Annotated in this window: 48 protein-coding genes, 1 tRNA gene, 1 other RNA gene and 4 pseudogenes (2 of these 54 only partly in view); 35 read left to right on the top strand and 19 right to left on the bottom strand. The window is 72.2% G+C overall.

Going from position 1 to position 56,550, the window contains the following annotated elements; all coding sequences use genetic code 11:
* From CYQ11_RS11515 to CYQ11_RS11500, 4 genes are all read right to left on the bottom strand, one after another.
* Positions 1–191, bottom strand: partial view of a carbohydrate ABC transporter permease gene (locus CYQ11_RS11515; RefSeq protein WP_099200292.1) — the 5' portion only. The gene continues 691 nt to the left of window position 1, outside the view; only the first 191 of its 882 coding nucleotides appear in the window; its start codon is at positions 189–191; its stop codon lies beyond the left edge, outside the window.
* Entirely contained in the window at positions 188–1,546 is a 1,359-nt protein-coding gene (locus CYQ11_RS11510; protein WP_099200293.1) for a carbohydrate ABC transporter permease, read from the bottom strand. Before CYQ11_RS11510 ends, CYQ11_RS11515 begins: the two co-directional genes overlap by 4 nt.
* Before the next feature lie 12 nt (positions 1,547–1,558).
* Entirely contained in the window at positions 1,559–2,983 is a 1,425-nt protein-coding gene (locus CYQ11_RS11505; protein ID WP_099200294.1) for an ABC transporter substrate-binding protein, read from the bottom strand.
* Positions 2,984–3,189: 206 nt separating this feature from the next.
* Entirely contained in the window at positions 3,190–6,555 is a 3,366-nt protein-coding gene (locus CYQ11_RS11500) for an FtsK/SpoIIIE domain-containing protein (protein ID WP_099200295.1), read from the bottom strand.
* 504 nt (positions 6,556–7,059) lie between these two features.
* Here CYQ11_RS11500 and CYQ11_RS11495 point away from each other — a divergent pair.
* The 4 genes from CYQ11_RS11495 (at position 7,060) to CYQ11_RS29495 (ending at position 12,840) form a co-directional block, all read left to right on the top strand.
* Positions 7,060–8,766 carry a serine/threonine-protein kinase gene (locus CYQ11_RS11495; protein ID WP_099200296.1) on the top strand — a complete coding sequence of 569 codons (1,707 nt, stop codon included), beginning with the start codon at positions 7,060–7,062 and terminating at the stop codon, positions 8,764–8,766.
* Positions 8,767–8,923: 157 nt separating this feature from the next.
* The gene (locus tag CYQ11_RS11490) at positions 8,924–10,270 is read left to right on the top strand and encodes a serine/threonine-protein kinase (RefSeq protein WP_099200297.1); all 1,347 of its coding nucleotides are present in this window, start codon (positions 8,924–8,926) and stop codon (positions 10,268–10,270) included.
* A 232-nt stretch (positions 10,271–10,502) separates the two neighbouring features.
* A complete protein-coding gene (gene prfB, locus CYQ11_RS11485) occupies positions 10,503–11,618 on the top strand; it encodes a peptide chain release factor 2 (protein ID WP_099200298.1) in 1,116 nt (371 codons plus the stop codon).
* Positions 11,619–11,868: 250 nt separating this feature from the next.
* On the top strand, positions 11,869–12,840 hold the full coding sequence (locus CYQ11_RS29495) for a hypothetical protein (protein ID WP_099200299.1): 972 nt from the start codon (positions 11,869–11,871) through the stop codon (positions 12,838–12,840).
* A 119-nt stretch (positions 12,841–12,959) separates the two neighbouring features.
* Here the strand turns inward: CYQ11_RS29495 and CYQ11_RS11475 are convergent, their stop codons facing one another.
* Complete coding sequence (locus CYQ11_RS11475) at positions 12,960–13,154, bottom strand: hypothetical protein (RefSeq protein ID WP_099200300.1); 195 nt, start codon at positions 13,152–13,154, stop codon at positions 12,960–12,962.
* Between the two features lie 274 nt (positions 13,155–13,428).
* On the opposite strand from CYQ11_RS11475, the gene ftsE reads away from it, so the two are divergent.
* The 5 genes from ftsE (at position 13,429) to ssrA (ending at position 17,417) form a co-directional block, all read left to right on the top strand.
* The gene (ftsE, locus tag CYQ11_RS11470) at positions 13,429–14,118 is read left to right on the top strand and encodes a cell division ATP-binding protein FtsE (protein ID WP_099200301.1); all 690 of its coding nucleotides are present in this window, start codon (positions 13,429–13,431) and stop codon (positions 14,116–14,118) included.
* Between the two features lie 30 nt (positions 14,119–14,148).
* Positions 14,149–15,069 (top strand): permease-like cell division protein FtsX, encoded by a 921-nt coding sequence (ftsX, locus tag CYQ11_RS11465; protein WP_099200302.1) that lies wholly within the window; start codon positions 14,149–14,151, stop codon positions 15,067–15,069.
* Positions 15,070–15,192: 123 nt separating this feature from the next.
* Positions 15,193–16,425, top strand: a complete 1,233-nt coding sequence (locus CYQ11_RS11460) for a S41 family peptidase (protein ID WP_099200303.1) — start codon at positions 15,193–15,195, stop codon at positions 16,423–16,425.
* 18 nt (positions 16,426–16,443) lie between these two features.
* Positions 16,444–16,947, top strand: a complete 504-nt coding sequence (gene smpB, locus CYQ11_RS11455; protein ID WP_099200304.1) for an SsrA-binding protein SmpB — start codon at positions 16,444–16,446, stop codon at positions 16,945–16,947.
* A 100-nt stretch (positions 16,948–17,047) separates the two neighbouring features.
* Positions 17,048–17,417: a transfer-messenger RNA gene (gene ssrA / locus CYQ11_RS11450) on the top strand.
* A gap of 87 nt (positions 17,418–17,504) precedes the next feature.
* On the opposite strand, the gene CYQ11_RS11445 is transcribed toward ssrA, so the two are convergent.
* Complete coding sequence (locus CYQ11_RS11445; protein ID WP_240003490.1) at positions 17,505–17,963, bottom strand: GNAT family N-acetyltransferase; 459 nt, start codon at positions 17,961–17,963, stop codon at positions 17,505–17,507.
* Positions 17,964–18,091: 128 nt separating this feature from the next.
* Between CYQ11_RS11445 and CYQ11_RS11440 the strand changes: the two genes are divergently transcribed.
* Both CYQ11_RS11440 and CYQ11_RS11435 read left to right on the top strand, forming a co-directional pair.
* A complete protein-coding gene (locus tag CYQ11_RS11440) occupies positions 18,092–19,267 on the top strand; it encodes a hypothetical protein (protein ID WP_146104675.1) in 1,176 nt (391 codons plus the stop codon).
* 99 nt (positions 19,268–19,366) lie between these two features.
* Positions 19,367–20,344, top strand: a complete 978-nt coding sequence (locus tag CYQ11_RS11435; RefSeq protein WP_099200306.1) for a LysR family transcriptional regulator — start codon at positions 19,367–19,369, stop codon at positions 20,342–20,344.
* 96 nt (positions 20,345–20,440) lie between these two features.
* Here the strand turns inward: CYQ11_RS11435 and eno are convergent.
* A pseudogene (gene eno / locus CYQ11_RS11430) lies at positions 20,441–21,729 on the bottom strand (phosphopyruvate hydratase).
* 170 nt (positions 21,730–21,899) lie between these two features.
* Here eno and CYQ11_RS11425 point away from each other — a divergent pair.
* A complete protein-coding gene (locus CYQ11_RS11425; RefSeq protein WP_099200307.1) occupies positions 21,900–22,343 on the top strand; it encodes a MarR family winged helix-turn-helix transcriptional regulator in 444 nt (147 codons plus the stop codon).
* 183 nt (positions 22,344–22,526) lie between these two features.
* Here CYQ11_RS11425 and CYQ11_RS11420 read toward each other — a convergent pair whose 3' ends face one another.
* Positions 22,527–23,027 carry a hypothetical protein gene (locus CYQ11_RS11420; protein WP_146104674.1) on the bottom strand — a complete coding sequence of 167 codons (501 nt, stop codon included), beginning with the start codon at positions 23,025–23,027 and terminating at the stop codon, positions 22,527–22,529.
* Positions 23,028–23,190: 163 nt separating this feature from the next.
* Positions 23,191–23,697, bottom strand: a complete 507-nt coding sequence (locus CYQ11_RS11415; RefSeq protein WP_243469269.1) for a DUF3995 domain-containing protein — start codon at positions 23,695–23,697, stop codon at positions 23,191–23,193.
* A 479-nt stretch (positions 23,698–24,176) separates the two neighbouring features.
* On the opposite strand from CYQ11_RS11415, the pseudogene CYQ11_RS11410 reads away from it, so the two are divergent.
* Together CYQ11_RS11410 and CYQ11_RS11405 are read left to right on the top strand one after the other, a co-directional pair.
* Positions 24,177–24,707: pseudogene (locus CYQ11_RS11410) on the top strand (IS5 family transposase); the annotation flags it as partial.
* Positions 24,708–24,893: 186 nt separating this feature from the next.
* Positions 24,894–25,538 (top strand): CAP domain-containing protein, encoded by a 645-nt coding sequence (locus tag CYQ11_RS11405; RefSeq protein WP_240003349.1) that lies wholly within the window; start codon positions 24,894–24,896, stop codon positions 25,536–25,538.
* A 26-nt stretch (positions 25,539–25,564) separates the two neighbouring features.
* Here CYQ11_RS11405 and CYQ11_RS11400 read toward each other — a convergent pair.
* The 3 genes and pseudogenes from CYQ11_RS11400 to CYQ11_RS11390 form a co-directional block, all read right to left on the bottom strand.
* A pseudogene (locus CYQ11_RS11400) lies at positions 25,565–26,374 on the bottom strand (IS5 family transposase).
* Positions 26,375–26,414: 40 nt separating this feature from the next.
* Complete coding sequence (locus CYQ11_RS11395; RefSeq protein ID WP_099200310.1) at positions 26,415–26,651, bottom strand: DUF397 domain-containing protein; 237 nt, start codon at positions 26,649–26,651, stop codon at positions 26,415–26,417.
* Entirely contained in the window at positions 26,648–27,433 is a 786-nt protein-coding gene (locus CYQ11_RS11390; RefSeq protein WP_099200311.1) for a helix-turn-helix domain-containing protein, read from the bottom strand. Before CYQ11_RS11390 ends, CYQ11_RS11395 begins: the two co-directional genes overlap by 4 nt.
* A gap of 252 nt (positions 27,434–27,685) precedes the next feature.
* Here CYQ11_RS11390 and CYQ11_RS11385 point away from each other — a divergent pair.
* Positions 27,686–28,048 (top strand): annotated as a pseudogene (locus CYQ11_RS11385) (ATP-binding protein); the annotation flags it as partial.
* Here the strand turns inward: CYQ11_RS11385 and CYQ11_RS11380 are convergent.
* Entirely contained in the window at positions 27,985–28,173 is a 189-nt protein-coding gene (locus CYQ11_RS11380; protein WP_099200312.1) for a DUF397 domain-containing protein, read from the bottom strand. The pseudogene CYQ11_RS11385 and the gene CYQ11_RS11380 sit on opposite strands and share 64 nt — an antisense overlap.
* Positions 28,174–28,311: 138 nt before the next feature.
* On the opposite strand from CYQ11_RS11380, the gene CYQ11_RS11375 reads away from it, so the two are divergent.
* Positions 28,312–28,554 carry a hypothetical protein gene (locus tag CYQ11_RS11375; protein WP_099200313.1) on the top strand — a complete coding sequence of 81 codons (243 nt, stop codon included), beginning with the start codon at positions 28,312–28,314 and terminating at the stop codon, positions 28,552–28,554.
* 348 nt (positions 28,555–28,902) lie between these two features.
* On the opposite strand, the gene CYQ11_RS11370 is transcribed toward CYQ11_RS11375, so the two are convergent.
* Complete coding sequence (locus CYQ11_RS11370) at positions 28,903–29,796, bottom strand: helix-turn-helix domain-containing protein (RefSeq protein WP_181143636.1); 894 nt, start codon at positions 29,794–29,796, stop codon at positions 28,903–28,905.
* Positions 29,797–30,444: 648 nt separating this feature from the next.
* Here CYQ11_RS11370 and CYQ11_RS11365 point away from each other — a divergent pair.
* The 6 genes from CYQ11_RS11365 (at position 30,445) to CYQ11_RS11335 (ending at position 37,571) form a co-directional block, all read left to right on the top strand.
* Positions 30,445–31,065 (top strand): CGNR zinc finger domain-containing protein, encoded by a 621-nt coding sequence (locus CYQ11_RS11365; protein WP_099200315.1) that lies wholly within the window; start codon positions 30,445–30,447, stop codon positions 31,063–31,065.
* A 326-nt stretch (positions 31,066–31,391) separates the two neighbouring features.
* Positions 31,392–31,880: a sigma-70 family RNA polymerase sigma factor gene (locus tag CYQ11_RS11360; protein WP_240003532.1), complete on the top strand. Its 489-nt coding sequence runs from the start codon at positions 31,392–31,394 to the stop codon at positions 31,878–31,880.
* Complete coding sequence (locus CYQ11_RS11355; protein WP_099200317.1) at positions 31,877–32,632, top strand: zf-HC2 domain-containing protein; 756 nt, start codon at positions 31,877–31,879, stop codon at positions 32,630–32,632. The genes CYQ11_RS11360 and CYQ11_RS11355 overlap by 4 nt, the downstream gene beginning before the upstream one ends.
* Before the next feature lie 163 nt (positions 32,633–32,795).
* Positions 32,796–35,135, top strand: coding sequence for a HelD family protein (locus CYQ11_RS11350; protein ID WP_398781194.1), 2,340 nt, complete (start codon positions 32,796–32,798; stop codon positions 35,133–35,135).
* Positions 35,136–35,568: 433 nt separating this feature from the next.
* The gene (locus CYQ11_RS11345) at positions 35,569–37,002 is read left to right on the top strand and encodes an NAD-dependent malic enzyme (protein ID WP_099200319.1); all 1,434 of its coding nucleotides are present in this window, start codon (positions 35,569–35,571) and stop codon (positions 37,000–37,002) included.
* A 287-nt stretch (positions 37,003–37,289) separates the two neighbouring features.
* Complete coding sequence (locus CYQ11_RS11335; protein WP_004951951.1) at positions 37,290–37,571, top strand: HU family DNA-binding protein; 282 nt, start codon at positions 37,290–37,292, stop codon at positions 37,569–37,571.
* A gap of 361 nt (positions 37,572–37,932) precedes the next feature.
* Here CYQ11_RS11335 and murA read toward each other — a convergent pair whose 3' ends face one another.
* Positions 37,933–39,273, bottom strand: a complete 1,341-nt coding sequence (murA, locus tag CYQ11_RS11330) for a UDP-N-acetylglucosamine 1-carboxyvinyltransferase (RefSeq protein WP_099200320.1) — start codon at positions 39,271–39,273, stop codon at positions 37,933–37,935.
* 264 nt (positions 39,274–39,537) lie between these two features.
* On the opposite strand from murA, the gene CYQ11_RS11325 reads away from it, so the two are divergent.
* The 6 genes from CYQ11_RS11325 to CYQ11_RS11300 all read left to right on the top strand — a co-directional run bounded on the left by CYQ11_RS11325 (position 39,538) and on the right by CYQ11_RS11300 (position 48,004).
* Positions 39,538–40,170 carry a YqgE/AlgH family protein gene (locus tag CYQ11_RS11325; RefSeq protein ID WP_099200838.1) on the top strand — a complete coding sequence of 211 codons (633 nt, stop codon included), beginning with the start codon at positions 39,538–39,540 and terminating at the stop codon, positions 40,168–40,170.
* 30 nt (positions 40,171–40,200) lie between these two features.
* Positions 40,201–40,497, top strand: coding sequence for a DUF3039 domain-containing protein (locus tag CYQ11_RS11320; RefSeq protein ID WP_099200321.1), 297 nt, complete (start codon positions 40,201–40,203; stop codon positions 40,495–40,497).
* Between the two features lie 120 nt (positions 40,498–40,617).
* Entirely contained in the window at positions 40,618–42,351 is a 1,734-nt protein-coding gene (locus CYQ11_RS11315) for a beta-N-acetylhexosaminidase (protein WP_240003491.1), read from the top strand.
* Between the two features lie 333 nt (positions 42,352–42,684).
* Positions 42,685–43,581, top strand: coding sequence for an FAD binding domain-containing protein (locus CYQ11_RS11310; RefSeq protein WP_099200322.1), 897 nt, complete (start codon positions 42,685–42,687; stop codon positions 43,579–43,581).
* Positions 43,578–45,638, top strand: a complete 2,061-nt coding sequence (locus tag CYQ11_RS11305) for a (2Fe-2S)-binding protein (protein ID WP_099200323.1) — start codon at positions 43,578–43,580, stop codon at positions 45,636–45,638. The genes CYQ11_RS11310 and CYQ11_RS11305 overlap by 4 nt, the downstream gene beginning before the upstream one ends.
* 41 nt (positions 45,639–45,679) lie before the next feature.
* Positions 45,680–48,004: a xanthine dehydrogenase family protein molybdopterin-binding subunit gene (locus tag CYQ11_RS11300; RefSeq protein WP_099200840.1), complete on the top strand. Its 2,325-nt coding sequence runs from the start codon at positions 45,680–45,682 to the stop codon at positions 48,002–48,004.
* Positions 48,005–48,036: 32 nt separating this feature from the next.
* On the opposite strand, the gene CYQ11_RS11295 is transcribed toward CYQ11_RS11300, so the two are convergent.
* Positions 48,037–48,375, bottom strand: coding sequence for a hypothetical protein (locus CYQ11_RS11295; RefSeq protein WP_099200324.1), 339 nt, complete (start codon positions 48,373–48,375; stop codon positions 48,037–48,039).
* Positions 48,376–48,559: 184 nt separating this feature from the next.
* Here CYQ11_RS11295 and CYQ11_RS11290 point away from each other — a divergent pair, with 184 nt between their 5' ends.
* The 3 genes from CYQ11_RS11290 to mycP all read left to right on the top strand — a co-directional run bounded on the left by CYQ11_RS11290 (position 48,560) and on the right by mycP (position 51,902).
* Positions 48,560–49,024, top strand: a complete 465-nt coding sequence (locus CYQ11_RS11290; protein WP_099200325.1) for a DUF2563 family protein — start codon at positions 48,560–48,562, stop codon at positions 49,022–49,024.
* On the top strand, positions 49,024–50,661 hold the full coding sequence (locus tag CYQ11_RS11285) for a hypothetical protein (protein WP_099200326.1): 1,638 nt from the start codon (positions 49,024–49,026) through the stop codon (positions 50,659–50,661). The genes CYQ11_RS11290 and CYQ11_RS11285 overlap by 1 nt, the downstream gene beginning before the upstream one ends.
* 101 nt (positions 50,662–50,762) lie before the next feature.
* Complete coding sequence (mycP, locus tag CYQ11_RS11280) at positions 50,763–51,902, top strand: type VII secretion-associated serine protease mycosin (protein ID WP_181143635.1); 1,140 nt, start codon at positions 50,763–50,765, stop codon at positions 51,900–51,902.
* Between the two features lie 17 nt (positions 51,903–51,919).
* On the opposite strand, the gene CYQ11_RS11275 is transcribed toward mycP, so the two are convergent.
* The gene (locus tag CYQ11_RS11275) at positions 51,920–52,918 is read right to left on the bottom strand and encodes a hypothetical protein (RefSeq protein ID WP_146104672.1); all 999 of its coding nucleotides are present in this window, start codon (positions 52,916–52,918) and stop codon (positions 51,920–51,922) included.
* A 142-nt stretch (positions 52,919–53,060) separates the two neighbouring features.
* On the opposite strand from CYQ11_RS11275, the gene CYQ11_RS11270 reads away from it, so the two are divergent.
* On the top strand, positions 53,061–53,774 hold the full coding sequence (locus CYQ11_RS11270; protein WP_240003492.1) for a rhomboid family intramembrane serine protease: 714 nt from the start codon (positions 53,061–53,063) through the stop codon (positions 53,772–53,774).
* A 4-nt stretch (positions 53,775–53,778) separates the two neighbouring features.
* On the opposite strand, the gene CYQ11_RS11265 is transcribed toward CYQ11_RS11270, so the two are convergent.
* Together CYQ11_RS11265 and CYQ11_RS11260 are read right to left on the bottom strand one after the other, a co-directional pair.
* Positions 53,779–53,853 (bottom strand) — tRNA-Cys (locus tag CYQ11_RS11265).
* Positions 53,854–53,944: 91 nt separating this feature from the next.
* Entirely contained in the window at positions 53,945–54,814 is an 870-nt protein-coding gene (locus tag CYQ11_RS11260) for an alpha/beta fold hydrolase (protein WP_099200330.1), read from the bottom strand.
* Between the two features lie 90 nt (positions 54,815–54,904).
* On the opposite strand from CYQ11_RS11260, the gene CYQ11_RS11255 reads away from it, so the two are divergent.
* The 3 genes from CYQ11_RS11255 to CYQ11_RS11245 form a co-directional block, all read left to right on the top strand.
* Complete coding sequence (locus CYQ11_RS11255) at positions 54,905–55,810, top strand: LysR family transcriptional regulator (RefSeq protein WP_099200331.1); 906 nt, start codon at positions 54,905–54,907, stop codon at positions 55,808–55,810.
* A 103-nt stretch (positions 55,811–55,913) separates the two neighbouring features.
* Positions 55,914–56,468: a cysteine dioxygenase family protein gene (locus CYQ11_RS11250; protein ID WP_099200332.1), complete on the top strand. Its 555-nt coding sequence runs from the start codon at positions 55,914–55,916 to the stop codon at positions 56,466–56,468.
* Between the two features lie 15 nt (positions 56,469–56,483).
* Positions 56,484–56,550, top strand: partial view of a YeiH family protein gene (locus tag CYQ11_RS11245; protein ID WP_099200333.1) — the beginning only. Its footprint extends 1,109 nt past the window's final position; the window shows 67 of its 1,176 coding nt (coding positions 1–67); the start codon lies at positions 56,484–56,486; its stop codon lies beyond the right edge, outside the window.

The raw sequence follows: 56,550 nt of genomic DNA, 5'->3' as shown, positions 1-56,550 counted from the left end.
ACCTTCCACCACCCCGACGCCGCGATGTCGGACTTGTCGCGCAGCGACGACAGCAGCAGCCCGACGGTCGGCATCAGCCAGAACAGGCCCACGACGACGAGGAAGAACCTCGTCACGCCCCCGCCGAGGCGGGCCGCCAGCCGCGCGGGCAGCGACTGCCGGGCCCGTACGACCGTACTGGTGGTGCTCATCGCCGCCCCTCCCGTTCTTTCCTGATCCGTCGGATGTTGACCACGACCACCGGCGTGACGAGCAGCAGCAGGAAGACGGCGATGGCGCTGCCCACGCCCTGGTTGACGTCGGTGCCGAAGGAGGACTGGTAGAGCTGGAGGGCCAGGACGTTGGCGTCGTGGAGGCTGGAGCCGGGCGCGATGATGTAGACGAGGTCGAAGATCTTCAGCACGTTGATCATGAGTGTGACCACCACGACCGCGAGCACCGGAGCCAGCAGCGGCACCGTCACGCGGCGGAAGACCTGCCACTCGTTCGCCCCGTCGACCCGGGCCGCCTCCAGCAGCTCGCGCGGCACGCTCGCCAGGCCCGCGGCGATGAGCACCATCGCGAAGCCCGCCCACATCCAGATGTAGGCGCCGATGATCGACGGCGTCACCAGGGTGGGGCCCAGCCAGTCCACGCCGTTGTAGGCCGAGGCGAAGTTCGAGGCGGGCAGCCGCAGCCGGGCGCCGTCGGCTGCGGGGGGCAGCGTGAAGGTGCCGTCGGAGGCCGAGGTGGCCGAGGCCACGGTGCGGCCGTCCTTCACCGCCTCCACCCTCACCCCCGCCAGGGCCTTCTCCTCGGCGTCGATCTTCCCGGCGGTCCCGCCGCCGCCCCGGGTGAAGTCCATCCACACGGTGCCGGTGACCTTCCCGCCCACGTCCCGGGCCGGTATCGCCTCCTTCGCCCCGCCGGCGTCCTCCGGCTTCACGGCCACCAGCGGCAGCGCCACCGCCGCCCCGGCCCGCACCGGCGACGTCGTCGTGAACGCACCGCCGCCGCTCGCCGCCAGCCCGCCGTTCGGCCGCGGATGCGCGCCGGGGTAGGGGGCCGGTGCGGCGAAGGTGTCGTGGACGCCCACCCACACGGCGTTGGCGACGCCGCGGTCCGGGTCCTGCTCGTAGACCAGCCGGAAGATGATGCCCGCGGCCAGCATCGAGATCGCCATCGGCATGAAGACGACCAGCTTGAACGCCGTGCCCCAGCGCACCCGCTCGGTCAGGACCGCGAAGATCAGCCCCAGGGCGGTGGCGACGGCCGGGGCGACGATCACCCAGACGACGTTGTTCTTCAGGGCCGTGCGGATCCGGTCGTCGGTGAAGACCTCCTGGTAGTTGCCGAAGCCGACGAAGCCGTCGCCGGACGCGTCGAAGAGGCTGCGGTAGACGGAGTAGCCGATGGGGTAGACGACGAGCGCGCCCAGCAGGGCCAGCGCGGGCAGCAGGAAGCACGCGGCCACCCAGGGCCGGGTGCCCAGCGCGCCCCCGCGCCCGGTGGCCTTCGGTACGGCGGGGCCCGCGGGCGCTGCGGCGCCCGGAGTCGCGGTGCTCACGGCGCCGGCCCGTCAGCTCTTGAACGCCTTGGCCGCGTCGGACTCCAGCCGCTGCTGGGTGCCCGCCACGTCCGCCGGGTTCTTCAGGAAGTCCTGGAGCGTCTTCCACTCGCCCTGGCCGGGCTTGGCCCCGAAGGAGGCCGGAGCCTGGTCCGACATGTCGAAGCGGAAGTCGTCCCCGGCCGCGACCACGGCCTTGGCGATGGAGCGCTGTACGTCGTCGGGGTAGGCGGCGGGATCGAGGTTCTTGTTCGCGGACACGAAGCCGCCCTGGGCGGCCCAGACCTGGGCGGCGTCGGAGGACGCCAGGAAGGTCAGCAGCGCCTGTGCCGCCTGCCCGTCCTTGAGCGCCACCCCCACGTCGCCGCCGGTCACCACGGGGGAGCGGCCGCCCACCGCCGGGAACGGGAAGACCTTGGCGTCCGTGCCGATCTTCGCCTTCGCCCCGGTGATGTTCGCGGCGGCGAAGTCGCCCTCGAAGACCATGGCGGCCTTCGCCTTCTCCCCGCCGCTGAACGTCTGGGTGACGGACGTGGGGAACTGGGTCTGGAGCGCACCGTCGTTGCCGCCCGCCAGCAGCTCCTTCTTGCCGAAGAGCTGACCGAGGGTCGTCAGCGCGTCCTTGACCGACGGATCCGTCCACTTGATCTTGTGCTGGGTCAGCTGGTCGTACTTCTCCCGGCCGGCCTGCGAGAGGTAGACGTTCTCGAACCAGTCGGTGAGGGTCCAGCCGTCCGCACCGCCGACCGAGACCGGGGAGACGCCGTAGTCGGCGACCGCCTGCGCGGTCTGGAGGAACTCCTGCCAGGTCTTGGGCTCCTTGGCGCCCGCCGCCTCGAAGACCTTGGTGTTGTACCAGACGAGGGACTTGTTCGTGGCCTTGTAGTACACGCCGTACTGCTTGCCCTCGTACGAGCCCAGGTCCTGCCAGCCCTTGGCGAAGTTCTTGTTCAACTGCGCGGTCACATCGCCGCCGAGCGGCTTCAGCCAGCCCTTCTGGGCGAATTCGCGCAGCACGCCGGGCTGTTGGAGCATGGCGACGTCGGGCGGGTCGCCGCCGGCGACCTTCGAGCCTATGAAGGCCGCCATGTCGTCGCCGCTGGGCACGAACGACACCTCGGCGCCGGTGCGTTTGGCGAACTCGTCCAGCACCTTGGTGAAGTGCTGCTGCTCCGTGCCGGTCCAGACGGCGGTCACCTTGAGCTTCTGACCGTCCAGCTTGGGGAGTTCGACGGTGTGGGAGATGACGTCGGACTTGCCCGGCGCGGGTTTGGCGCTGCTGTCCCCGCCGTCCTTCTTGTCGTCCCCGCTGTCGCCGCAGCCGGCGGCGGTGAGCGCCAGCGCCCCCGCGGTGGCCAGTGCGAGCGCGGTGCGGGCCGCGCGCGTCCTGTGGAACGGTGTGTGCGGTGGGCGTGCTGCGCGTCGTGCCGTGTGCATGGCCGTACCTCCCGTGCCCGGTCCCCGTCGGCGGCCGTCACGCCGCACGTGTCCCGGCATACGGCCGTACTCCCGTGCGACAGTCCTACGCCCGGCGAGGGATCGCCGCAATACCGTCTCCGCTGTCAACTGGCCCATCGTGACCGGGCTGTGACGCTACGACGCCGGTGACCGGCGGCGATGACCGCCGGGGCCGGACCGGCGCTCTACAGCAGCGGCGGCGCGGGCCGCGCGCCCGCGGACTGCGCGGCGCGCTGGAGCGCGCTGGCCAGCAGCGCCAGGTCGGTGGGGCCGTTGCCCAGTTCGCGCACCGGGCGGCGGGTGGGCGGATCGCCCATGCGCTGCCAGTCCAGGGCCACCACGGTCGGGCGGAGCGTCGCGGTGCGGGGGATGCGCCCCGTCACCCGGCCGGCCTGGAACGGGGTGACCGCGCCGTCGTCCGGGCGCTGCAACCGCCCCCGTCCGGGGGCGGGTTCGCCGGCGCCGCCGTCCGCCCCGGAGGGCGCCGTGTCGGGCGCGGGGGGCGCGATCTCCAGCGTCGCGCGCAGTCCGGCCCGCTCGACCGCCGCCGTGTCGGCCGTGCGGTCCGGCCGTCCGGACGCGGCGATCAGGTGGACGCCGAGCCGTTCGCCGTCGCGGGCCACCGACTCCAGGGCCCGTACGACCGAACCGGCGGCCGGGCGGCCCGTGCTGCCCAGCGCGGGGGCGACGAGCGCGTCGAAGTCGTCGACGAGGACGACGAGCCGGGGCAGCGCCGTCTCGGCCGTGCGCGTCGGGCCGCCGCGCTGCGTCCGCAGCTTGAGCGTGCCGCTCGGGGCGGGCTCGAGGTCGCCGGAGGGCGGCTCGGCGGGCCGCCGCTGGCTCACGACGCCCGGCGCGGGCGCGGGACCCGGCGGCGGGGCGGCGGCGCTCTGCCGGTCGTGCCAGGCGGCGAAGTCGAGGGTGCCCAGCAGCTCGGCGCGCCGCTTGAGCTCGGAGCTGAGCGCCTGGGCGAACTCCCGCATCCGCACCGGGTCGGCGGCGGCGAGGTACGTCGACACGTGCGGCAGGTCCGTGCAGACCCGCAGGCCCTCGCCGCGCTCGGCGGCGGCACCGTCGACCAGGACGAGCGAGAGCCGGTCGGGCCGGTCGGCGGCGGCCAGGGACGCGGCGAGGGAACGCAGCAGTTCGGTCTTGCCGGTGCCGGCGCCGCCCTCCACGAGGAGGTGCGGCCCGTCCGCGGCGAGGTCCACCGAGAGCGGCCCGTGCGGGCCGGCGCCCAGCACCGCGACGGCTCGTCCGCCGGGCCGCGCGCCCCGGTCCATGGCCGCGGCCCAGCGGGCGGTCAGCGAGGCGGGCGTGGCGCGGGCCAGCCCCAGCTCGTCGAGCAGCCGTGCTGTGCGGGGCAGGGCCGCCGCGATCCGCGAGCCCTGGCCCGCCTCACCCGTGAGGTCCGCCCGGAGGGGCGCCAGGGCCCGGGCGAACCGCTCGGCCCAGGCGCCGGACACGGCGTCGAGGGCGGCGATGACGGTGTCGCCGGCGACGAGGGGGCGCGGCGGCCGGTTCTCGGCGGGGGAGGGCGTCGTGGGAGCGGGCGCCGGGGTGCGGTGGATCACCTGGACGACCGTGGCCACGTCGCCGCTGAGCAGCGCGACCGTGCCGCAGTGCGGGAAGCCGGGGGAGGCCGCCTCGGCCGTCGCCAGCGTGGCCGGCACGGGCGAGGAGGCGGTCGTGGCCGGCGCGTCGGCCAGGCACAGCAGGTGGATGCCGGCCGCCGGGCCGCCCACGGCCAGCCGTGCGACGGTCTCGCGCAGCGCCGCCGATCCGGGGTCGCCGTCGACGATCAGGACGGTGTACGGGCCGCGGTGGTGCCCGGCGGCCGCGGCGATCGCCTCCGGCGAGGCCGTGGCCCAGGCCGGGCCCAGCGGGCCGTCGTCCAGGCGGCGCGCGAGTTCGGCGGTGCGGGCCTCGGCCTGCTCGCGGTCGTAGGCGACCAGCAGCCGGCAGTCCTGCCCGTGGACCGGCCGCAGCTGGGGCAGCCAGCCCAGCCAGGACCACTCCGCCAGCCGCTCCTCCACGGTCCGCGCGCGGTCCGCGCTGATCAGCACCAGTTCGAGCGTGGTGGGCGGGTGCAGCGCGGCGAGCTGGGCGAGCACGGACCGGGCGAGCCCGGACAGCCGCTCGCGGGGCCCGGCGAGGCCCAGCGCCCCGGCCCGGCGCAGTCCGGCCGTCACGGGCACGGCGGGCAGCGGCTCGCCGCCGTCGGGCCCGTAGCGGTCGGCGGTGCCCAGCCGCACGGTCAGCAGGTCCGGGTGGTCCGGCCCCCGCTCCCACAGCCGGGGGCCCGGCCCCAGGGCGGTGAGCAGGACGGCCGCGGGGTCCGGCCAGCGCTCGCGCAGGGCGGCGGCGGTGTCCGTCTCGCGCGCGGTGGCGTCGCCCCCGGCCGCGCCGAGGACCTCGCCGCCCTCCGTCCGGCCGCCCGCCGCGCGCTGCGAGCCGCCGAGCCCGCCGGTCAGCCGCCGGGCCCAGGCCCCTATGCCGCGGCCGCGGCGCCGGGCGTCGGCCGGCGCCGGTCCGGGGGCGGGTGCCGCGGTGCCGTTCCCGGGCTCGCGGGGCTGGACGATGCCCACGTCGGCGGCGCCGGCCTCCGCGTCGTCGGCGGCGCCGAACCCCGCGGAGCCGGTGACGTGGTGGGTGGGCCCGGCGGCCGCGGCGACGGTGCCGGGGCGGCCCGCGTCCACGGCCCAGCTGGGGACCCGGGGGCCCGGGGCGTCACCGCGCCGGCCGGGCGCGTCCGTCGCCCCGGTCCGCTGTCCCGGTACGGCCGGGACGCCCGGCTGCGGCACCGTCGCGGTGCCCGAGCCGTGCACCGTCGGCGCGCCCGGCGCCGCCGGCCCGCGCTCGCGCTGCCTCGGCGGCGTTCCCACGCGCAGGTGCCCCTCCCCGTCCGGCACTGCGGGCAGGACGGCCGGGGCGGGGGCGTCCGCGCCGTGCAGGCTCAGGGTCGACTCGCCGGCCCGGACCAGCGCGCCCGAGGGCAGCGGCGCGGGCGCCCGGCCGACCGGCTCGCCGTCGAGGAGGGTGCCGTTCGTGGAGCCGAGGTCGTGGAGGGTGACGCGGCCGTCGTCCGTGAGGGTGACCGCGCAGTGCAGGCGCGAGACGTCCGGGTCGTCCAGCGGCACGTCCGCCGCGCTGGAGCGGCCCACGCGCACCTCGCCGCCGTGCAGCAGGTGCACCCCGCCCGCGTCGGGCCCGGAGACGACGTGCAGCCGCGCGGCGGCCTCCGGCACGCCGGACAGCGGAACGCCCGCGTGCCGCTCGGGACCGGCGGGGGTGCCCAGCGACAGCACGGCGCCGTCGATCAGGGGCGGCTCGCCCAGGGCGCAGCGCTGGGGGTCGAGCCGCTCGGTGCCGGCGTGGACGACGACGGCGCCGCCGCCGAGGTCGGAGCCGGCCGCCGCGACGGCCGCGGCCAGACCGCTCGCGACGGCCGCCAGAGCGGTCCCCGCGGGGGCGGTCACGAGCACGTCGCAGGCGCACGCGGTGGCGTCGTGGCCGCTGAGCGGCCCGAGGACGGTCAGCCGGATCTGCATCGCGTCAACGGTCCCTTTTCTGCCCCCGGTGCGCGGTGCGCGGGCCAGGCGGCCCGCCCCACCCCGCACGGGCGCGTCGGCACGTACAGGTCACCACGTAGCACGGGGCCTCCCGCTCCCGCCCCGCCGCATCCGTGCTGCGAGCATCCTCGCACCTGCCACCGACGACTCGCCCGGCGAGAGCCGATTCGTGATCTTGAACGATCGTCCCAGGATGCGAAAGCTCCGGTTCGGCGTCCTCCGCTGGCTGGATTCTTTCGCGCGCTGCCCACGACGGACCTGCTTCTTGCCGTTATTTACGGGATGTCGCCCCGTCGGCAACCATCCGTCCACGGCGCGCGTCTTCCCCTTGAGCCCCACCGGATACGCCGCTCTTCGCCAGGCCGACGACCCTCATCGCGGCACTACAGTGGGGCGGAAGCCGAAGAGAAGTCCACGCCGAGGAGAAGCCGGGGAGCCGGGGGACCGGGGCGGACCACGGATCACGACCAGGGAGCGCATGACGTGCGGCCGGTAGGCAGCAAGTACTTGCTCGAGGAGCCGCTCGGACGCGGCGCCACGGGCACCGTCTGGCGTGCCCGCCAGCGGGAGGCGGCGGGCGCCGAGGCCGCCGTGGCCGGACAGCCGGGCGAGACCGTCGCGATCAAGGTCCTCAAGGAGGAGCTGGCCAACGACGCGGACGTCGTGATGCGCTTCCTCCGCGAGCGCTCCGTGCTCCTGCGGCTCACGCACCCCAACATCGTCCGCACCCGCGACCTCGTCGTCGAGGGCGACCTGCTCGCGCTCGTGATGGACCTGATCGAGGGCCCCGACCTGCACCGCTACCTGCGCGAGAACGGTCCGTTCACGCCGGTGGCCGCCGCGCTGCTCACGGCGCAGATCGCCGACGCCCTCGCCGTCAGCCACGCCGACGGGATCGTCCACCGCGACCTCAAGCCCGCCAACGTCCTGCTCCGGCAGGACGGCGACACGATGCACCCGATGCTGACCGACTTCGGCATCGCCCGCCTCGCGGACTCGCCCGGCCTCACCCGCACCCACGAGTTCGTCGGCACGCCGGCCTACGTCGCCCCCGAGTCCGCCGAGGGCCAGCCGCAGACTTCCGCCGTGGACATCTACGGTGCCGGCATCCTGCTGTACGAGCTGGTCACCGGCCGTCCGCCGTTCGCGGGCGCGACCGCCCTGGAGGTGCTCCACCAGCACCTCAGCGCCGAGCCGCGCCGCCCCACCACCGTCCCCGAGCCGCTGTGGACGGTCATAGAGCGCTGCCTGCGCAAGCGCCCGGAGGAGCGGCCCGGTGCCGAGAGCCTGGCCCGCGCCCTGCGCGTCGTGGCCGCGGGCGTCGGCGTGCACGCCTCCCCGGCCCAGGCCGAGGCCGCGCTCGGCGTGGCCGCCCTGCTCGCGCCCGACCCGGAGCCCACGTACGTGCCCGGCACGGGCCTGGGCCTCAACGGCGCGGGCGACGCCGACCCCACGCAGGTGCTGCCCTCGGGCGCCGGGGCCCCGGGCGGATACGACCCGGGCGCCGCGACCACGGTCATGCCGAACACGCCGCCCGCCGGCGGCGACCCCACGCGCGTCATGCCGCCGGTGCCGCCGGGCGCGCCGCAGGGCGACACCCCGCACCCCTGGCAGACCCAGCTGCGGGCGGCCCGCGACCGCAACGAACAGACCCAGTACCTCGACCCGGGCGAGGACCCGCTGCGGCGCCGGCCCACGCGCCGGCCGGCCCAGCAGCCCCCGCAGGCCCAGCAGCCCTACGGCCAGCAGCAGCCCTACGGCCACCAGCAGCAGCACGGCCAGCAGCAGTACGCCGGGCCGCCGGCCCCGCAGCACCAGCAGCCGTACGGCCAGCAGCCCTACGCCCCGCAGCGGCAGCCCCAGCGGGCACCGCGCTACCAGGCGCCCCAGCCCCCGCAGCCGCCCCAGCCGCAGCCGTACACCCCGCCGCCCGCGCCCACGCCCGAGCCGCCGCGCCGGGAGCCGCGCGAGCCGCGCCGGCGCAGCGCCAACCCGATGCGGATCCCCGGTCTGGGCTGCCTCAAGGGCTGCCTGTTCATGATCGTCCTCTTGGCGATCGGTTCCTGGCTGGTCTGGGAGTTCACTCCGCTGAAGGACTGGGTCGCCGACGGGAAGAGTCTGTGGGACACCGGCTGGGACTGGTTCCACCAGGCCAAGGACTGGATCTCGGAGCTCGGTTCAAACAACTGAGTGCCGGGACCGGGGTAGTCGATTTGTCGACACCCGAAGGGTGTTTTCTGCCGCAGAAGTGACAGTTGGCCCGGGTTCGGTGTCCCCAACCTCCCCTCGGCCGCGTAGCTTGGTCGCCAGCGAGCCTGTCGGATGACGGAGGAGTCGGGGAACAGTCTTGGCACGGAAGATCGGCAGCCGGTACACCGCCCACCAGGTTCTGGGGCGCGGCAGCGCCGGCACGGTGTGGCTCGGCGAGGGCCCCGAAGGCCCGGTCGCCATCAAGCTCCTGCGGGAGGACCTCGCCTCCGACCAGGAGCTGGTCGGCAGGTTCGTGCAGGAGCGCGCGGCCCTCCTCGGTCTCGACCACCCCCATGTGGTCGGCGTCCGCGACCTCGTCGTCGACGGCGCCGACCTGGCGCTGGTCATGGACCTCATCCGCGGCACCGACCTGCGGACCCGGCTCGACCGCGAGCGGCGCCTGGCGCCGGAGGCGGCGGTGGCCATCGTCGCCGACGTCGCCGACGGGCTCGCGGCCGCCCACGCGGCCGGGGTCATCCACCGCGACGTCAAGCCCGAGAACGTCCTGCTCGACATGCAGGGCCCGCTCGGCCCCGGCGGCGCGCACCCCGCGCTGCTCACCGACTTCGGCATCGCCCGCCTCGTCGACGCCCCGCGCCCCGCCGCGCCCGCCCGCGACCGGGAGCGCGCCCCGGGCCAGCGCAGGGTCATCGGCACCCCCGACTATCTGGCCCCCGAGATCATCGAGGGCCTCCCGCCCCGGGCCTCCGTCGACGTCTACGCCCTGGCGACCGTCCTCTACGAGCTGCTCGCGGGCTTCACGCCGTTCGGCGGCGGCCACCCCGGCGCGGTGCTGCGCCGGCACGTCACCGAGACGGTGGCGCCGCTGCCCGGCATCCCCGACGAGCTGTGGCAGCTGGTCGTGCAGTGCCTCGCCAAGGCCCCGGCCTCCCGGCTGCGCGCCCCCGAACTGGCGGCGCGCCTGCGCGAGCTGCTGCCGGGCCTGGCCGGGATCCCCCCGCTCGACATCGACGAGCCGGAGGACGAGCCCGCCGCGGCGACCGCGGGCGCGGGGGAGCGCGAGGGGGCGTACGAGCCCGTGGGCGCCTCCGAGCCGCGTCGGCGGGGCGTGGTGCCGCTGGTCCCGGGAGGGGTCTCCGACTCCAGCCGCGACACCCACACCAGCATGCGCGTGCCGGGCCCGGAGGAGCTGGCCGGCGGCGCCCACGGCACCGCCCGCGCCCCGCGGGCCCCAGGTCAGCGCCGCACCGGCTCGGCCCGCCACCGCTCGTCCGCGGAGGCGACGCGCCGGCGCCGGATCCGGATCGGCACGGGGCTGGCGGTGGGCCTGATCGCGGCCGCGGGCGCCGTGGGCTGGTTCGCCACGTCCAAGCAGCACGACCCGGGCGACGCCAAGCCGGGCGTCCACCGCACGACGCCCCCCGCCGGCCGCACCCACGCCCCGAACCTGTCCCCGGACTCCTCGGTGGCCCCCCTCCCATAGGGAGTGCGACCCGCTCCGGGCTGGCATGGACCCGATGTGCCGGGCATCACATCCGCCCCGCCCGGCCCGCGTCCGGCGCCTCGCGGCCGCGCCCGCCCCGGCGCCAGGCGAGCCCGGACCGGCCGGGACGGACGGCCGGGCACAGGCCCGGGGGCGCTCCGCGGGCCCGGGCTCCGGGTCCGTACCGCCTCCTTCGGACCGTGCAACCCGGCGCAGCCGTTAGGCTGGGTGCGTGGCAGTCGTTGATGTATCCGAAGAGCTGAAGTCCCTCTCCTCGACCATGGCGTCGATCGAGGCCGTTCTGGACCTCGACAAGATGAGGGCTGACATCGCCGTGCTCGAGGAGCAGGCGGCCGCCCCGTCCCTCTGGGACGACCCCGAGGCGGCGCAGAAGATCACCAGCCAGCTGTCGCACCTCCAGGCGGAGCTCCGCAAGACGGAGGCGCTGCGCGGCCGCATCGACGACCTCGGCGTGCTCTACGAGCTGGCCGAGGCCGAGGACGACGCCGACACCCTCGCCGAGGCCGAGGCCGAGCTGGCCTCCGTCCGCAAGGCGCTGGACGAGATGGAGGTCCGCACCCTCCTCTCCGGCGAGTACGACGCCCGTGAGGCGCTCGTCAACATCCGCGCCGAGGCCGGCGGCGTCGACGCCTCCGACTTCGCCGAGCGCCTCCAGCGCATGTACCTGCGCTGGGCCGAGCGCCACGGCTACAAGACCGAGATCTACGAGACCTCGTACGCCGAAGAGGCCGGCATCAAGTCGACCACCTTCGTCGTCAACGCCCCGTACGCCTACGGCACGCTCTCCGTCGAGCAGGGCACGCACCGCCTGGTGCGCATCTCGCCCTTCGACAACCAGGGCCGCCGTCAGACGTCCTTCGCGGGCGTCGAGGTCCTGCCCGTCGTCGAGCAGTCCGACCACGTCGAGATCGACGAGTCCGAGCTGCGCGTCGACGTGTACCGCGCCTCCGGCCCCGGCGGCCAGGGCGTCAACACGACCGACTCCGCGGTCCGCATCACCCACATTCCCACCGGCATCGTCGTCTCCTGCCAGAACGAGCGCTCGCAGATCCAGAACAAGGCGAGCGCCATGAACGTCCTCCAGGCCAAGCTCCTCGAGCGCCGCCGCCAGGAGGAGCAGGCGAAGATGGACGCGCTCAAGGGCGACGGCGGCAACTCCTGGGGCAACCAGATGCGTTCGTACGTTCTGCACCCCTACCAGATGGTCAAGGACCTCCGCACCGAGCACGAGGTGGGCAACCCGCAGTCCGTGCTCGACGGCGAGATCGACGGCTTCCTGGAGGCGGGCATCCGCTGGCGCAAGCAGCAGGAGCAGCAGGACAAGTAAAGTCCGCACTCGTAGTCGATTACCAACCCCTGCATACCCGGACATCCCGCCCGTAACTCCCTTGACGCTGCCCGGAAAACTGGGAAGGCTGACGGGCGGCATGCGTATCACTGGGGCGCGTGTGGCGGGGGGCGAGCGGCCCGGCCTGTACGAGACGTACGGCCGGTTCGGTCACGCCGTCCCCAGGAGCGCCACGACCCCGTGCATAGCTGCTCCAATGACGAGCTCGGCTACTGGGGGTAGCAGGTAGATGACGAAGAAGACGCGACTGCGCGTTGCGCGGATAGCCGCCGGCGCGGTGATCGCCGCGGGTGCCTCTCTGACGGCCGCCGGCGCGGCCTCGGCCGCCGGCGTCGACGTCGAGGTCCCGGGTGTCGGTATCAAGGCGGGCGTGAACGTCGACGGCCCGACCACCGGCCCGACCACCGGCCCGACCGAGATCCCGCAGCCCACGAACCCCGGCACGACCGGCGGTACCACCACCGGTGGTACGACGACGGGCGGCAGCACGACGGGCGGCACCACCACGGGCGGCACGACGACCGGTGGTACGACGACGGGCGGTACCACCACCGGCGGTACGACCACGGGCGGCACCACCACGGGTGGGGCGACGACCGGCGGGACGACCACCGGCGGCGCCACCACCGGTGGCGAGACCACGACGGGCGGTACCACCACCGGTGGTACGACGACGGGCGGGACGACCACCGGTGGCACGACGACCGGTGGCACGACGACCGGCGGTACGACCACGGGCGGCACGACGACCGGCGGCACCACCACGGGCGGCTCCGGCTCGACCGGCGGCGACCACGGCACCACGGGCGGCTCCGGCACCACGGGCGGCGGTGACCACGGCTCGACCGGCGGCTCGGGCGCCACGGGCGGCGGTGACCACGGCACCTCCGGCGGCTCCGGCTCGACCGGCGGCGACCAGAGCGGCTCGGCCGCCACCGGTGGCAACGGCGGCGACAGCGGCGACGACGTCCGCACCTGCCCCGTCGACACCGACGGCAACTGCAACACCGGCACCGACAACGCCGGCTCGCAGCCCGTCCAGCAGGCCAAGCCCAAGGAGGAGCTGGCGCACACCGGCGAGCTGGCCGAGACCGGTGCCGGTCAGACCACGTTCCTGCTGGTCGGCGCCGCGACGATGATCGCCGGTGGTATCGGTTTCCGCATGCTGCCCCGCCTGATCAACCGCAACACGGCCGCCTGACCGCGGACCCGCCTCTGATCACGCGCTGACCAGCGCGTCCGCAGATGCGGAAAGGCCCGGACGCCCCTCAGCGGGCGTCCGGGCCTTCCTTACTGCCTGCGGGGCCGGGCGGTCCGTGACTACCCGGCGAAGCCGCGCGCCAGCAGCGCCACGGCCAGGAGCACCACCAGCAGCGCTATCAGCGCCGCCGGCGTCAGCGCGCCGAAGGCACCTTCCTGGTGCTGCAACCGCTCGCGGCTCGCCCGGCACACCGGGCACCTGCCCTCGCTGACGGGGGCCGCGCAGTTGGCGCACACCAGTCGGTCGCATGTCATGCGATCTCCTCCTCCGGTACGTCCAACGCGCGAGAGAGCCGTGCGGTTCCCTTACCACTGTGCCAGCTTTCCCGCCGTTCGGCGCGGGCGGTCCCCTGAACAGCGAAAGCGGACCGATTGTCATGGTTTTGTCCCTGAAGAAGAGGGTAATGCGTGCCCCGGCAGCCGAGGCCGACTGCGCGTGCACGGGTGGTTCGGTAGGGTCACGCACACCGACGGGCGCCGTGAACGCGGCGTTCCGTGCCGCTATCCAGGCCGACCGCGTGGTGCATTCGTGATCCGATTCGACAACGTCTCCAAGTCCTACCCCAAGCAGAACCGTCCGGCACTCCGGGACGTCTCGCTCGAGATCGAGAAGGGCGAGTTCGTCTTCCTGGTCGGTTCCTCGGGCTCGGGGAAATCCACCTTCCTGCGGCTGCTGCTGCGTGAGGAGCGGGCCACCCACGGCCAGGTCCACGTGCTCGGCAAGGACCTGGCCCGGCTCTCCAACTGGAAAGTGCCCCAGATGCGTCGCCAGTTGGGCACGGTCTTCCAGGACTTCCGGCTGCTCCCCAACAAGACCGTCAGCCAGAACGTCGCCTTCGCCCTGGAGGTCATCGGCAAGCCGCGCGGCGAGATCCGCAAGGCGGTCCCGCAGGTCCTGGAGCTGGTGGGGCTCGGCGGCAAGGAGGAGCGGATGCCCGGCGAGCTGTCCGGCGGTGAGCAGCAGCGCGTCGCCATCGCCCGCGCGTTCGTCAACCGCCCGATGCTGCTGATCGCCGACGAGCCGACCGGCAACCTGGACCCGCAGACCTCCGTCGGCATCATGAAGCTGCTGGACCGGATCAACCGGACGGGCACCACCGTCATCATGGCGACGCACGACCAGCAGATCGTCGACCAGATGCGCAAGCGCGTCATCGAACTCGAGCAGGGCCGTCTCGTGCGCGACCAGTCGCGCGGCGTTTACGGCTACCAGCACTGACCCGGCACTGAAAGGAACTGAGAAGACGCCATGCGCGCCCAGTTCGTCCTGTCGGAGATCGGTGTCGGTCTCCGCCGCAACCTCACGATGACCTTCGCGGTGATCGTGTCCGTAGCCCTGTCGCTCGCCCTGTTCGGCGGCTCCCTGCTCATGCGCGAGCAGGTCAGCTCCATGAAGGGCTACTGGTACGACAAGGTCAACGTCTCGATCTACCTCTGCAACAAGAACGACGCCGACACCGCCAGGACCGAGGCGGCCTGCGCCAAGGGGCCGGCCACCGAGGACCAGAAGAAACAGATCCGGGCCGATCTGGAGAAGATGCCGATCGTGCAGTCGGTCCAGTTCGAGAGCACGGACGAGGCCTGGAAGCACTACAGGGAGCAGTTCCCGAAGTCCCCGATCGCGGCGTTCCTCACCCCCGACCAGATGCAGGAGTCCTTCCGCGTCAAGCTGAAGGACCCCTCCAAGTACAAGGTCATCTCCAGCGCCTTCTCGCAGCGCGCGGGCATCCAGGAGGTGGAGGACCAGCGCAAGACCCTGGAGCCGCTGCTCAACCTCCTCAACGGCATGAACATCGCGGCCCTCGGCGTGATGGCGCTGATGCTGATCGTGGCGCTGCTGCTGATCGTCAACACGGTCCGGGTCTCCGCCTTCAGCCGCCGCCGTGAGACCGGCATCATGCGGCTCGTCGGCGCCTCCAGCTTCTACATCCAGACCCCCTTCATCATGGAGGCCGCGTTCGCCGGCCTGCTCGGCGCCGGCTTCGCGTGCGTGCTGCTCGTCGGCGGCCAGTACTTCCTGGTGAACAACTGGCTGGTCCACCAGATCGACGTCATCCAGTTCATCGGCTGGGACGCGGTGTTCGCCAAGATGCCGCTGGTCATCGCCATCGGCCTGCTGATGCCCGCGCTGGCGGCGTTCATCGCGCTGCGCAAGTACCTGAAGGTCTGAACCCGAGGGGCCGGAGAAGCGGCTCGGACGCCCGGACGGGCGGCGGGGACACGGTCGCGAGGCCGAGGGCGTCGTACGGTCAACTCACCGTACGGCGCCCTTCGGTGTCCTAGACTCTCGCGCATGCTCGGCCCGACGATGTCCGTTCCGCCGCGCCGCGCCCGCCGCGGGGCGGCTCTGACGCTGGTCTTCGTGGGGGTCCTGACGGCCGGCGCCCTCACCGGCTCCTGGGGGGCCGACGCGGACGGGCGGCACGGCGGCGGCCCCCCGACGGCCGTCCCGCCGCCCGCGCACCACGCCACCGCCGCCCGCGCCGTCGACCGCGCGGCCGTGGCCGCCGCCGCCGAGGCCGCCGCCCGGGACGGCAAGTCCGGCTCCGAGGCCGCCGCGGAAGTGGTCGGCCGCAGCGGCGACGCCTGGAGCGCCGTCTACAGCGCCCGTGAGTACGAGGGCTTCGCGCTCGCCCTCGACGGCGCCTACGTCGGCGTCGGCCTCACCACGCGGCGCGTCGGCGAGGGCGGGATGGAGGTCGGCGCCGTCCAGCCCGGCGGCCCCGCCGAACGTGCCGGGATCGCACCCGGCGACCGCATCCTCACCGTCGACGGCGTGGACGTCACCGGCCACCCCGTCACCGAGGTCGTCTCCCGGCTGCGCGGCGAGCTGCGCCCGTACGCCGCCTGGGCCCCCGCCCACCCCGGTACGCCCGTCCGCATCGCCCTCCAGCGGGGCCGTCAGCGGTGGGAGCGGACGCTGCGCCGGGAGCGGGTGGTCACGCAGAGCGTCGCCGTGGACCGGACGAGCGGCGGCGACCGGCAGCCGCCCACCACCCGGATCAAGGTCGGGTCCTTCACCAGGGGCACGGGCGAGCGCGTGCGCGACGCCGTCCGCGCGGCCGCGCCGGGGGAGGGGGTGGTGCTGGACCTGCGGGGCAATCCCGGCGGTCTGCTTACCGAGGCCGTCAGCGCCGCGTCCGCCTTCCTCGACGGGGGCCTCGTCGCCACCTACGACGTCCACGGCAGGCCCCACGCCCTCTACGCCGACCCCGGCGGTGACACCCGCAGGCCGCTGGTCGTCCTGGTCGACGGCGGCACCATGAGCGCCGCCGAGCTGCTGACGGGCGCCCTGCAGGACCGCGGCCGCGCGGTCGTCCTCGGCTCCCGCACCTTCGGCAAGGGCTCGATCCAGATGCCCAGCCGCCTGCCGGACGGCTCCGTCGCCGAGCTGACCGTGGGCCACTACCGCACCCCCGGCGGCCGTGCCGTCGACGGCGCCGGCATCACCCCCGACCTCGCCGTCCACGCCGGGGCGGAGCAGCGGGCCCGCGCGGTAATGGGTGGCCTCGGGGGTGGGTCCTAGTGCGAGAATGGCGGCGCTATGGCTAAGAAAGAGAAGACGGGTCGCAAGCTGGTCGCGCAGAACAAGAAGGCGCGCCACGATTACCACATTCTGGACACCTACGAGTGCGGCATGGTGCTGACCGGCACCGAGGTGAAGTCGCTGCGCCAGGGTCGTTCCTCGCTGGTGGACGGCTTCGTCCAGATCGACGGCGGCGAGGCCTGGCTGCACAACGCCCACATCCCCGAGTACGCCCAGGGCACCTGGACGAACCACACCGCGCGCCGCAAGCGCAAGCTGCTGATGCACCGGGCGGAGATCGACAAGCTCGACTCGAAGTCGCAGGAGACGGGGCACACCATCGTGCCGCTCGCCATCTACTTCAAGGACGGCCGGGCCAAGGTCGAGATCGCCCTGGCCAAGGGCAAGAAGGAGTACGACAAGCGGCAGACGCTGCGCGAGAAGCAGGACACGCGCGAGTCGAACCGGGCGATCGCGGCCGCCCGCCGGCGCCAGCGGGCCCAGCAGACCCAGCGGGGCTAGCCCCTCCGGGGAATTCGCTGGCACCCTCGCGCGTTGGTCACGTACGATGGGCGCATCGCACACCGGCTGGTAACCGGTGCGCAGCTTGAAAACACAACATGGGGATGATCGGTTTCGACAGCGGATGTCGAAGCAGGGGAAGCGTGTCGAGGAAGCGGCAATGATCTCGTAAACCATATGTCGCAACCAATAATCGCCAACACCAAGCGCGATTCCTTCGCCCTCGCTGCCTAAGTAGCGACTTGCGAAGTGTCAGCCCGGGGCTGTTCCCGACCCGGATCCTGGCATCAGCTAGGGAACTAAACCACTAGGCCCGGCCACGGGGCCTGGTGGGAAATCAAACAGTGGCTGAGCCCGTCGGAGACTTGTTCGCGTGATCTCCGGGGCTGAGAAAATCGCAGCGAACTGCACACGGAGAAGCCCTGGTTCTGCACCGTTGGACGCGGGTTCGATTCCCGCCATCTCCACTCATCCCATGTGAGGCCTCCGGCCCGTGAGCGTCAGCTCACGGGCCGGAGGCTTTTTCGGCCGTGGGCGGCCGTGGGCGGCCTTGGGGCTCAGAAGAGGCGTGCCATGCCGACCGACACCGGCGCCGTCTCGGCGAAGCCGAACTTCGCGTAGAGGTGGCGGGCGTCACCGTCCGCTATCAGGGAGACGTAGGCGCCGGCGGGCGCCCGCCGCTCGAGCTCGGCCGTCAGCTCCTCCATGATCTGCCTGCCCAGCCCCCGGCCCTGGTGCTCGGGCAGGACGCATATGTCGACGATCTGGAGGTGGCAGCCGCCGTCGCCGACGACGCGGCCCATCCCGACCGTGGCGCCGGCGTGCTCCACCGTCACCCCGTACCAGGTGTTCGGGAGCCCGGCCGCCGCCCCCTCGACCGATTTCTCGCCGAGGCCCGTGGCCGCGCGCAGGGCGCGGTAGGTCTCGATTGCCGGTACGCCCGACCGGAGTTCGTAGCTACCGTTTGTTGTGTTCGCTGTGCTTGTCGTGTTTCCCGTGTCTGCCTTGTCGCTCACGTGGGGGAGCGTAGCCGCCGTTCGTGGCCGGTCGTCCTCCCGGCCGCCGTGCGAAAGACGCTGGTTTGCGGACAACGCAACCCTTGGGCCGGGTCGGCCCTCTTCCTAAGCGACAAGGGGGTGGCCCGGTGAACATTGCGTGGACACGGACCGCGTGCGCGGCGGTGACGGCGGGAGCACTGTGGCTGGGCGGTGGCGGCCCCGCCGCGGCGGCCGACGGGGGCCGGGGCGACGTGCACGTGCTGCTCAACAGCGCTTACGACAACCGCCCCGGCGAGCTGATCGACATAGAGGTCCGGGGCGTGCGCTCCACCGGCGACGTCACCGTCTCCTCGCCCGTCTTCGGCCACCGGGTGCGCCTCGCCCCCGACCGCCACGGCGAGGGCGGCCACCACGCGCGGCCCGTCATCGACGAGGGGGTGCGGCCCGGCACGTACCCGTTGGCCGTCCACGCCGGCGGCCGGGTCGTCGCCGAGGACCACGTGGAGGTCAAGGCGTCGCACAAGCCCGAGTTCCAGGTCGGCGCCGTCGAGGACGTGCTCCGGCCCGGCGAGCGGCTCACGCTGTGGTTCGACGACCTCTACCCCGGCGAGAAGGGCGACTCCTTCACCGCGACCTCGCCCGCCTTCCGGGCACCCGTGCGCCTGGCCCACGACCCGAAGGGCGGCTACTGGAACAACCCCCGGATGTTCACCGCGGCCCTCGCGCTCCCGCAGGACCTCAAGGACGGTACGTACAAGGTCGCCCTGGCCGGCCCGGACGGCCGCCGCATCGACGAGAAGCCGCTGCGCGTGCGCGCCGCCCGCCCCGGTGACAGCGACTACACCGGCCGCGTCCGCGGCCCCGCCTTCTTCGCCCCCTCCGGCAGCCCGGACACGGCCCGCGCCCACAGCCACAAGGCCGGCCCCGGCGACACCGTCAACGTCCTGTGGCGCGACGCCTCACCCGATCCGGGCGAGGAGGACCGCCTCACCGCCACGTCCCCCGCCTTCGAACGCCCCGTCCCGCTGAAGCGCGACGACAGCAAGGCCGGCGACGGCGACGACCCGCGCTACTACGGCCCGGCCCGCCTCCGGGACGGCCTGGGGGCCGGCCGCTACCCCGTGACCGTGATCAGCCACCACGGCCGCGTCAAACGGACCGGCCACCTCCTGGTGAAGGCCGAGGAAGCCGCCGCGGTGGGCCTGGACGAGCCCGACCGCACCCTGCTGATCGCGGGCGCGAGCATGGGCGCGGCGGCACTGGCCGTGATGGGCGGCGTCCTGCTGCTGAGGCGGCGCGACCGGCTGCGCGTCACGGCCTGACGGGGGCGTGGTGAGGCCCGAGCGGCTGAGACCGGGCCCGTCTGCGGCGCATCTCCTGTGCGGTAGCGATCCGTGACGTCATGTTGTTGACTGCCCTGCGTGCCGAACGACATAGAGCCCCGCCTCCTGCGCGCGTTCGTGGCAGTGGCCGACGAACTGCACTTCACCCGCGCCGCCGCGCGTCTGTACGTGGCGCAGCAGGCGCTCAGCCGTGACATCCGCCGGCTGGAGCGAGGACTCGGGGCCGAGCTGTTCGTCCGTACGACCCGCAGCGTGTCCCTGACCGGGGAGGGCGCCCGGCTGCTGCCCTACGTACGGCACGTGCTGGCCGCCCACGACGAGCTGGCCGCGGCCTGCGCCGGTGCGGAGCGGCCGCTGCTCGTCGACGTCGGCGCCCGCGTCAGCACGGGCGCCTCCGTGGTGGCCGAGGTCCGGCGCGTCGCGCCCGACCTGGAGCTCGTGTGCCGCTATCACAGCGGCCTCACCGGCGCCGCCGCCGATCTCCTGAGCGGCCGGCTCGACGTCTCCTTCGGGCGCGTGGCCGGGCTCGCGCCCGAGCTGCGGGCCCAGCTCGCGTGGATGCCGGTGCGACTGGAGCCGATGGCGGTGCTCCTGCGTGACGACCACCCGCTGGCGAGCCGGACCGCCGTCCCGCTGAACGCCCTGCGGGGCGAGACGCTGTACGCCGCCGCCGGGAACGCCGCGACCGCCGAGTGGACCGACCTGGCCGAGCTGCTCTTCGAGGGGCGCGGGATCACCGTCGCCGAACCCTTCCCCGAGATCGAGGGCAAGGACGAGTTCGTGCGGGTGGTGAGGAAGCGGGGCTGGTCGGTCCTGGCGAGCGTCGAGTTCATCGACGTACCGGGCATGGTGCTGAGGCCCCTGACCGACCCGGTGCCGCTGTCTCCGGTGGCGATGGTCTGGCGCCGCGGACTGCGCCACGCCGGGCTCGACGCGCTGCGCGGCGCGGCACGGAAGCTGGCGGCGGCGGGAGGCTGGCTTGAGCCGCCGGAAGGCGGGGCCTGGCTGCCGCCGGGGGACACGGCGGCGATGGGCCTGGCCGCGCTGAGCGGCTGACGCCTGTCCGGCCGCGGCCCCGTCTGCCGGACAGGCCCTGGGGGCGCGGGGAACCGCGCGAGCAACCCGAGACGAAGTCGCGCCCGCCACCGCGCCTCACGCGCCGGCGTATCCGTACACCGCCGATTCCCCCAACTCCTCCTCGATCCCGATGAGTTGGTTGTACTTGGCCGTGCGGTCCGACCGGGACAACGACCCGGTCTTGATCTGCCCGCACCCCGTGGCGACGGCCAGGTCCGCGATGGTCGTGTCCTCCGTCTCACCGGAACGGTGGGACATGACCGCCGCCCATCCGGCCCGCCGCGCGGTGCCCACCGTCCCGAGCGCCTCGGTCAGCGTCCCGATCTGGTTGACCTTGATCAGGACCGCGTTCCCCACCCCCGTGCGAATGCCTTCCCGCACCAGCGCCTCGTTGGTGCAGAACACGTCGTCCCCGGTCAGCTGGCACCTGTCCCCGACCCGCGCCGTCAGCTCGCGCCACCCGTCGAGGTCGTCCTCGGCCATCGGGTCCTCCACCGAGACGATCGGGTAGGCGTCGATCAGCTTGGCGAGGTAGTCGACCTGCTCGGCGGACGTACGCCGGACGCCCTCTCCCTCGTACGCGTACACGCCATCCCGGTAGAACTCCGACGACGCCGGGTCCATGACGAGGCCGATGTCCGCGCCGGGCCGGTACCCCGACCGCTCGATCGCGGCCATGACGAAGTCGAGCGCCTCCTCGGCCGTGCGCAGCGCGGGCGCGAAGCCGCCCTCGTCGCCGACGCCCGTGGAGTGACCCGCGGCCAGCAGGTCGCGGCGGAGCGTGTGGAAGACCTCGGTCCCCATCCGGACGGCCTCCGCGAAGGACCCCGCACCGACCGGCGCGATCATGAACTCCTGGAAGTCCAGCGGGTTGTCGGCGTGGGCGCCGCCGTTGACGATGTTCATCATCGGCACCGGAAGCACACGGGCGTCGGCCCCGCCGACGTAGCGGTACAGCGGCTGCCGGTGCGAGACGGCGGCGGCCTTCGCGGTGGCGAGGGAGACCCCGAGCAGGGCGTTGGCGCCGAGCCGCGCCTTGGTGGGCGTGCCGTCGAGCGCGACGAGCGCGGCGTCGAGGCCGGCCTGGTCGTCGGCGTCGCGCCCGGTGACGGCGTCCGCGATCTCGCCCTTCACGTGGGCCACGGCCCGGTCGACACCCCTGCCGTGCCAACGCCGAGGGTCGCCGTCGTGCAGCTCCACCGCTTCGCGGGCGCCGGTGGAGGCGCCGGAGGGGACGGCGGCGCGGCCCAGGGATCCGTCGGCGGGACGACGTCGACCTCGACGGTGGGGTTGCCGCGACTGTCGAGGACGGCGCGGGCGGTGACGCCGCGGACAGCGGTCGACTCGACTGAGTGTGCGGGCATGGGAGGTCCTTCCCGTAGTCGCCTGCCGGGCCCGGCTGCGACGACGCTCGCGCTCTGCTCGGCGCGACAAAACTATACAGCATTGCTGTTCAGTTCTGCTGTTCAGTTCTGCTGTTCAGTTGTGCTGTGCAGTTCTGCTGCACAACGGCGTTTCCGGGGTAAAGTGCCCTATGCCCACACCGGAAGCCGCCACCGTCGCCGCCGAACTGCGCATCGCGATGGGCAAGCTCACCCGGCGGGTGAAGCAGGAGGACCGGATCCCGCACGGGCAGGTCGCCGTGCTCGGCGTTCTGGACCGCGACGGCGCCATGACCACCAGCGACCTCGCAGCCGATCAGCGTGTACGCCCGCAGTCGATGGCCCGCGCGGTCGGCCTCCTCCTTGAACAGGGCCTGGTCACCCGCAGGGCCCACCCCACGGACGGCCGCAAGTCCCTGGTCGAGCTGTCGGACGCCGGCCGGGTTGCGCTGGAAGCGGAGCGCGGCCGCAGGGCCGGATGGCTGGCCCTGGCCATCGAGGCCGAACTCACGGAGAGCGAGCGCGAGGTGCTCGCGCGCAGCGCGGCCCTGATGGAGCGGCTGGCCGCGGGTCAGGGCCTGTCCGGGCAATCGTGAGCGCAGCCGGATGAGCCTGGCCACGCTTGGCGCCTAGTCGTGCGGGTCAGCCCGGGACGGGGTGGCGGTGGGTAAGTGCACCCACTCCTCCTGCGGGCGGGCGGCAAATGCAGCCGGTCCGCACCTGGCGGCAGTCCGCTGCCGCTTCGGCGTCTCGCGGGCGAGCGCCTTGTCGTGATGTGGTCAGGCTGTGGCCCGGGATACGGCCTGTTCGAGAACCTGGTACATGACGTGGGGGTGCCGGTTCTCGGCTGGCGCCCACAAGGCACGTGCTCTTTCGCCGTCCAACTGAATGAAAGCGGCCAACAGCAGCGCGTGCGGCCGACGTTGGAAGAGCAGCTCGCCGTGAAGTCCACGGGTGGGGCCGGCGGAGAGGAGCACGAGGTCCGGGGTTCTGCGCCGCACCGGCCAGCCGAGCACGCAACCCTCGGACGGGGCCGGGCGGAGCTGCAGGCCGAGTGCGGTCCAGCCCTGGGTGAGGGCCTGCCGCGTGTCAGACGGTGCGTCTTCCAGGACCGTTCGCGCCCATTGCTCGGCGGTGCGGTTCTGAGCCGGGTCGAGGTCGGCGAGCACGGCGTTCTCGTAGTCGATCCGTACAAGCGTGCTGAGTGCGTGAGCGGCAGGCGGCACCGCGACGTGGCGTACGCGGCCCGGAGTCCGCGGATGTGACGTGGAAGCAACCATGGCTACTCCTCGTATGGGGTGTTGGGTTGTCGGCGAGCGATTCGCGACGCGTCGCCCGAGGCGATCAGCGCCGCCAGTCGGGGGGCACCTGCTCTCCGACGCTGTGATCACACCAGCCGCCGCGAGATCATCTGGCCTGTGACCAGCAGTTGCGTGACGGCTCTCAACCGATCCCGGTAGCCGCCGAGGTCACGGACAGGATCAGGGCACCGAGCGCGCCCACAGCGCCGTAGAGCCGTAGCTCGCGCCGATCACCGCGTGGGCGGACATACAGCGCGGTGGCCCCGGCGAAGGCCAGACCACCGACGATGAACCACGGCCCCCACAGGTAGAGGTACCAACTAGTCAGCGCAGCCAGGTCCGGCTCAACAGAGACGGCCCCGGCCTCGGCCAGCACACCGTGGACGACGAAGAGGCCACCATGCCAAGTGAGCAGGATCGCCGCACCACCCCCGCAGAACACCATGAATCGGCTGATTCGCGCGCCCCGCGCTCGCGTCAAGCCGATGCCGAGCAGTGCTCCGACGAGCTTCAGGAAGCCGGTTACCACCAGGACGGCCACGAACCACGGCACTCCGTCGCGAGCGAGCTGCACCAACGACGGCGACACCGTCGTCCGGGCGCCGAAGGTACTGCCCGTCGCCCACACGAAACTGGGTACCGCGAACAAGAAACCCCATCCCGCGGCGGCGTACCCAGGCCATGCGCTCAGGTGGAGGCGGACTGCCCGGCGTGGGACGCGACGCGCTATGTCGTCCGGGGAACGCGTGATCGACATGGCTCGATCGTGGTCCGGACCGTGACGACGTGCGTCATGCGCACGGAGGATCCGCCTCCCCCATGCGGGCTACCTCTCGGCGCCGGACACGGCAGCGCGCGCCATACGGCGGGGGCCAAGGGCGGAAGACCGGCCCGGGTTTGCCCGCGAGTGGTACAAGCGCCGCCACAAGATCGAATGCCGTATCGGCTCCCGACGCCCGGCACGCGCGCTCGCTGCGTTGTCGGAGTCGCCCGAGTGCGCCCGGCACGAGGGCGACCCTCCGCCTTGCGATCGCACGCACCGGACGCCGCTCGCTGATCCACGAAGATCCACCGGACAGGCCCTTAGAGTTCGTTTCAGTTGGTGTGATTTTGCGGCGGTCTGGGGCGATGGCTGCTGCGCTTGTCGAGCGGATGGCGCCGGAGGATCTGTGGGAGCTGTTTCAGCGGGTGGTTCCGCCGGCTCCGAAACGGCCGCAGGGGGGGATGGCGCCGACGAGGTGACCGCGAGGTACTGGCCGCGATCATCTTCGTGGCCACCGCGGGGTGCACCTGGAACCAACTGCCCCCGGGCTTCGAGCTGTCGGGAGTGACCGCCTTTCGCGGGTTCACCGAATGGTCCGAGGCCAGGGTATGGACCAAGCTCCACGGTCTGGTCCTGGACGAACTCGGATCCCGAGGCGAGCTGGACTGGTCACGATGCGCGATCGACTCCGTCAGCGTCCGCGCCCTCAAACGGGGTCGCTGACGGGACCGAATCGGACCGACCGCGGCAAGAACGGATCGAAATTCCACCTCATCGTCGACCGCCGGGTCCTACCCCTGTCGATCGGCATCTCCGCCGCGAACCTCCACGACAGCCAGGCCCTCATCCCGCTGGTCCGCGGCATCCCGCCCATCCGCTGGCGTCGCGGCCGTCGACTGCACACGGCGCTGGCCTGCGGCTACAGGCGTCATCCTCCCCCAGTGGCGACTCGGCGACAGCAGACGCAGACTAAACGAGGCAAGAGATGACTTCTGCTACGAAAGTAGCGTCCTGTGCCGCCCGCGAAGTCACGTGGTGGCTGGTTCGGGCGGCAGTCTGAGGTACTCCCTTAAGGAGACCTGATGAGTCCGATGACGTTTCTTGCACCGCGGGCCAAGTCCGTATTGGCGCTCGTCTCGGCGGGGTTCCTGTCAGCCACTCTCCTCCAGGCCACCACCGCTCCACCAGCCAGCGCCGCACCCTGCTTCTGGCTCAGATACGCTGACGAGGCACCCAAGCGGGCCTCTGCCCGTGCGGACTTGGCCACCGTCTGCCTCATACAGCAGGAGCGCGCCAAGCACGGGTTGCCACCCATCCCCCACACGGTCAGCCTCAGAGGGATGCCTCCCCAGTCGCTTCCCCTGGCGGCACAGCGTCATGTCGAGGCCGCTATCACACTGAAATGGTGGGGGCCTGGCAAGGACCCCCACACCAACCCGCAGACCGATTCGACCATTAATAGCCGCATCAAGGACGCCGGGTACTGCCGCGGCCGCACTCCGTCCACCGGGGAAATCACCTATACCGGATGGGGAGGCCAAGGAACGCCGCGGGCCGCCGTCAAATGGTGGATGAGCAGCCCGACACGCCGAGACATCATTCTCGGCAAGGATGCGAACTGGAACAACTACGGCATAGCAACCTGGCCAGACGTCGCTGACAACGCCGGCATCGGCCAAAGCGGCGCAGGAACCTACGTAATGGACTTCGGATACTGCCCCCGCTGACCATCGGTTCGGCGTCACCTGTCGTTTCACTTGGTGAGTCGGCGGTAGCTGATGAGGGCTGCGGCTATGCCGACGAAGGCGAGGAAGTGTTCGGCCTTGCGTTCGTATCGGCGGTGCAGTCGGCGGCAGCCGGCCAGCCAGGAGACCGTTCTCTCGACGACCCAGCGGTGTCGGCCGTGCCGAGTGGACGACTCGATGCCCTTGCGGGCGATGCGGTGGCGGATGCGACGGTCGCGAAGCCATTTCCGCAGGTGGTCGTAGTCGTATCCCTTGTCGGCATGGAGCTTGGCCGGACGCCGGCGGCGGGGTCCGCGGCGGGAGCGGACGGGCGGGATCCCGCGCACGAGCGGCTGCAGGCCGAGGCTGTCGTGCATGTTGGGCGCCGGAGATGCCCAGCGACAGCGGCACGCCATTCCGGTCGCTGATCAGGTGGATTTTCGATCCCGGCTTGCCGCGGTCGGTCGGATTCGGTCCGGTCGGTGGCCCCCTTTTGCCGCCCGGACGCTGACGGAGTCGATCGCGCACCGCGACCAGTCCAGCTCGCCCCGAGCGCCGAGTTCGTCGAGGATCACCCGGTGCAGCCTGGCCCACACCCGATCCCGGCTCCACTGAGCGAAGCGCCGGTAGACCGTGGGCCAAGCTGGCCCGAACACCGGCGGCAACTGCCGCCACGTGCAGCCCGAGGTGGCCACGAAGACGATCGCCGCCAGGCATTCGCGGTCCCCGGCCCGCCGTCGGCCGCCGCCCTGCTGGCGTATGACCTCCGTCGGCTGGACCACCCGCCGGAACAGCGTCCACAACTCGTCCGGTACCAACCGCTCGATCGGATCCGTCATGCACGGCTCAACGAGCAATCACGCCATCAGAAACGATGTCTTAGAGCGAGCGTACGAAGGCCGTCCAGGCGACGGGGGTGAGGGTGATGTGGGGGCCCTCGGGGTGCGTGGAGTCCCGGACGTGGACGGTGGAGGGGAGGGCGGCGACTTCGACGCAGTTGTCACCGTCCTCGCCGCTGTAGCTGGACTTGCGCCAGGTGTAGGCGACCTCGATGCAGTTGCCGCCCTGTTCCGTGCTGTAGCTGGACTTGAACCACGCCAAGCCGTTGCCGTTCATGTCTCCCCTAGCAGCTGCTGCAGCCGACATCTTGAGTCTTTGGCGTTGAGAGCCTGTGTACGCAGCATTCCATATTTCTTGGCCAGCAGGCTGACGTCGTCTGGTGCGGAAAGAAGGTGACTCCCTACCTGGGCCTCGAAGTAGGCGAGCTGCTGGTGGTCGGGTGTTTCAAGCAGTACAAAGGGGCCGGAGAGTCCGGCGTGCGACTCGGAGTCGAGCGGCATGATTTGGATGCATACGCCGGGAAGGTCTACGCACGTGCGCAGATGGCGAACCTGCTCTCGGGTGACCTTGCTGCCGCCGATGTTGCTGAGCAAGACAGCTTCAGCGATGACGAAGCTGGCGGTCACGGGCACCTTGCGGTGCAACACGTTCTGGCGGTCCAAGCGTGCGGAGATGCGCAGTTCGATGTCATCCTCGCTGAGAGCAGGGATGCAAGTCCGGAACGTAGCGCGCGCGTAGTCCTGTGTCTGTAGGAGACCCGGAATCACCTGATTCTCGAACGACGAGAGCGAAATGGCTGACTGCTCCAACTCTACGAACTCCTGAGCCCACACCGGATACTTGTCGTATGTCGGCACGTGCGCGACTGCCACACCCAGAAGTCCGCCCGTTGTGAGGATGAGATCGACTTGGTCAGCCATGTCGGGCAGCAAGGAGCGACGCCCTTGTTCGATTGACGCGATGGTCTCCTCATGCACGCACAAGCGCTCGGCAAGGGTGCGTTGGGTCATGTGTGCATTGGTGCGCAGCTGTCCAAGCAGCGCACCAATGAGACGCATGGACGGAGACTGCCTCTTGCTGCTCTTCCGGGTCTGCATGGAGAACAACTCCCCATTGGTGGGGGTACGCGACCGGAGGGTCAGCCGTACAACGGAATCTGTACGGGCTCGCCCACTGCCCATCGTAGTTGCCCCTTGCGACTGTTGGCGCGTGAACGACCCAAATGAACTCCCCCTGTTCCGGAAGCGCTTCTACCGGCGTACCCACAATCCGTTGCGCTCGCACGGCAGTTCGTCCGCAGCACCCTCACGCGCTGGCGCCAAGCCATCCGCGTCGACGACATCGCGCTCTGTGCGAGCGAACTGGTCACCAACGCCCTGCTGCACGGCGTGCCGCTCGGTCGTGGATTCCTGCTCCACCTGTGGCTCCTGGAAGGCGGCGTACTGCGCCTCGAAGTACACGACAGCGGCCCCGGCTGCCCGCGCATGGTGCTGCCCGAGGGCTTGACGGAACGTGGGCGCGGGTTGCGGCTCGTGGAGGAGCTGGCGGACGCGTGGGGCGTGGGTGAGCGTGAAATCGGCAAGGTGGTGTGGTGTGAATTCGCCGTCGACTACCCGGATAACTCCGCGAGGAATGTCGCCCAGGAGAAACGGCTGAACGTGATGGCCGGCTGAGTGGGGAATTTCGAGTCTCGCACCCGGACCTCGCCCTCCAGGGGGGCGACCTCCACGCAGCCGCCACTGCCCGAGTTGGAGTAGCTGCTCTTGCGCCAACGCGGGGGAATATTCCGTTGGTTCATGCGACTACCCTTCCCGGTCGACCGCGGTCGAATTGGTTGTACCGCAGGGTCGGGAGCAGGTTCCAGCCTTGGGTCCGTTCCCCTAACCTGGGGCGCAGGTCCCAGGGCCGGCTACGGCTTCCCTTCAGAGGAGATGTCATGGTGAAGGGTGTCTTGTGGGGGGTGTACATCCTGGCCACGGGCATAGCGGCGACGGGGGCGGGCGCGCTGGCGGCCGCGGTCGCCGGAGGGTCAGTGCTGGTGCACGTGGTGTTCTCGGTGCTGGTCGTGCTGGTGGCGGGGTGGATCGCCCCGGCGGTGATCAGCCTGACGCTTCACTTGCTTCGGCGGTCTCGCCCGGCTGCGCCCCGTCCGCGGCGCCACGTGGGCGTCCGGCGCTGAGAGCGCGCCTGCGTGCCGCGCGGCGGTGGGCCGACACCCCGGCGACCGCCGTGGTGCCGACCCCGCACAGGGCCGTGGTCAGCAGGGCCGAGGGGTTGGGGATCAAGAGGAGCACGACCGTCAGCGGCACCGCGAAGAAGATCAAGGGCGGGATGCTGAGCAGCAGGATCAGATGAAGCGTCCTGCGGGAATCCGGCACGATGTCCCGCAGGACCGCTTCGACTATGTCCCAAATTCCCGTTGTGGTGGGCGAGGTCTCTCGCCTCCGTGGTTTCGGCCTGACGTCCCGACTGGTCATGGCGCTGCAACTCGCTCCGATGTCAAGCCGCTGGAATGGGGCGACTTCTGCTACGACTCTGTGATGTCCGTGGTGGAGGCGGGGGACTCCACGGGGTCGCTCATTTCCTCGATGGCGCGGTCGATCAGTTGGGGGAGGTCCGTCGGCGGGGCGAGGGCTTCGAGCTCCCAGAAGACTTCCAGGTGCTGTCCGGTGACTTCCGGTTCGTCGGTGACCTGGGATCCCGGATACCGCTCCAGGTAGACGATGTCGTCGAGCTCCGCTTCGAACTCCATGTGGGAGAACGCGCCGCGCATACCGCGGTGGGCGCCGGCTTTGAAAGGGATGACCTGGATGCAGACGCCGGGCAGGTTCGCCAGTGTCTTCAGTCGGTTGAGCTGGGCCACCATGATGCCGGGGCTGCCGATGCACCGGCGGATCGATGCCTCGTCGAGTACGAAGAAGAGTTCCGGACGCTGAGGGGCTTCCAGCAACTCCTGTCGTTGCAGGCGTAGTTCGATGAGCCTGTCCAGGCGTTCGCCGGTGATTTCCGGGCTGTAGGCCATGTTCACGGCACGGGCGTATTCCTCGGTCTGCAGCATGCCGGGAATCACGAGTGACTCGTAGGTGCGGACGATGCTCGCCGAGTACTCGTACGACAGCAGGTCCATGTAGGTCTTACTGATCAGCCCACGATATTCACCGTAAGGCAACTTCCGGCTGGCCCGGGCCAGTTCGAGGAAGTGGTCGACCTGATCGGGCTCGACGATCCCGTACGTTTCGAGCAGCGCCCGCAGGTCGTTGGTCGTCACGCCGACCTGTCCGGCCTCGATCCTGATCAGCTTGGAAGGGCTCCAGTCCATCCTGGCCGCCACTTCCTGCTGGGTGAGTCGCGATTTGGCGCGTGCCTTCTTGAGCTCCGTGCGCAGTTGTCGCCGCTGTACCACGGCTCCCGGAGTAGCCACGATCGCTGGTCCTTCCCGCAGGCCAGGTCCTCAACGGGCCCTGACGAGATGCAAGCTAGCAGTTTGGTTGGTGGTCGTCAGCCCGCCACCGACCGGCAGGTCAGACCGGTGGCAGGAGCTTGAGCAGGGGGAACGGCGCCAAACATGGGCAATCTGCCACCTGGCGGATTGGGTGCCAGAGGGCTGCCGGTCGGCGGGATGATTAATGCTATCCACGAGCTGGATGTATGCCCGGAGCCCGAGCGGGATGCCGTCGCCGGTCGGGGTGTGTCCTACAAACGGATCAATGCCGCAGGTCAGAGCCACTCTTATGCCGTAAGCGCCGGGGTGTCGCGGAGTCGATCAAGGGGCTCGCAGTTCACGCGTGCAGGCGGTCCCGTTGCACTGGCGCGCGACCCTGGCGCGCCGCGTCGGTGATCGACCTGACGGCCCATCAACATCTGTCGTTGGGCAGCCGATAGTTCGTCATTCCGCAGCAGGGATCCGTACCGACCATGGCGTGCCCGCCCCGCCCCCGACGGCTGCCCACCCGTGCGCACCGTGGCGTAGGGCCGCCCCCGGCGGTCATCCGGCTCTGGTGCTGGGGCGCAGGGGAGCGCACCCTGGGACGGCGGGGGATCTCCATAGGAAGCAGGGAAGGTGACACCCATGGCGTCGGCAGCGGCCTCCTATGACCTGCGGTTCGACTCCGGGCGGCTGTGCCTCGACCTGGTCGCCACGGTCGGACGGCGTTTGAGCGAGGAACCCGTGGAGCGGCTCGACGTGCCCGACCGGTTGCGGGCCTGGCTGCTCGGTGCCGGCGTCGTGCCGCCCGGGACACCGCTCGACGCCGTGGACGCGGCGTGGCTGGCGCGGTTCCACGCCGTCCGTGACCTGCTGCACCGTGTGGTGCACGCCGAGGTCGACGGGCGCGCCGCCGACTCCGACCTGGAGCGGGTCAACGCCCTGGCCGCCACCGCGCCCCCCGCCCTGCGGGCGGTCCGGGCCGCCGACGGCAGCCTCGTACGGGCCGTCGGCGAGGCCCCGGACTGCGGTGCCCTCCTGGGCCGGATCGCGCGGGACGCCGTGGAGCTGCTCACGGACGCGACGGCCCGCGAGCAGCTCCGGCGGTGCGAGGGGGAGGCGTGCTCGTTGCTCTACCTCGACACCTCGCGCGGCCGGCGACGGCGCTGGTGCTCCAGCGAGGTCTGCGGCAACCGCGAGCGCGTCGCCCGCCACCGCCGCCGCGCGGTGATGAACGGCAAGGCGGTCACGGCCGCCACCTCGTGATTTCCTCCCTGGGGACGTACGGGTGGTCCCGCCCGGTACGGGACCACCGTCTCCGCCTGCCCCCGCGGGCCGCACGGCCCGGCCGGCGCGCCCGCGTGTCCGGGGCGCCGAGCCTCCGCGGTGTCCGCGGACAGCGCGCCGCCCGGGGCCGGGCCTAGGCGACGCGGCCCGCGACATCCGGCGCACGGTGAACGGAACCCGCTTCCCGTCCGTACCGAAGGGCGGCAGGGCCAACCCGGAAACACCGAACCTCGCTCTCGACCCAGGGGGAAGGCTTGCGCAAGGATGCCGCCGTGGCTGACAGGACGAGTCCGGACGAGGACCTGATGCGGTCGCTCTACGACGAACACGCGGGCCCTCTGCACGCCTTCGTGCTGCGGCTCGTGGCGGGGGACCGCCAGCGCGCGGAGGACGTCGTCCAGGAGACGCTGCTGCGCGCCTGGCGCAACGCCGACCGGCTGCGCGGCGCCTCCGGATCCGTACGGCCCTGGCTCGTGACCGTCGCCCGGCGCATCGTCATCGACAACCACCGCAGCCGGCAGGCCCGGCCCCGGGAGGTCGACCCGGGGCCGCTGGAGCTGATACCCGCGGCCGACGAGATCGACCGGGCCCTGCGCCTGATGACGATCTCCGACGCCCTCGGCGACCTGTCCGCGGCACACCGGGAGGCCCTGGTCGAGACCTATTTCAAAGGACGTACCGTGAGCGAGGCGGCACAGACGCTGGGTGTGCCGGCCGGCACCGTCAGGTCCAGGGTCTTCTACGCGCTCAAGTCCCTGAAGCTCTCGCTCGAGGAACGAGGAGTGACGGCATGAACCAGCCGGCACCGGGCCATGAGCACGCCGGCCCGAACGGTGAGCACGCCGCGGTCGGCGCCTACGCGCTCGGCGTCCTCGACGAAGCCGACGCCACCCGCTTCGAGGAGCACCTCGCCGGCTGCCCCGAGTGCGCCACCGAGCTGGACGGCCTGATGGGCCTCGCCCCGCTGCTCGCCGAGGCCGCGGAACAGACCCCGGACCCCGCCGTGCTGACCGCCCGGCCCCGCCCCGAGCTGCTCGACGGACTGCTCGACGAGGTCGCCGCCGCGCGCCGCGCCGGGCGCACCCGCCGGCTGTGCCTGGTCGCCGCCGCCGTCGCCCTGATCATCGCCGGTCCGCTGGCCGGCGCGGCCCTCACCGCCGAGGACCCGCCGGGCCACAGCGGCGCGAGCGCGGCCCAGCAGATGTACGAGGACGGCGAGAAGCACGGCGGCGTCGACCCGGCCACCGGGGTGGACGCCACCGTCTCCCTGGAGCGCAAGCCGTGGGGCACCCACGTCGCCCTTCAGCTCGGAGCCGTCAAGGGGCCCCTGACCTGCGACCTCGTCGCCGTCGGCAAGAACGGCCGGGAACAGACGGTCACGACCTGGGCGGTCCCCGCCTCCGGCTACGGCCTCAAGGACAGCCCGGTGAAGTGGAGCAGGGAGCCGCTGTACACCCACGGCGGGGCGGCCTTCGCGCAGGACGACATCGACCGCTTCGAGGTCCGCACCCTCGACGGCAGGCACCTGGCGACCGTGCGGATGTGACCGCCCGCCCCGCGGCCGTGACCACCGCCCTCGCGGGCGGAACCGCCCCGCCCGCCGTTGAACCGTAAAGTTGTCAGAAAGCCCCGAGGCCTGACAGGTGCGCTCAGCACCCCTGTTCGCGTACGGTTGACGGCTGCCCTACGCACAGCAGAAGGGGGCCTGGGTGGCCGCGCAGAACGCCACACACGCGCAGGTGGCGACAGGACCGGTGAAGGAAGCGGACGGGGTCCGCGACCGTGAGATCGGGCTTGAGCAGCAGCATCTGGACCGGGTGTACCGACGCCTTGAGGAGAAGATCCACGAGGCGGAGTTCCTCATGGACGACGCCGCCAAGCGCGGTCAGGTGGGCACGCCGGGGGCGCTCGCCGAGCGGGACGCGCAGGTGTTCCGCGCCGGCGTCCACCTCAACCGGCTGAACAACGAGTTCGAGGACTTCCTCTTCGGCCGCATCGACCTGCTGCTCGGCAAGGACGGCAAGAAGGGCCCCGACGGTGCCTACACCTCCGTCGAGCCCGCCGACGACGCCGTGCGCGAGGACCGCGCCGAGATCGCCGAGACCCTGCACATCGGCCGCATCGGCGTGCTGGACTCCGACTACTCACCGCTGGTCATCGACTGGCGCGCGCCCGCCGCCGCGCCCTTCTACCGCGCCACGCCGGTGGCGCCGGGCCGGGTCGTCCGCCGCCGGGTCATCCGCTCCAAGGGCCGCAAGGTCCTCGGCGTCGAGGACGACCTGCTGCGCCCCGAGCTGCGCACGACACTGCACGGGACCGACCTGCCGGTGGTCGGCGACGGCGCGCTCATGGCCGCGCTCGGCCAGGCCCGCAGCCACACCATGCGGGACATCGTCTCCTCCATCCAGGCCGAGCAGGACATGGTCATCCGTGCCCCCGCCGCCTCCGTCACCGAGGTCGAGGGCGGGCCCGGCACCGGCAAGACCGCCGTCGCCCTGCACCGCGCCGCCTACCTCCTCTACCAGGACCGCAGGCGCTACGCGGGCGGCATCCTCGTCGTCTCCCCGACCCCGCTGCTCGTCGCCTACACCGAGGGCGTCCTGCCCTCGCTCGGCGAGGAGGGCCAGGTCGCGATCCGCGCCGTGGGCTCCCTGGTCGACGGTGCGGAGGCCGACACCTACGACGCGCCGGCCGTCGCCCGCGTCAAGGGCTCGTCCCGCATGCTGAAGGTCCTGCGCAAGGCGGTGCGGGGGGCGCTGGAGGTGCCCTCCGGCGGCGTCGCGGTGCCCGAGCGGCTGCGCGTCGTGGCCTTCGGCGCGCGCATCGAGCTGGAGGCGGAGGAGCTGCGGCGCATCCGCAACACCGCCCTCGGCGGCACGGCACCGGTCAACCTGCTGCGGCCGCGCGCCCGGCGGCTGATCCTCGACGCCCTGTGGTCCAAGGCCGGCGGCCCCCGGCGCTACACGGACCCCGAACTGGCCGCCGAGGCCCGGCAGGCCTTCGACGAGGACATCACCACCGAGACCGTCTTCATCGACTTCCTCGACGCCTGGTGGCCCGAGCTCACCCCGCGCCGGGTGCTGGCCTGCATGGCCGACGAGCGCCGCCTGGGACGCTGGTCGCGCCGGGTGCTCAACCCGCGCGAGGTCCGGCAGACGGCCCGTTCGCTCGGCCGGCTGGACGCCCGCGGCCAGGGGCCGCTGTCGGTGCACGACGTCGCGCTGCTGGACGAGCTGGAGACGCTGCTCGGCGTCCCGCACCGGCCCCGGCAGCCGCGTGAGGCCGACCCGCTCGACCACCTCACCGGCCTGGAGGAGCTGATGCCGCAGCGCTCGGAGTCGCGCCGCGAGCGCGCGGAGCGGCTGGCGCAGGAACGCCGGGACTACGCCCACGTCATCGTCGACGAGGCACAGGACCTGACGCCCATGCAGTGGCGCATGGTCGGCCGCCGCGGCCGCCACGCCACCTGGACGATCGTGGGCGACCCGGCCCAGTCCTCGTGGTCCGACCCCGACGAGGCGGGCGCCGCCCGCGACGAGGCGCTCGGCAGCCGCCCGCGCCGCCGCTTCCGGCTCACGGTGAACTACCGCAACCCCGCGGAGATCGCCGAGCTGGCGGCGAAGGTGCTGGCCCTGGCCATGCCGGGTATGGAGTCCCCGGCGGCGGTCCGCTCCACCGGCGTCGAGCCCCGCTTCACCGTCGCCCCCGGCGGCGACCTGGGCGCGGCGGCCCGGGAGGAGGCGGCCCACCTGCTGACCGACGTGGACGGCACGATCGGCGTGGTCGTGCCCATGGCCCGCCGGGCCGAGGCCCGGCGGTGGCTGGCCGGTCTGGGCGACCGCGTGGTGGTGCTCGGCAGCCTGGAGGCCAAGGGCCTGGAGTACGACGCGACGGTCGTGGTCTCGCCCGCCGAGATCGCCGACGAGTCCCCGGCCGGCCTGAGGGTGCTCTACGTGGCCCTCACCCGCGCCACGCAGCGGCTGACGGTGCTGTCGGGGGAGCGGGACGACCCGGACGAGCACGGGGTGCCGGACCTGCTGCGCGACTGACGTGTCCAGGGGCCGCCCGGGGGACCGGATCCGCCGTACGGCTCCCCCCACAAACGGAACTCGCCCTACAGGAATGACTTCCCGGGACCGTTTGTTAGCCTGGATACGGCACCGGCTCGATCCAAGCCCCCGGGCCCAACCTTCGTCGCTACGAGCGACCACTTGCCGCGAGGCGAGCATGGCGGGTCGGTGCCACTGAACGTGTCCCACGGGCGTTCCTCTCCCAAGGAGAGGGGCGCCCGTCGGCGTTTGCGCCGCCTTCCGGGAAGTCTCCCGGCCCCTTCCGGGGATGCTTCCTCGCCGCTCTCGTATGTTGGAAGACCGCTTCCGGCATACGGCGCTCATTACGCGTACTGGCCAGTAGGTGGGACGATCAGGCATCGCGCCCCAGCGAGCGCGGCAAACGAAACAGGGAAAGCAGAGGAAAGCGGCCATGGCAACGGCGCCTAGCGTCTCGTACTCGATGACGGTCCGACTGGAGGTCCCTGCGGGTGGGACGGCGGTCAGCCAGCTCACCACGGCCGTGGAGTCCTCGGGCGGGTCGGTCACCGGCCTGGACGTGACCGCTTCCGGTCACGAGAAGCTGCGCATCGACGTCACCATGGCGACGACCTCCACCGAGCACGCCGACGAGATCGTGGAGAAGCTGCGCGGCATCGAGGGCGTGGTGCTGGGCAAGGTCTCCGACCGTACGTTCCTGATGCACCTCGGTGGCAAGATCGAGATGGCGTCCAAGCACCCCATCCGCAACCGTGACGACCTGTCGATGGTCTACACCCCGGGTGTGGCGCGGGTGTGCATGGCGATCGCGGAGAACCCCGAGGACGCCCGCCGTCTGACGATCAAGCGGAACTCGGTGGCCGTGGTCACCGACGGTTCGGCCGTGCTGGGCCTGGGGAACATCGGGCCGAAGGCGGCGCTGCCGGTCATGGAGGGCAAGGCGGCGCTGTTCAAGCGGTTCGCCGGGATCGACGCGTGGCCGATCTGCCTGGACACGCAGGACTCCGACGCGATCGTGGAGATCGTCAAGGCCATCGCGCCGGGCTTCGCGGGCATCAACCTGGAGGACATCTCCGCGCCGCGGTGCTTCGAGATCGAGGCGCGGCTGCGGGAGGCGCTGGACATTCCCGTCTTCCACGACGACCAGCACGGCACCGCCATCGTCGTCCTGGCGGCGCTGACGAACGCTCTGCGTGTGGTGGGCAAGGCCATCGGTGACGTACGTGTCGTCATGTCGGGTGCGGGCGCGGCGGGTACGGCGATTTTGAAGCTGCTGATCGCCGCGGGTGTGCGGCACGCGGTGGTCGCCGACATCCACGGTGTCGTCCATGCGGGCCGTACGGACCTGGTCTCGGCGTCGCCGGAGTCGGCGTTGCGGTGGATCGCGGACAACACCAACCCCGAGGGCGTCACGGGCACGCTCAAGGAGGCGGTGCGGGGTGCGGACGTCTTCATCGGTGTCTCGGCGCCGAACGTCCTGGGGGGCGAGGACGTGGCGGCGATGGCAGAGGACGCCATCGTCTTCGCGCTGGCCAATCCGGACCCGGAGGTCGAGCCCGGGATCGCCCGGCAGACCGCCGCGGTGGTCGCCACCGGCCGCTCCGACTTCCCGAACCAGATCAACAACGTGCTGGTCTTCCCCGGCGTCTTCCGCGGCCTGCTCGACGCCCAGTCCCGCACCGTGAACACCGACATGATGCTGGCCGCCGCCCGCGCCCTCGCCGACGTCGTCGCCGAGGACGAGCTCAACGCCAACTACATCATCCCCAGCGTCTTCAACGACAAGGTCGCGGGGGCCGTCGCCGGGGCCGTCAGGGAGGCCGCGAAGGCCGCCGGAGCCGCTGTGACGGCCACCACGACGGTCTGACGCACGGCGCGTCGAGTGGCGCGACGCTCCTGGGCCCCCCATAAGGTGTCGGGCAGACATCGGGCCGCAGAAATGCGGCCGCATCCGAGGCTGTGGCGCTGGCCGTGGCGCTTTCCGTGTGACTCTCCAGGGTGCCGGATTGGCTTTCCCGCCACTGGTGGGGGCAGGATGCGTAACCGGGCGCGAGGGTCTGGCAAACGGACCCGGGTCCGGGGACTGTCCGAGGGCCCTGGCAGCATCGGCTTCGATCTCACGCCTCATTGGCAAGAAGAACACGGGAGTACAACATGAACCGCAGTGAGCTGGTGGCCGCTCTGGCCGACCGTGCCGAGGTGACCCGCAAGGACGCCGACGCCGTTCTGGCCGCGCTCGCCGAGACCGTCGGCGAGGTCGTCGCGAAGGGCGACGAGAAGGTCACCATCCCCGGCTTCCTGACCTTCGAGCGCACCCACCGTGCCGCTCGGACCGCGCGCAACCCGCAGACGGGCGAGCCGATCCAGATCGCTGCCGGTTACAGCGTGAAGGTCTCCGCGGGCTCCAAGCTCAAGGAAGCCGCGAAGGGCAAGTAAGCCTTCCAGCTCGAAGGGCGGTCACCCGATGAGGGTGACCGCCCTTCGGCGTATCCGGAGTGCCTACCCCGCCCTGATGCCGCGTAAACGGCCCGAGAACGGCCCCTGAAGCGGGTAACGGCCCGTCAGGGCCCGTAGCGGCCAGGAGAGGCCGGATACGCGCCCTACGGGCCGTCAGGGGGTTTGCGTCTGGACGGGTGACCCCAGCCGGCGCGGGGCCGGCCGGGGCGGGGTCGTCAGGCGGGGGTGCTGCCCGGCATCTCGACGTTGGCGCCCAGGTCCTTCAGCTTCTGCATGCTGTGCTTGCCCGGGGGTGACCCCCGGACCCCCAGCCGGCGCGGGGCCGGCCGGGGCGGGGTCGTCAGGCGGGGGTGCTGCCCGGCATCTCGACGTTGGCGCCCAGGTCCTTCAGCTTCTGCATGAAGTTCTCGTAGCCGCGGTTGATCAGGTCGATGCCGTGGACGCGGGACGTGCCGTCCGCCGCGAGGGCCGCGATCAGGTACGAGAAGCCACCGCGCAGGTCGGGGACGACCATGTCGGCGCCCTGCAGCTTCGTCGGGCCGGAGACGACCGCCGAGTGCAGGAAGTTGCGCTGGCCGAAGCGGCAGGCGGAGCCGCCCAGGCACTCGCGGTAGAGCTGGATGTGCGCGCCCATCTGGTTGAGCGCGGACGTGAAGCCCAGCCGGGACTCGTACACCGTCTCGTGGACGATCGACAGGCCCGAGGCCTGCGTCAGGGCCACGACCAGCGGCTGCTGCCAGTCCGTCTGGAAGCCGGGGTGGACGTCGGTCTCCAGAGCTATGGCGTTGAGCGAGCCGCCCGGGTGCCAGAAGCGGATGCCCTCGTCGTCGATCTCGAAGGCGCCGCCGACCTTGCGGTAGGTGTTGAGGAAGGTCATCATCGACCGCTGCTGGGCGCCGCGGACGTAGATGTTGCCCTTGGTGGCCAGCGCCGCGGACGCCCAGGAGGCCGCCTCCAGGCGGTCGGACAGCGCGCGGTGGTTGTAGCCGCCGAGCTTGTCGACACCGGTGATCCGGATGGTCCGGTCGGTGTCCATGGCGATGATCGCGCCCATCTTCTGCAGCACGCAGATGAGGTCCTCGATCTCCGGCTCCACGGCCGCGTTGGACAGCTCCGTGACGCCCTCCGCCAGGACGGCGGTCAGCAGGACCTGCTCGGTCGCGCCGACCGAGGGGTAGGGCAGGCGGATCTTGCAGCCGCGCAGCCGCTGCGGGGCCTCCAGGTACTGGCCGCCCTCGCGCTTCTCGATCGTCGCGCCGAACTGGCGGAGGACCTCGAAGTGGAAGTCGATGGGCCGGCCGCCGATGTCGCAGCCGCCCAGACCGGGGATGAAGGCGTGGCCGAGGCGGTGCAGCAGCGGGCCGCACAGCAGGATCGGGATGCGCGAGGAGCCGGCGTGCGCGTCGATGTCCGCGACGTTGGCGCTCTCCACGTAGGTGGGGTCGAGGACCAGCTCGCCCGGCTCGTCACCGGGGCGGACCGTCACGCCGTGCAACTGCAGCAGCCCGCGCACGACGCGCACGTCCCGGATGTCGGGGACGTTGCGCAGCCGGCTGGGCCCGTGCCCGAGCAGCGCGGCGACCATGGCCTTGGGCACGAGATTCTTCGCGCCGCGGACGCGGATCTCTCCCTCGAGAGGGGTGCCGCCGTGGACAAGCAGGACATCGTCAGGGCCGGTCATCGATCTCGCGTTCCTGGAGTTGGGCAGGGGGCAAGAAGAAAGGGTAATGCGACCGGGGGCCGGTTCTGGCGCCCCGAGGGGCCCTAATCCACGTCATGGGTTTGTCACAACACTCTGCGTTTATGGAATGGTCGCTACCGGTTATCGTCGGGCCCCTTCCGGCCCCGTGCGCGGGGGGTACTGCTCCCGTACGCCCCCACATGGCCCTGGCCGGTCCCCTCTTTCCCCTCCCCCCGGAGGCCGGAAATGCGGGATCATGTGGCCATGACCGAGGTGTCCTCCCTCACAGGACGGCTGCTTGTCGCGACCCCGGCGCTGGCCGACCCCAACTTCGACCGCGCGGTGGTGCTGCTGCTCGACCACGACGAGGAGGGCTCGCTCGGCGTGGTCCTCAACCGGCCCACCCCGGTCGGCGTGGGCGACATCCTGGCGTCCTGGGCCTCCCTCGCCGGAGAGCCGGGCGTGGTCTTCCAGGGCGGCCCGGTCTCGCTGGACTCGGCCCTCGGCGTGGCCGTGGTGCCGGGCGAGGCGCACGAGACGGGGGCGACGGCCCTCACCCAGGGCGCCGCCGTGCCGGGATCCGCGCGGCGCCCGGGCAGGGGCGAGCCCATCGGCTGGCGCCGGGTCCACGGCGCGATCGGGCTGGTCGACCTGGAGGCGCCGCCGGAGCTGCTGGCCGCGGAGCTGGGCTCGCTGCGGATCTTCGCCGGCTACTCCGGATGGGGGCCGGGCCAGCTGGAGGACGAGCTGGTGGAGGGCGCCTGGTACGTGGTCGAGTCCGAGCCCGGCGACGTCTCGTCCCCCGCTCCCCAGCAGCTGTGGCGCGCGGTGCTGCGCCGCCAGCGCAACGAACTCGCGATGGTCGCCACCTATCCGGACGACCCGAGCCTCAACTGAGGCGGGCCGCCCCCAGTACCCTTGGGGACCATGAGCACTCTCGAGCCCGAGCGCGGGGCAGGTACCGGCACCCTCGTCGAGCCGACGCCGCAGGTGTCGCACGGCGACGGCGACCACGAGCGCTACGCCCATTACGTCCAGAAGGACAAGATCATGGAGAGCGCGCTCTCCGGGTCGCCGGTCGTGGCCCTCTGCGGGAAGGTCTGGGTTCCCGGACGCGACCCCAAGAAGTACCCGGTCTGCCCCATGTGCAAGGAGATCTTCGACGGCATGGGCGCCGGCGGGGACGACAAGGGCAAGGGCGGCAAGGGCGGCGACAAGAAGTAGCCCCCACCGGCTGACGGGCCCGGGCTTCCGACGGCTTCCGGGGCGCGATCCCGCGTCCCGGGAGCCGTTCGTTCCGGGCGCGGAGGCTTACGGGAGCCGGCTGCCGCCAAGGATGAGGGCATGAGCGACTGCGGCATGCACCTGATCCCCGCCCCCCGGCGAGTCAGCGGCACCCTTCCCCGGGGCCGTGCGGGAAGACAGCGCGGCACGGGCTTCGGGGTCGACACCGATCTTGATGAGGACAGCGCGCGCTTCGAGCCCGGCGAGGGCGGCGGGGGCTTCGCGCTCGACGAGGACACCGGCGTGGACGCGTGGCCCGGCACCGAGGCCGTCGCCCGCTGGCTGCGCGCGACCGTCGGCGCCGCCACCGGGCTCCCCGTGGCGCCGCACCGCGACGGCGGGAACCGCGTGCTGCTGCGCGTCCTGCCCGAGCTGGGCGAGGAGGGTGGACCCGAGGCGCATCGCGTCGCGATCGACGGCCGTGTCGTCGAGATCGCCGGTGCCAGCGCGGCCGGGGTGTTCTGGGGCGCGCAGACCCTCCGCCAGATGATGGGCCCGGAAGCCTTCCGGCGTGCCCCGGTCACCGCGAAGCGGACGTGGCGGCTCCCCGAGGTCGTGGTCGAGGACGCTCCCCGCTTCGCCTGGCGCGGTGTGCTCCTCGACGTCGCCCGGCACTTCCTGCCCAAGGACGGCGTGCTGCGCTACGTCGACCTGCTCGCGGCGCACAAGCTCAACGTCCTGCACCTCCACCTCACCGACGACCAGGGCTGGCGCCTGGAGATCCGGCGCTATCCCCGGCTGACCGAGGTGGGGGCGTGGCGGGCGCGCACGAAAATCGGCCACCGGGCCTCGCCCCTGTGGGACGAGCGGCCGCACGGCGGCTTCTACACGCAGGACGACATGCGCGAGATCGTCGCCTACGCGGCCGAGCGGCACGTCACCGTCGTGCCCGAGATCGACCTCCCCGGCCACTCGCAGGCCGCCATCGCCGCGTACCCCGAGCTGGGCAACACCGACGTCGTCGACACCACCGCCCTCTCCGTCTGGGACACCTGGGGCGTCAATGAGAACGTACTCGCCCCCACCGACAACACCCTCGCCTTCTACGAGAACGTGCTGAGCGAGGTCCTCGACCTCTTCCCCTCGCCCTTCGTCCACATCGGCGGCGACGAGTGCCCCAAGAACCAGTGGAAGCGGTCGCCCACCGCCCAGGCCCGCATCGCGGCCGAGCGGCTGGGGGACGAGGACGGGCTGCAGAGCTGGTTCGTCCGCCACTTCGACCGGTGGCTCACCGAGCGGGGCAGGCGGCTCGCCGGCTGGGACGAGATCCTGGAGGGCGGCCTGGCGCCGGGCGCGACCGTCTGCTCCTGGCGCGGCTACGCGGGCGGCGTCGCCGCGGCCCGCGCGGGCCACGACGTCATCATGTGCCCCGAGCAACAGGTGTACCTCGACCACCGTCAGGACGCGGGCCCCGACGAGCCCGTACCCATCGGCTACGTCCGCACCCTGGAGGACGTCTACCGCTTCGAGCCCGTGCCGCCCGGGCTGTCGCCGGCCGAAGCCGCCCACGTCCTCGGCGCGCAGGCCAACATCTGGACGGAGGTGATGGAGGACCAGCAACGCGTGGACTACCAGGCGTTCCCCCGGCTGGCCGCCTTCGCCGAGACGGTGTGGTCGTCCCTGCCCGCACCCGCCGAGCGCGACCACGCCTCCTTCGCCCGCCGGATGACGTCCCATTACGCGCGGCTCGACGCCCTCGGCGTCGCGTACCGCCCGCCCAGCGGCCCCCGCTCCTGGCAGCGCCGTCCCGGACTGCTCGGACGCCCGATCGAGGGTCCGCCCCCGATCGTGTGAGGCGCGGTGGAAGCTGACGAACCGTGGGACCGGCCCTGGCACGGTGGTCGTCCACACACGGTAGTAAGTCACACAAGGGTCATCGAAACATGGCAATACGCCTACAGGGCCCAGAGTTCACACATCGCTCAGACGGGAGAGAGTACGGCAAACCGGACCTTTGTCTCAGTCGGGTGGGCCTTCCTCGCGGACGGCGACGCTCCCGCGGTTCGCGGACCCTCGCGACGACGGGCCCGGAAGATGTGCCAGAGTTGCCACGTCCGGGCCGACAGCACGTACCGTACGGCGAGACCTGGCGGAACAGTCGGGACCTCTGGGGAAGGGGCAGCTGGGTTGACCACGCACGCACCGCAGGCGGCGCACACGGTGACGTTGCCGGGCTCGCTCGACGAAGCCGTGGCGGCGCTGTCCGCCATGCCCACGGCCGTGCCCGTCGCCGGCGGCACCGACCTCATGGCCGCGGTCAACCGCGGACTGCTGCGCCCCGCCGCCCTCGTCGGCCTCGGCCGCATCAGTGAGATCCGCGGCTGGCAGTACCAGGACGGCGCCGCCCTGCTCGGCGCCGGTCTCACCCACGCCCGCATGGGCCGCCCCGACTTCGCCGCCCTCATCCCCGCCCTCGCCGCCGCCGCCCGCGCGGCCGGCCCGCCCCAGATCCGCAACGCCGGCACGCTCGGCGGCAACATCGCCTCCGCCCAGCCGACCGGTGACGCGCTGCCCGTGCTCGCCGCCCTGGAGGCCTCGCTCGTCATCGCGGGCCCCGGCGGCGCGCGCCGCGAGGTCCCCGTCGGCCGCCTCCTGGCCGGGCTCGACATGCTGCGGCCGGGCGAGCTGATCGGGTACGTGCGCGTGCCCCTGCTCCACGCCCCCCAGACCTTCCTCAAGGCCACCGGCCGGACCGGCCCCAGCCGGGCGATCGCGTCCGTGGCCGTCGTGCTCGACCCGGCGCGGCGCAGCGTGCGCTGCGCGGTCGGCGCGGTGGCGCCGATGCCGCTGCGGCCGTTCGACGCCGAGCGCTGGGTCTCCTCGATCGTCGACTGGGACGGTGAGCGCACCCTGGCGCCCGACGCCTGCGCCGCCTTCGGCGACTACGTGGCCGCCGCGTGCATCCCGGACCCGGTGCCGGGGCCGGGCGACGCCGAGCCGGGTACCCTGCCGCCGGCCGTGCTGCATCTGCGTCGTACCGTGGCGACTCTGGCCCGCCGAGCGCTGGGGAGGGCACTCGCGTGAGTGACGAACAGCACCACCACCACACCGCCCACGCCCCCGGCGCGGGCGGCTGGCAGCCCATCCCCCGGGGTGGCGAACTGGACGCGGAGGGCACGACCTTCGTGCAGCTCCCGCCCGAGCTCCTGGCCCACCCCGGCCCGGGGGCCGCGGCCTCGTGGGGGCCGCTGGCGGCGCCGGGCACGGGGTCGGGGTACGCCCCGGCCGCGGAGCCGACACCGGCGCCGGCTCCGGCGTCGTTCCCCGGACCCTTCCCCGAGTCCTTCCCCGAACCGGCCCATCAGCCGGCCCATCCGCCGGTCCACCAGCAGGTTCATCAGGAGTTCCACGAGCCGGTGGCGGCGGCCGGGGGCCAGGCGCACCCGCAGTGGGGCGCCGTGCCGCAGACGGCCGCGTACGACCAGGTGCCCACCGGTGACGGCGGCGGTGCCGCGAACCCCGCCGACCCGCAGGCCACGGCGGAGTGGGCGATGCCGTTCGCTGCCGCCGACGCCGGTGGCGGTGCCGGTGCCGCCACCGGCGAGGGGAGCGACGCGGGACAGTGGTCCGTTCCGGCCGCCGGGGACGACTCGGTGGAGGAGTCGGGCGAGTACGCGCTGCGCGGCGCGGGCCCGGGCGGCGTAGCCGGTACGGGCGACTACCCGACCGGCGCGTGGACACACGGGACGGGGAACGACCCCCGGCCGGAGCACGGACAGCCGGGACTCGAGCTCGTCGCCGAGGACCTCGACCTGGCCGACCAGAGCGCGCCGGCGGAGCCCGCGGAGCGCCCGGAAACCTTCGGGGAGGAGGGCGGCGCCGCGCCGGAGACGGCGGCGGAGCCCGGCTCTGAGCCTGAGCCTGCGCTCGCGCCTGCGTCTGGGCCTGCTTCTGTTTCCGCTCCGGCGTCCGAGCCTGCTCCCGGTCTTGAGCTCGCTTCGGAGCCGGTTGCGGAGCCGGTCGCGGAGCCGGTTTCCGGGGGCGCGCCCGAGGCTCCGTCCGAGGTTCCCTCCGGGGTCGAGTCCGAAGCCGCCCTGTCCGAGGGCGTCGCAGACCCCGTGCCTGACGCCGGTCCCGGAGTCACCGGTCCCGGATTCACCGATCCCGGATTCTCCGGTCCCGAACCCGAGGCGGAGGCCCTGCCGGCGCACCCGCACAACGAGCACCCCTGCGCCTCGTACGTCCTCCGTGTCAACGGGACCGACCGCCCGGTGACCGACGCCTGGATCGGCGAATCCCTCCTCTACGTCCTGCGCGAGCGCCTCGGCCTCGCGGGTGCCAAGGACGGCTGCTCGCAGGGCGAGTGCGGCGCGTGCTCCGTGCAGGTCGACGGCCGGCTGGTCGCCTCCTGCCTGGTGCCGGCGGCGACGACCGCGGGTGCCGAGATCCGGACCGTCGAGGGTCTGGCCGCCGACGGCCGGCCGTCCGACGTCCAGCGGGCGCTCGCCGCGTGCGGAGCCGTGCAGTGCGGCTTCTGCGTGCCCGGCCTGGCCATGACCGTGCACGACCTGCTGGAGGGCAACCACGCCCCCACCGAGCTGGAGGCGCGCCAGGCGATCTGCGGCAACCTCTGCCGCTGCTCGGGCTACCGCGGCGTGCTCGACGCGGTCCGCCAGGTCGTGGACGAGCGCGCGGCGACGGCCGCGGCCGAGGAGGAGGCCGCGGAGGCCGCGGAGGCAGCCCAGGCGCGGCAGCCCGGGGGCGACACGGCGCGCATCCCGCACCAGACGGGCCCGCACGGCAACCCCGGCGGCTTCGGCGACAGCCTCGGTGACGGCGCCAGCGAGGGCCCGGCCGGCGGCTACGGCGACGGTTTCGGCGGCGGCTTCGACGGCGGCACGTTCGACGGCGGCACCTTGGGCGGTGGATTCGAGGCCGGCAACTTCGACACCGGCAGTTTCGAGGCCGGTGGCTTCGAGACCGGTGGCTTCGAGACCGGCACGTTCGAGACCGGCAACTTCGACACCGGCGGCTTCAGCACGGGGACGTTCGAGACCGGGACGTTCGACACCGGCGGCTTCGAGGGTGACGGCTTCGACGGCGGCGGCTTCGACGACGGCAGCGGAAGGGCTTCGGCATGACGGGAATGGGCGGGATGGCCGGAATCGGCGGGACGGGAGGCATGACGGGCGCGGGCGACGACCCGGGATCCGTCGCCACCGCCTCCGTCGTGCCCCCGGCCGCGGCCGCCCCGGCGCCCCCGCCGCACGGCCTCGGCGTCTCCGTACCGGCGACGGACGCCGACGCCAAGACGCAGGGCACGTTCCCGTACGCGGCCGACCTGTGGGCCGAGGGCCTGCTGTGGGCGGCGGTGCTGCGCTCGCCGCACCCGCACGCCCGCATCCTCTCCGTCGACACCTCCGCCGCGGCCATGATGCCGGGCGTACGGGCCGTGGTGACGCACGCGGACGTACCGGGTGACGCCGCCCACGGCCGGGGCGTCGTCGACCGGCCGGTCTTCGCCTCGGACCTGGTCCGCCACCACGGCGAGCCGATCGCCGCCGTCGCCGCCGACCACCCCGACACCGCGCGCCTGGCCGCCGCCGCCATCGCGGTCGAATACGAGCTGCTGGAGCCCGTCACCGACCCGGAGGCGGCGTTCTCCGCCGCGCCGCTGCACCCGGACGGCAATCTGATCCGGCACATCCCGCTGCGCTTCGGCGACCCGGACGCGCACGGCGAGGTGGTGGTCGAGGGCCTGTACCGCATCGGCCGCCAGGACCCGGCGCCCATCGGAGCCGAGGCCGGTCTGGCCGTGCCGCGCCCCGACGGGGGCGTGGAGATCTACACCGCCTCCACCGACCCGCACGCCGACCGCGACCTGGCCGCCGCCTGCCTGGCACTGGCGCCGGAGCGCGTGAAGGTCGTCGTCACGGGCGTACCGGGCGCCATGGGCGACCGCGAGGACGCGGGCACCCAGCTCGCGCTGGGCCTGCTGGCGCTGCGCACGGGCCACCCCGTCAAGCTCGCCGCGACCCGCGAGGAGTCCTTCCTCAGCCACGCCCACCGGCACCCGACGCTGCTGCGCTACCGCCACCACGCCGACGCCGAGGGCAAGTTGGTGAAGGTCGAGGCGCAGATCCTGATGGACGCCGGGGCCTACGCCGACTCCTCGGCCGAGGCGCTGGCCGCCGCGGTCTCGTTCGCCTGCGGCCCGTACGTCGTCCCGCACGCCTTCGTCGAAGGCTGGGCCGTACGCACCAACAACCCGCCCTCCGGCCATGTGCGCGGCGAGGGCGCGATGCAGGTGTGCGCCGCGTACGAGGGTCAGATGGACAAGCTCGCGGCCAAGCTGGGGATCGACCCGGCCGAACTGCGCATGCGCAACATCATGGCGACCGGCGACCTCCTGCCCACCGGCCAGACGGTCACCTGCCCGGCGCCGGTGGCCGAACTCCTGCGCGCGGTGCGCGACTTCCCGCTCCCCGCGCTGCCGGTGGACGACCCCGAGGAGGACTGGCTCCTGCCGGGCGGCCCCGAGGGCGCCGGCGAACCGGGTGCCGTCCGGCGCGGCGTGGGCTACGGCGTCGGCATGGTCCACATGCTGGGCGCGGAGGGCGCGGACGAGGTCTCCACGGCCACGGTGAAGGTCAGTGGGTCGGTGGCCACGGTCATCTGCGCGGCCGTCGAGACGGGCCAGGGCTTCACGACGCTGGCTCGCCAGATCGTCCAGGAGATCCTGGGCATCGAGGAGGTGCACGTCGCCCCCGTGGACACCGACCAGCCCCCCTGCGGCCCGGCCGCCCACGGCCGGCACACGTGGGTGTCGGGCGGTGCGGTGGAGCGGGCGGCACGCATGGTCCGCACACAGCTGCTGCAACCCCTGGCGCACCAGTTCGGCATGTCGACGGAGCTGCTGTCGATCGCCGACGGCAAGATCACGTCGTACGACGGCGTGCTGAGCACGACCGTCGACGAGGCCCTGGACGGCAAGGAACTGTGGGCCACGGCCCAGTGCCGCCCCCACCCGACGGAACCGCTGGACGACACGGGCCAGGGCGACGCGTTCGTGGGCCTGGCGTTCTGCGCGGTGCGGGCGGTGGTGGACGTCGACATCGAGCTGGGTTCGGTGCGGGTGGTCGAGATGGCGGTGGCCCAGGACGTGGGCCGCGTCCTCAACCCCGCCCAGGCGAGGGCCCGCATCGAGGCGGGCATCACCCAGGGCATCGGCGCGGCCCTCACGGAGAACCTCCGCACCACGGCCGGCCTGGTCCGCCACCCGGACCTCACGGGCTACGCCCTGCCGACGGCACTGGACGCGCCGGACATTCACATCGTGAAGCTGGTGGAGGAACGGGACGTCGTCGCCCCCTTCGGCGCGAAGGCGATCAGCGCGGTGCCGGTGGTGACCTCACCGGCGGCGGTGGCGTCGGCGGTACGCGCGGCAACGGGCCGCCCGGTCAACCGCCTCCCGATCCGCCCGCAGACGGCGGCGGGGGCGCAGTAGGGGGAGGGGCGGGCGGCGGGCTCACCCCGGGGTCAGCTGTAGGTGCCGGCCAGCGAGACCCAGAGCCACAGGAGAACCGCGCTCGGGAAGACGGCCAACACCGTGCCCAGGACCAAGCCGACGCTCGCGGGGGCGGCTTCGGTGCTCTCACCGCGCTTCACCTTGCCACGCCCGATCGAGCCGCAGACCATCGCGGCTATGGCCAGACCGATGGACAGCGGTAAGCCCACGAATGACGTGGCGGTGAAGGCAGACGCGACAGCGAGCATCAGAGACGCGCGGCCGACGAGGTTGGGCTGACTCCTCACCAGGTCCGGCAGGGCTGCCGGGCCGGCTGTCCGAGAGGTGGGTCGCTGAGTGTCCATGTCCATGAGGTGATCCCACCGCGCAGTTGGGGTGCGGCGGCAGGGCGGGTGTGCTCAGCGCGGGCTGAGTAGTCGCGTCACCTCTGCGTGGGCATTTGAGTACGTGTACTCAGGTGAGTGTCAGTGGCCATCGGTAACCTTGCGGGAACAGTGAGTTCCGACGGGGGCTGACAGGAGAGGTGGGCCGGACGTGGGCGCGGGTGGGGCCGGGAAGTTACGGGCGGAGCTGGAGTCGCTCAAGGGCTTCAAGGGGCGGATCGACGGCGTTCTGATCTACCTGGGCGACTCCGCGGCGGCACCGTCGCGCATAGCGGAAGCGCGGCTGGGGGCGGGGCACCTGGGGGCCGACTTCGCGGAGGCCGACGGCTTGTACAGCGCGTACAACGAGGTCCACGCCCAGCTGGAGACCCTCTCGCAGCTCCTCGCCGACCAGATCGAGGCCCTGAGCACGGCCATCCTGGGCGCACGGATCGGCTACGCCAACGTCGACGCCGCCCACCGTGACCGCATGTGGGCGATCCAGCGGCGGACCCTGGAGCTCTACGACCCCAGCCTGGACCCGCATGCGAAGCAGAGGCAGGCCCACCCGGGAGGTCAGCCGCCGGGCCGGCCCCAGCAGCCCGGGCTTCGCGGCGACAACGAAGGAACGATCTGATGAGCACTCCTCCTCCGGGCCCGGTCAGCCCGCTGGTCAGGCAACGGGTCAGCGGCCTCTTCACCGTCTCGGACTTCGAGTCGAAGACCCACCAGGAGCTGCGCGCCATGGTGGAGCACGCGAAGCCTTACGAGGCCGGCGCGTTGAGCGACAGGCTCAACGTCGCCGCGGCGGCCATCAAGAAGGTCGGCGAGGACCTCAAGGCCCACATGGCGGAGGTCGAGTGGGAGGGCGAGGGCGGGGACGCCTTCCGCCTGTGGGGCGCCGACATGGCCAACGCGACCTTACGGTTGAGCGGCTTCAGCGAAGCGGCCGGCAGGTGGATGGGCCACGCGATCGCGACGTTGAGCGACGTCAAGTCCTCCATGCCGGAGGTCTCCGCGTCTTCCCGCGCCACGCTGGACTCGTACCTCCACAACAACCCGAATCAGCTGGGCTCCGTCCCCTCCCCCCTGGTCACGGACCAGACCGCCGGCCTCAAACAACAGGGCCCGTCCCAACAGCAGGCCTACGACGCCCAGAAACGCCTCGACGCGGACCAGGCGGAGGCGGCACAGCTGATGCGGAAGCTGGCGCAGTCGTATGCGTGGTCGGCGCACAACATCTCGGTGACGGAGCGGCCTACGTTTCCGCCGATCGATGCGCGGATGATGCCGCCGTCTGTAAAGGACCTCGACGATGTGCGTGTTGAGCCAGGCGGCGGCCCCGACGATGCCGCCGATGCTGCCTCGGGCCGCCCAGGGATGGCGGCTCTGGCTGCCCCCGAGGGCAGTGGGTCACTGAGGCACCAGCCTGCCGATGTGCAGTTCAGCCCGAGCGTGGCACCAGCGTCGATTCAGCATCCGGGCACTACTCAGGTCGACGGTGGCGTGTCACTGGCCCAGAGCCCCACGCTCATGCAAGGGATCGGTACCGCGCAGGCCCAGCCGAGCGATGCTCCGACTGGACTTCCACTGCTCCCGCCGCCGGGCATTCCCCCGGTGATGCCGGTCCTCCAGGCGAAGGGTCTGCCAGGCGGAGAAGGGGCCACAACCGGACGCTCGGGGAGTGCCTCGCGCCTTCCCGACCGGAGTGTCGCAAGTACCCCTGGTCGAGGCATGGTGGGAGGGCGAGTCGGCGTTTCTTCGCCGGTCTTCCCCAATGAAGGCATCATTGGCGGACGGCCGGTTCCCCGAGAGACGGGTCTGCCACAGGCAAGGGTTCCCCGAGGCACTGTCATCGGTGCAGAACCCGGGCAGGGTGGTGGCCAGGGCCAGGCCCGCGCGGCTATGGGACATGGCGGCGGTTACGCCGGTGGGCCCGGTGTACCCGCCAACCAGCCGGGCGCGGCTGGGCAGCGACGTGTCGCCCACGAGCCTGGTTGGACCGCTGGGGGGCGTCCTGCGGCCGGTGTGGGGAAAGCCGGCTCCCGGGCCTTCACGCCTGGTGGGTCAGGTCTTCTACGGAACCGAGGCGCCAGGCCGAACGAGCCCCAGGCGCAGGGGGGCGGGGGCGCCCAGGGAACGATGACTTCCCGCTCCGCGACGCCTGCGGTGCAGCCGGAGCGCGAAGGAACCGGCCGCCCGGGCTATGTGGTCGAGGGCGATGAGACCTGGACGCAAGGCGGGCTCCAGGTGGTGCCGCCAGTGATCGACTGATGTCGGAGCAGAGAGCAGGGGCCTGCACGCGTAGCAAGGACAGGGCTGGGACGACGGCCCGGCGAAGCGTGTTGATCGCCACGGTCGCTCCACTGATTGTCGTGGCGCAGGTTGTGCCAGCGCAGGGTGACGGGGTTCGAGCCCGGCAGTGGTACCTCGACGCAATGCATGCGGAAGAAATGTGGAAGCAGAGCACGGGGGCGGGGGTCACAGTTGCCGTGATCGACACAGGGGTTGAGTCGTCCGTCCCCGACCTGCGTGGGCGGGTGCTTCAAGGGAAAGATTTCTCGGGGCACGTGGGTGGCGCGGAAAGTGATCCCCACAATCACGGCACACGTGTCGCTGAGTTCATTGCCGGGACCGGGAAGAGTCTTTCGGGACTGGGGACGCGCGGTCTGGCACCCGGGGCCAGAATCATTCCGCTGCGGGTGTCGGACGGTACCGACGCAAGCAACGCGGCGGAGGGCGCGGAGAAATTTGGTGCAGCGCTCGCGTCAGCCATTCGGTACGCGGCTGGCACTGAAGCAAAGGTCATCAACATTTCCATGGGGCAGGATGTCTTGACGAGACCCCTTGCTGATGCTGTCCACGAGGCAACCGCCAGGGGGAAGCTGGTGTTTGCCGCAGTGGGGAACAGCGGGGACGCGGGTAACGCCGTGCAATACCCTGCGGCCCTGCCCGGTGTCATCGGGGTGGCAGCTGTCGACAAGACGATCACGGCGACCAAGGAATCCCAGCGAGGCCCACAGGTGGACCTTGCCGCACCGGGGGAGGACATGACGGCCGTGTGCGCAAACGGCCGAGACATCTGCACAAGCCACGGCACCAGCGACGCCGCCGCCCTCGCCTCCGCCTCCGCTGCCCTCCTCTGGTCCGCGCATCCCGACTGGACGGCCAACCAGGTGCTCCGCGTCCTCATCAACACCGCAGGCGGCCCCAAGAGCGGGGGAAGGCGCAGCGACACCATCGGCTATGGCGTCGTCCGGCCCCGCGTCGCCCTCCAGAATCCCGGCGACCCGGGCCCGCCTGACGTGAGCCCGCTCTCTGAGAAGCCGGACCATTCGCCCTCTCCGCAGACACCCTCGGGCCGGGACGGGCAAAAGACGGGGCCTGACTCGGCGGACGATGGTGGTGATGGAATCAGTGGTTCGAAAGGTGCGGCTCTGGTGGTCGGGACATCCGTGCTTGTCTGTGCGGTCATCGCCATTCCCTTCATCATCGTCCGCCGCCGCCGTTCATGAGCAGGGGAGGGAAATCCCTACCGCACCGCAAGCCGCCACGTGTACGGCGTGTGCAGGTCGCCCGGGCCGAAGGCGAAGTCCAGGTGTGGCGGCTTCTCCTGCGCGGCGTACGCGAACTCGAAGTGGGTCGTCTCGCCGGGCGCCACTCTCGTGGGGCTCGTCGTGTCGAAGCCCGTCGTGTAGGCGGAGAGCTCCGTCAGGTCCGGGTTCGTGCGGGCCCAGGCTCCCGTTTCGTAGCGGCGTAGTTCCAGTGCGGCGCCGCTCTTGTTGGTCACCGTCACCGTCACGCGATAGGCGTGCGCGGGGGTGGGGGTGGACGGGGGGAGCATCTCCGGGGTCGGGGTGAAGGGCTGGACCGCGCCTATGGTGACCTCCGTGCCGTCCCTGTAGACGACTCGGCCTTCCTTGGCGGTGTGGCCGCCCGCTGCGCCCTCGCGGGTGCGGGCCGTGACCTTGGCGGCGCGGTCGTAGCGGACGCAGCCGCCGTCCGTCGTGACGTTCGGTTCGCCGGTGTAGCGGTTCAGGTTCATGCGGATCGCGACGCCGTGCTCGTCGGTGGTCCGGATGCCCGGCCAGTCCGGGAGGGGGCGGGCGGGGTTGAGCTGTTCCGGCGGGGGCAGGTCCTGCACCTTCAGGCCGCGGTCCTCCCAGGCTTCGCGGAGCTTGCCCAGGTCCGTCATGTAGGCGTCCTTGCCGGAGTAGGACAGCCGCCATACGTACCCGGGCTGCTTGCGGGTCACGTCGCCGTCGTCGAAGCCGAGGTCGTCCACGCACGAGGTGCTGCCGTCGTCTGCCCTCGCCCATTCGGGCTTCCCCGCCCCCGGCCGTAGCGCGCGGACCGTCCGGTCGCCGGCCTGCCGGGTCGCGATGTCGCGCTTGCGGAAGTCCTCCGCTGACCGGACGGGGCCGCCCGCGACGGCGGTGAAGTAGTCGGACACGGCCACGCACGCCCACCAGACGGCCGCGAGGGCGGTCAGGCAGATCAGCCAGGGCCGGACGGCCGCTCGGCGGCTCACGGGGGGCGGGTTCTTCTCCATGAGGCGATCCCACCCGACTGGCCCGGGGCGTCGTCAGGGGGCGGGTGCTCATCCGGGCTGAGTAGCCGCACTCACGTACGTAGAGTGGGCCGCCGTAACGGGTGGAACGGAAATGAGCGAGATGAGCAGTCCTGAGCAGATGATCGCCGAGGCGCGCAAGGCGTGCTTCGTCATGTGCGGCTTCCTGGCGGCCCTCTGGGCGGTGCAGCTGGTCAACTGGGGGTGCGACTACTCCCTCGTCAGGGAGCACGCGCTGGTCTCCGGCGACGTCGAGACGCTGCCCGCACTCGTCACCGCACCCCTCCTCCACCTCAACTGGGCGCACATCGAGAGCAACTCCGGTCCGCTGTTCATCTTCGGCTTCCTCGCCGCGTACCGCGGAGTGGCGCGGTTCTTCGGGCTGACCGCGCTGGTGGCCCTCACCAGCGGACTCGCCATCTGGTTCTTCGAGCGCGCGGACGTGGGGACGGTCGGGGCCAGCGGGCTGGTCTTCGGCTACTTCGGGTACGTGGTGGTGCGCGGGTTCTTCGACCGGCACCTCGTCGACAGCCTCGTCGGTGTCGTGATGGCCGCCTCCTTCGCCTACACCTTCACCGGGGTCGTCCCCGGCACGCCCGGCATCAGCTGGCTCGGGCACCTCGGCGGGTTCGTCGGCGGCGTGGCCGGGGCCTGGGTCTTCCGCGACCGGGTGGAGAAGGCGAAGCCCCGCGGTGGCAAGGGCCCCGAGGAATCCCAAGGCCCGTCCGGCTCCAAGGGCCTGGCCGTTCCCGCCGCCCGCGGCGAGTCCCCCCGCGCCGACCTGCACAAGGAGCTCAGGGACCTGGGGCTGCTCTGAGTTCTGGAGGCCGTGGCGGGAATCGAACCCGCGTAACTCGCTTTGCAGGCGAGCCCCTAAGCCATTCGGGCACACGGCCGTGTCGTCCATCCGGTGCTCCCGACCTTAGGCGCCCGGCGTCAGGGGTTCAACGGGGCTCCGGCCCCTGACACGGGACTGACATGCCTGGTTCACGAGCCGTCGGGCGTCTCCCGCAGGAACTCCGTCACGAGCGGACGGAACAGCTCCGGCTCGTCCACCCACGGGTAGTGGCCGACCTCGTGCAGCGGACGCAGCACCGCGTGCGGGAAGGACGCCGCGACCGCCTCGCCCGCGCGCATGCCGGACACCGCGTCACGGTCGCCCGTCACCACCAGCACCGGGCACGCGACCTCCCGCAGGCGCCGCAGCAGCGCCCGGCGCGTCGCCTCGTCCACGCCCTGCCAGAAGCCCGCGCGGGGGACCGGGCCGAGCTGGTCCGGTTCGGTGGCGGCGTGGGCGCGCTGAGGGGCGTCCCAACGGGCGTAGGCCAGGGGGGCCGCACGGCGCAGGAGGTCGCGGACCTCGTCGAGGCCGGTGGCGTTTGGCAGCGAGTGCACGGCCACGTACGCGTCGACCCACCAGTCCTCCGCGGCCCGCGACTCGAAGATCTCCTCCGCGTCCGTGGGGAGTTCGCCTTGGAGCCGTGAGCCCGGCGTGACCAGCACCAGACGGGACAGGCGGTCTCCGTGCGCCGCCGCGTAGGCCTGCGCCGTCGCACACGCCGCGTCGTGGGCGAGCAGGGCGAGGCGCTCCACCCCCAGGTGGCGGCGGAGCGCCTCGACGTCCTCGGCCAGCGCCGGGAAGGCGTAGCGCGCCGGGTCCGGCGCCGGGGGCGACGCCCCCGTGCCGCGGCTGTCGGGGACGACCAGCGTGTGGTGCGCGTCGAGCCCGCCCAGGTCACCGAGGTAGGCGGCGTCCCGGCCCGGTCCGCCCGCGAGGCAGACCACGGGGGTGCCGGTGCCCGGGCCCAGCACCCGGTAGTGCAGGTCCACCGCGTCGTACGACGTGTAGTGAGGCATGAGTAAGAAGATGCCGGATATGGGCCTTTGTCCAAAAGCAACCCGCACCCCACCACGGGCCTCATCCCAAATTCCGCTTATGATTCCGGAGTGTTCGACTCGCGGCACATCAAGACGTTCCACGCGGTGGTCACCGCGGGGTCGTACTCGGCTGCCGCGCGGGCGCTCGGCTACACCCAGCCCGCGATCACCCAGCAGATGAAGGCCCTCGAACGGTCCGTCGGCACCCCGCTCTTCACCCGTGTCGGCCGCCGCATGCGGCTGACCGAGGCCGGCGAGGCCCTCGCCCGGCACGCCGAGGTGATCCTCGACAGCCTCGCCGCCGCCCGGCAGCAGATGACGTCGCTCACCCGGCTGCGCGCGGGCCGGGTGCGGGTGTGCGCGTTCCCCAGCGCCGGCGCCACCCTCATACCCGAGGCGCTGGCCCGCCTCGCCGCCGACCACCCGGGCGTACGGGTGGAGCTGCTGGAAGGCGAACCGCCGGACTCGCTCGGCCGGGTCGTGCGGGGCGAGTGCGACATCACCCTCGCCTTCACCTACCCCGGCCTGCACGAGCAGATCCCCGAGGAACTGGCGGAAATACCGCTCCTCGAGGACCAGCTGACGGTCGTCCTGCCCCTGGGTCACCCCCTCGCGCGCCGACGGGCCGTCAAACTCTCGGACCTCGCGGAGGAACGCTGGATCGCCGGCTGTCTGCGCTGCCGCACCAACTTCCTGCACGAGTGCGCCGAGCAGGGCTTCGCCCCCGACATCGCGTTCACCACCGACGACAACCTCGTCGTGCAGTCGCTCGTCGCCGAGGGGCTCGGCGTCGCGATGATGCCCGGGCTCGTGCTGTCCTTCCTGCGGCACGACAAGATCACCGGCCGGGCCCTGGACCCCGCCTCCCGCCGCCAGGTCTCCGCGTACGTCCTGCGCGAGCACCTCAAGATCCCCGCCACCGCGCTCGTGCTCGACGAGCTGAAGGCGGTCGCCGCACGGCGCGTCGGCTGCTGACCCCGCGTCAGGGGCCGCGTACCAGCGACCCATAAGCCGATGTTTGGCCCCCGGCAAAGAACTGTCGTTGGACGTGATGGATGAATCATCCGACGCTGCGTATATGACCACACCTACCGCACCCCCGACGACCGCACGCCTCGACCTGCTGGTCGGCGACGTCCGGGAGGCCGTAGGCCGCGGCCTGCCGGCCGGCGAGACGGCGTCCCTGGTCAGCCGGTGCCTCGCGGCGCACCTCCACGACCCCGGTCTCCTCACCGCCGGACAGCGCGAGGGCGACCCCGACCACTACCGCCAGCACATCCTCCACGTGGAGGACGACGGCAGCTTCTCGGTCGTCGCGCTCGTCTGGCTGCCCGGGCAGCGGACCACCATCCACGACCACGTCTCGTGGTGCGTCACGGGCGTCTACGAGGGCACCGAGAGCGAGCGCCGCTACCGCCTGGTCCCCGACGGCGACGGCACCCGGCTCGTCGCGACCGAAACGGTGGTCAACCGCGTGGGCGACGTCTGCGGCTTCGCCCCGCCCGGCGACATCCACCTGGTGCGCAACGCCTGTTCGTCCACCGCGATCTCCCTCCACATCTACGGTGCGGACGTCGCCCGCCTCGGCTCCAGCGTGCGGCGCGTGTACGAGCCGCCGGCCGACGAGGCCTGAGGCGGTCGTCGCCCGATGGCGCTCCTCGGCTCCCACACCAAGAACTCCCACACCAAGAACTCCCGGACCAAGGGCTCCCGCC

Source organism: Streptomyces cinnamoneus (genome assembly GCF_002939475.1).
Lineage (GTDB): Bacteria > Actinomycetota > Actinomycetes > Streptomycetales > Streptomycetaceae > Streptomyces > Streptomyces cinnamoneus_A.
Note: the sequence above shows the minus strand (reverse complement) of the source record. Positions and strands in the feature narration are given on the sequence as shown.

Bases quoted from the DNA above. Each gene is read 5' to 3' on its own strand.
- CYQ11_RS11320 (WP_099200321.1), top strand. From the start codon at position 40,201: ATGAGCACTCTCGAGCCCGAGCGCGGGGCAGGTACCGGCACCCTCGTC.
- CYQ11_RS11325 (WP_099200838.1), top strand. From the start codon at position 39,538: ATGACCGAGGTGTCCTCCCTCACAGGACGGCTGCTTGTCGCGACCCCG.
- CYQ11_RS11380 (WP_099200312.1), bottom strand. From the start codon at position 28,173: ATGAACCAACGGAATATTCCCCCGCGTTGGCGCAAGAGCAGCTACTCC.
- CYQ11_RS11405 (WP_240003349.1), top strand. From the start codon at position 24,894: ATGAGTCCGATGACGTTTCTTGCACCGCGGGCCAAGTCCGTATTGGCG.
- CYQ11_RS11500 (WP_099200295.1), bottom strand. From the start codon at position 6,555: ATGCAGATCCGGCTGACCGTCCTCGGGCCGCTCAGCGGCCACGACGCC.
- CYQ11_RS11355 (WP_099200317.1), top strand. From the start codon at position 31,877: ATGAACCAGCCGGCACCGGGCCATGAGCACGCCGGCCCGAACGGTGAG.
- CYQ11_RS11395 (WP_099200310.1), bottom strand. From the start codon at position 26,651: ATGAACGGCAACGGCTTGGCGTGGTTCAAGTCCAGCTACAGCACGGAA.
- CYQ11_RS11250 (WP_099200332.1), top strand. From the start codon at position 55,914: ATGACCACACCTACCGCACCCCCGACGACCGCACGCCTCGACCTGCTG.
- CYQ11_RS11345 (WP_099200319.1), top strand. From the start codon at position 35,569: ATGGCAACGGCGCCTAGCGTCTCGTACTCGATGACGGTCCGACTGGAG.
- CYQ11_RS11475 (WP_099200300.1), bottom strand. From the start codon at position 13,154: ATGACATGCGACCGACTGGTGTGCGCCAACTGCGCGGCCCCCGTCAGC.
- CYQ11_RS11270 (WP_240003492.1), top strand. From the start codon at position 53,061: ATGAGCAGTCCTGAGCAGATGATCGCCGAGGCGCGCAAGGCGTGCTTC.
- smpB (WP_099200304.1), top strand. From the start codon at position 16,444: ATGGCTAAGAAAGAGAAGACGGGTCGCAAGCTGGTCGCGCAGAACAAG.
- CYQ11_RS11365 (WP_099200315.1), top strand. From the start codon at position 30,445: ATGGCGTCGGCAGCGGCCTCCTATGACCTGCGGTTCGACTCCGGGCGG.
- CYQ11_RS11300 (WP_099200840.1), top strand. From the start codon at position 45,680: ATGACGGGCGCGGGCGACGACCCGGGATCCGTCGCCACCGCCTCCGTC.
- CYQ11_RS11420 (WP_146104674.1), bottom strand. From the start codon at position 23,027: ATGGTTGCTTCCACGTCACATCCGCGGACTCCGGGCCGCGTACGCCAC.
- CYQ11_RS11460 (WP_099200303.1), top strand. From the start codon at position 15,193: ATGCTCGGCCCGACGATGTCCGTTCCGCCGCGCCGCGCCCGCCGCGGG.
- CYQ11_RS11260 (WP_099200330.1), bottom strand. From the start codon at position 54,814: ATGCCTCACTACACGTCGTACGACGCGGTGGACCTGCACTACCGGGTG.
- CYQ11_RS11360 (WP_240003532.1), top strand. From the start codon at position 31,392: ATGCGGTCGCTCTACGACGAACACGCGGGCCCTCTGCACGCCTTCGTG.
- ftsX (WP_099200302.1), top strand. From the start codon at position 14,149: ATGCGCGCCCAGTTCGTCCTGTCGGAGATCGGTGTCGGTCTCCGCCGC.
- CYQ11_RS11375 (WP_099200313.1), top strand. From the start codon at position 28,312: ATGGTGAAGGGTGTCTTGTGGGGGGTGTACATCCTGGCCACGGGCATA.
- CYQ11_RS11285 (WP_099200326.1), top strand. From the start codon at position 49,024: ATGAGCACTCCTCCTCCGGGCCCGGTCAGCCCGCTGGTCAGGCAACGG.
- CYQ11_RS11390 (WP_099200311.1), bottom strand. From the start codon at position 27,433: ATGCGTCTCATTGGTGCGCTGCTTGGACAGCTGCGCACCAATGCACAC.
- CYQ11_RS11295 (WP_099200324.1), bottom strand. From the start codon at position 48,375: ATGGACATGGACACTCAGCGACCCACCTCTCGGACAGCCGGCCCGGCA.
- murA (WP_099200320.1), bottom strand. From the start codon at position 39,273: ATGACCGGCCCTGACGATGTCCTGCTTGTCCACGGCGGCACCCCTCTC.
- CYQ11_RS29495 (WP_099200299.1), top strand. From the start codon at position 11,869: ATGACGAAGAAGACGCGACTGCGCGTTGCGCGGATAGCCGCCGGCGCG.
- CYQ11_RS11335 (WP_004951951.1), top strand. From the start codon at position 37,290: ATGAACCGCAGTGAGCTGGTGGCCGCTCTGGCCGACCGTGCCGAGGTG.
- CYQ11_RS11425 (WP_099200307.1), top strand. From the start codon at position 21,900: ATGCCCACACCGGAAGCCGCCACCGTCGCCGCCGAACTGCGCATCGCG.
- CYQ11_RS11505 (WP_099200294.1), bottom strand. From the start codon at position 2,983: ATGCACACGGCACGACGCGCAGCACGCCCACCGCACACACCGTTCCAC.
- CYQ11_RS11315 (WP_240003491.1), top strand. From the start codon at position 40,618: ATGAGCGACTGCGGCATGCACCTGATCCCCGCCCCCCGGCGAGTCAGC.